45 protein-coding genes are annotated in these 50,618 nt (G+C 64.6%); 20 read left to right on the top strand and 25 right to left on the bottom strand.

Annotation, left to right across the window (positions count from 1 at the left end; all coding sequences use genetic code 11):
- On the top strand, positions 1-414 hold a 414-nt coding region (locus tag ACTHL0_RS13120; protein WP_440567179.1), incomplete at its 5' end, for a hypothetical protein.
- Between the two features lie 328 nt (positions 415-742).
- On the opposite strand, the gene ACTHL0_RS13115 is transcribed toward ACTHL0_RS13120, so the two are convergent.
- Genes ACTHL0_RS13115 through ACTHL0_RS13100 form a run of 4 tightly spaced genes read right to left on the bottom strand, consistent with a single transcriptional unit; the run spans position 743 to position 4,399 of the window.
- Entirely contained in the window at positions 743-1,312 is a 570-nt protein-coding gene (locus ACTHL0_RS13115; RefSeq protein WP_440567178.1) for a hypothetical protein, read from the bottom strand.
- 39 nt (positions 1,313-1,351) lie between these two features.
- Positions 1,352-2,131, bottom strand: coding sequence for a hypothetical protein (locus tag ACTHL0_RS13110; protein WP_440567177.1), 780 nt, complete (start codon positions 2,129-2,131; stop codon positions 1,352-1,354).
- Positions 2,132-2,140: 9 nt separating this feature from the next.
- Complete coding sequence (locus ACTHL0_RS13105) at positions 2,141-2,800, bottom strand: hypothetical protein (protein ID WP_440567176.1); 660 nt, start codon at positions 2,798-2,800, stop codon at positions 2,141-2,143.
- Between the two features lie 42 nt (positions 2,801-2,842).
- Positions 2,843-4,399 (bottom strand): hypothetical protein, encoded by a 1,557-nt coding sequence (locus ACTHL0_RS13100; protein WP_440567175.1) that lies wholly within the window; start codon positions 4,397-4,399, stop codon positions 2,843-2,845.
- A 222-nt stretch (positions 4,400-4,621) separates the two neighbouring features.
- On the opposite strand from ACTHL0_RS13100, the gene ACTHL0_RS13095 reads away from it, so the two are divergent.
- The gene (locus ACTHL0_RS13095; protein WP_440567174.1) at positions 4,622-7,357 is read left to right on the top strand and encodes a hypothetical protein; all 2,736 of its coding nucleotides are present in this window, start codon (positions 4,622-4,624) and stop codon (positions 7,355-7,357) included.
- Positions 7,358-7,416: 59 nt separating this feature from the next.
- Here ACTHL0_RS13095 and ACTHL0_RS13090 read toward each other — a convergent pair whose 3' ends face one another.
- The 3 genes from ACTHL0_RS13090 to ACTHL0_RS13080 form a co-directional block, all read right to left on the bottom strand.
- Positions 7,417-7,872: a hypothetical protein gene (locus ACTHL0_RS13090; RefSeq protein ID WP_440567173.1), complete on the bottom strand. Its 456-nt coding sequence runs from the start codon at positions 7,870-7,872 to the stop codon at positions 7,417-7,419.
- Between the two features lie 84 nt (positions 7,873-7,956).
- On the bottom strand, positions 7,957-9,906 hold the full coding sequence (locus ACTHL0_RS13085; RefSeq protein WP_440567172.1) for a hypothetical protein: 1,950 nt from the start codon (positions 9,904-9,906) through the stop codon (positions 7,957-7,959).
- 4 nt (positions 9,907-9,910) lie between these two features.
- Entirely contained in the window at positions 9,911-12,127 is a 2,217-nt protein-coding gene (locus tag ACTHL0_RS13080; RefSeq protein WP_440567171.1) for a hypothetical protein, read from the bottom strand.
- Between the two features lie 558 nt (positions 12,128-12,685).
- On the opposite strand from ACTHL0_RS13080, the gene ACTHL0_RS13075 reads away from it, so the two are divergent.
- Positions 12,686-14,251 (top strand): methyl-accepting chemotaxis protein, encoded by a 1,566-nt coding sequence (locus ACTHL0_RS13075; RefSeq protein WP_440567170.1) that lies wholly within the window; start codon positions 12,686-12,688, stop codon positions 14,249-14,251.
- A 213-nt stretch (positions 14,252-14,464) separates the two neighbouring features.
- Here ACTHL0_RS13075 and ACTHL0_RS13070 read toward each other — a convergent pair whose 3' ends face one another.
- From ACTHL0_RS13070 to ACTHL0_RS13060, 3 genes are all read right to left on the bottom strand, one after another.
- A complete protein-coding gene (locus tag ACTHL0_RS13070) occupies positions 14,465-15,736 on the bottom strand; it encodes an MFS transporter (RefSeq protein WP_440567169.1) in 1,272 nt (423 codons plus the stop codon).
- 235 nt (positions 15,737-15,971) lie between these two features.
- On the bottom strand, positions 15,972-18,569 hold the full coding sequence (locus ACTHL0_RS13065) for a glucose/quinate/shikimate family membrane-bound PQQ-dependent dehydrogenase (RefSeq protein ID WP_440567168.1): 2,598 nt from the start codon (positions 18,567-18,569) through the stop codon (positions 15,972-15,974).
- A gap of 98 nt (positions 18,570-18,667) precedes the next feature.
- Positions 18,668-19,033: a BON domain-containing protein gene (locus tag ACTHL0_RS13060; protein ID WP_440567167.1), complete on the bottom strand. Its 366-nt coding sequence runs from the start codon at positions 19,031-19,033 to the stop codon at positions 18,668-18,670.
- Between the two features lie 386 nt (positions 19,034-19,419).
- Between ACTHL0_RS13060 and ACTHL0_RS13055 the strand changes: the two genes are divergently transcribed.
- A complete protein-coding gene (locus tag ACTHL0_RS13055) occupies positions 19,420-19,959 on the top strand; it encodes a cytochrome b (protein ID WP_440567166.1) in 540 nt (179 codons plus the stop codon).
- Positions 19,960-20,248: 289 nt separating this feature from the next.
- Here ACTHL0_RS13055 and ACTHL0_RS13050 read toward each other — a convergent pair whose 3' ends face one another.
- Positions 20,249-20,674, bottom strand: a complete 426-nt coding sequence (locus ACTHL0_RS13050; protein ID WP_440567165.1) for an acyl-CoA thioesterase — start codon at positions 20,672-20,674, stop codon at positions 20,249-20,251.
- Positions 20,675-20,878: 204 nt separating this feature from the next.
- On the opposite strand from ACTHL0_RS13050, the gene ACTHL0_RS13045 reads away from it, so the two are divergent.
- Genes ACTHL0_RS13045 through ACTHL0_RS13025 form a run of 5 tightly spaced genes read left to right on the top strand, consistent with a single transcriptional unit; the run spans position 20,879 to position 24,505 of the window.
- Complete coding sequence (locus ACTHL0_RS13045) at positions 20,879-21,988, top strand: 3-deoxy-7-phosphoheptulonate synthase (protein WP_440567164.1); 1,110 nt, start codon at positions 20,879-20,881, stop codon at positions 21,986-21,988.
- A 13-nt stretch (positions 21,989-22,001) separates the two neighbouring features.
- Entirely contained in the window at positions 22,002-23,261 is a 1,260-nt protein-coding gene (locus ACTHL0_RS13040; RefSeq protein WP_440567163.1) for a Rieske 2Fe-2S domain-containing protein, read from the top strand.
- Positions 23,262-23,789, top strand: a complete 528-nt coding sequence (locus tag ACTHL0_RS13035) for an aromatic-ring-hydroxylating dioxygenase subunit beta (RefSeq protein WP_440567162.1) — start codon at positions 23,262-23,264, stop codon at positions 23,787-23,789.
- Positions 23,790-23,801: 12 nt separating this feature from the next.
- The gene (locus ACTHL0_RS13030; protein ID WP_440567161.1) at positions 23,802-24,152 is read left to right on the top strand and encodes a non-heme iron oxygenase ferredoxin subunit; all 351 of its coding nucleotides are present in this window, start codon (positions 23,802-23,804) and stop codon (positions 24,150-24,152) included.
- 2 nt (positions 24,153-24,154) lie between these two features.
- Positions 24,155-24,505 (top strand): DUF1330 domain-containing protein, encoded by a 351-nt coding sequence (locus ACTHL0_RS13025; protein WP_440567160.1) that lies wholly within the window; start codon positions 24,155-24,157, stop codon positions 24,503-24,505.
- An 18-nt stretch (positions 24,506-24,523) separates the two neighbouring features.
- Here the strand turns inward: ACTHL0_RS13025 and ACTHL0_RS13020 are convergent, their stop codons facing one another.
- The 6 genes from ACTHL0_RS13020 to ACTHL0_RS12995 form a co-directional block, all read right to left on the bottom strand.
- Complete coding sequence (locus ACTHL0_RS13020) at positions 24,524-25,507, bottom strand: NAD(P)H-dependent flavin oxidoreductase (protein ID WP_440567159.1); 984 nt, start codon at positions 25,505-25,507, stop codon at positions 24,524-24,526.
- A gap of 14 nt (positions 25,508-25,521) precedes the next feature.
- Positions 25,522-25,926: a thioesterase family protein gene (locus tag ACTHL0_RS13015; RefSeq protein ID WP_440567158.1), complete on the bottom strand. Its 405-nt coding sequence runs from the start codon at positions 25,924-25,926 to the stop codon at positions 25,522-25,524.
- Positions 25,927-25,971: 45 nt separating this feature from the next.
- Positions 25,972-27,120, bottom strand: coding sequence for an acyl-CoA dehydrogenase family protein (locus ACTHL0_RS13010; RefSeq protein ID WP_440567157.1), 1,149 nt, complete (start codon positions 27,118-27,120; stop codon positions 25,972-25,974).
- 275 nt (positions 27,121-27,395) lie between these two features.
- A complete protein-coding gene (gene flhC, locus ACTHL0_RS13005; protein ID WP_440567156.1) occupies positions 27,396-27,920 on the bottom strand; it encodes a flagellar transcriptional regulator FlhC in 525 nt (174 codons plus the stop codon).
- Positions 27,921-27,932: 12 nt separating this feature from the next.
- Entirely contained in the window at positions 27,933-28,250 is a 318-nt protein-coding gene (gene flhD, locus ACTHL0_RS13000) for a flagellar transcriptional regulator FlhD (protein ID WP_440567155.1), read from the bottom strand.
- A 172-nt stretch (positions 28,251-28,422) separates the two neighbouring features.
- Entirely contained in the window at positions 28,423-29,256 is an 834-nt protein-coding gene (locus ACTHL0_RS12995; protein WP_440567154.1) for a helix-turn-helix domain-containing protein, read from the bottom strand.
- Positions 29,257-29,331: 75 nt separating this feature from the next.
- Here ACTHL0_RS12995 and ACTHL0_RS12990 point away from each other — a divergent pair, with 75 nt between their 5' ends.
- From ACTHL0_RS12990 to ACTHL0_RS12970, 5 genes are all read left to right on the top strand, one after another.
- A complete protein-coding gene (locus tag ACTHL0_RS12990) occupies positions 29,332-30,030 on the top strand; it encodes an aspartate/glutamate racemase family protein (protein ID WP_440567153.1) in 699 nt (232 codons plus the stop codon).
- Positions 30,031-30,215: 185 nt separating this feature from the next.
- Complete coding sequence (locus ACTHL0_RS12985; RefSeq protein WP_440567152.1) at positions 30,216-31,205, top strand: phosphoribosyltransferase; 990 nt, start codon at positions 30,216-30,218, stop codon at positions 31,203-31,205.
- A 205-nt stretch (positions 31,206-31,410) separates the two neighbouring features.
- Positions 31,411-31,818 (top strand): GlcG/HbpS family heme-binding protein, encoded by a 408-nt coding sequence (locus ACTHL0_RS12980; protein WP_440567151.1) that lies wholly within the window; start codon positions 31,411-31,413, stop codon positions 31,816-31,818.
- 89 nt (positions 31,819-31,907) lie between these two features.
- Complete coding sequence (locus ACTHL0_RS12975; RefSeq protein ID WP_440567183.1) at positions 31,908-34,082, top strand: malate synthase G; 2,175 nt, start codon at positions 31,908-31,910, stop codon at positions 34,080-34,082.
- 57 nt (positions 34,083-34,139) lie between these two features.
- Positions 34,140-35,795 (top strand): L-lactate permease, encoded by a 1,656-nt coding sequence (locus ACTHL0_RS12970; protein ID WP_440567150.1) that lies wholly within the window; start codon positions 34,140-34,142, stop codon positions 35,793-35,795.
- A 97-nt stretch (positions 35,796-35,892) separates the two neighbouring features.
- Here ACTHL0_RS12970 and ACTHL0_RS12965 read toward each other — a convergent pair whose 3' ends face one another.
- The 3 genes from ACTHL0_RS12965 to ACTHL0_RS12955 form a co-directional block, all read right to left on the bottom strand.
- The gene (locus ACTHL0_RS12965) at positions 35,893-36,432 is read right to left on the bottom strand and encodes a hypothetical protein (protein WP_440567149.1); all 540 of its coding nucleotides are present in this window, start codon (positions 36,430-36,432) and stop codon (positions 35,893-35,895) included.
- A gap of 53 nt (positions 36,433-36,485) precedes the next feature.
- The gene (locus ACTHL0_RS12960; RefSeq protein WP_440567148.1) at positions 36,486-37,025 is read right to left on the bottom strand and encodes a hypothetical protein; all 540 of its coding nucleotides are present in this window, start codon (positions 37,023-37,025) and stop codon (positions 36,486-36,488) included.
- 148 nt (positions 37,026-37,173) lie between these two features.
- Positions 37,174-37,686: a hypothetical protein gene (locus tag ACTHL0_RS12955; protein ID WP_440567147.1), complete on the bottom strand. Its 513-nt coding sequence runs from the start codon at positions 37,684-37,686 to the stop codon at positions 37,174-37,176.
- Between the two features lie 366 nt (positions 37,687-38,052).
- On the opposite strand from ACTHL0_RS12955, the gene ACTHL0_RS12950 reads away from it, so the two are divergent.
- Together ACTHL0_RS12950 and ACTHL0_RS12945 are read left to right on the top strand one after the other, a co-directional pair.
- Complete coding sequence (locus ACTHL0_RS12950) at positions 38,053-39,951, top strand: putative bifunctional diguanylate cyclase/phosphodiesterase (protein WP_440567146.1); 1,899 nt, start codon at positions 38,053-38,055, stop codon at positions 39,949-39,951.
- Between the two features lie 141 nt (positions 39,952-40,092).
- Positions 40,093-41,232, top strand: coding sequence for a methyltransferase (locus ACTHL0_RS12945; RefSeq protein ID WP_440567182.1), 1,140 nt, complete (start codon positions 40,093-40,095; stop codon positions 41,230-41,232).
- Positions 41,233-41,291: 59 nt separating this feature from the next.
- Here ACTHL0_RS12945 and ACTHL0_RS12940 read toward each other — a convergent pair whose 3' ends face one another.
- Entirely contained in the window at positions 41,292-41,615 is a 324-nt protein-coding gene (locus ACTHL0_RS12940; protein WP_440567145.1) for a DNA-binding protein, read from the bottom strand.
- A gap of 346 nt (positions 41,616-41,961) precedes the next feature.
- Here ACTHL0_RS12940 and ACTHL0_RS12935 point away from each other — a divergent pair, with 346 nt between their 5' ends.
- Positions 41,962-42,798 carry a class I SAM-dependent methyltransferase gene (locus ACTHL0_RS12935; protein ID WP_440567144.1) on the top strand — a complete coding sequence of 279 codons (837 nt, stop codon included), beginning with the start codon at positions 41,962-41,964 and terminating at the stop codon, positions 42,796-42,798.
- Here ACTHL0_RS12935 and ACTHL0_RS12930 read toward each other — a convergent pair whose 3' ends face one another.
- Complete coding sequence (locus tag ACTHL0_RS12930) at positions 42,799-43,401, bottom strand: DUF1415 domain-containing protein (protein WP_440567143.1); 603 nt, start codon at positions 43,399-43,401, stop codon at positions 42,799-42,801.
- Positions 43,402-43,496: 95 nt separating this feature from the next.
- Positions 43,497-44,153 carry a TetR/AcrR family transcriptional regulator gene (locus ACTHL0_RS12925; protein ID WP_440567181.1) on the bottom strand — a complete coding sequence of 219 codons (657 nt, stop codon included), beginning with the start codon at positions 44,151-44,153 and terminating at the stop codon, positions 43,497-43,499.
- A 305-nt stretch (positions 44,154-44,458) separates the two neighbouring features.
- Between ACTHL0_RS12925 and ACTHL0_RS12920 the strand changes: the two genes are divergently transcribed.
- Entirely contained in the window at positions 44,459-45,748 is a 1,290-nt protein-coding gene (locus ACTHL0_RS12920) for an MFS transporter (RefSeq protein ID WP_440567142.1), read from the top strand.
- A 55-nt stretch (positions 45,749-45,803) separates the two neighbouring features.
- On the opposite strand, the gene ACTHL0_RS12915 is transcribed toward ACTHL0_RS12920, so the two are convergent.
- A complete protein-coding gene (locus tag ACTHL0_RS12915; RefSeq protein ID WP_440567141.1) occupies positions 45,804-47,297 on the bottom strand; it encodes an MFS transporter in 1,494 nt (497 codons plus the stop codon).
- Positions 47,298-47,490: 193 nt separating this feature from the next.
- On the opposite strand from ACTHL0_RS12915, the gene ACTHL0_RS12910 reads away from it, so the two are divergent.
- On the top strand, positions 47,491-48,741 hold the full coding sequence (locus ACTHL0_RS12910) for an Hsp70 family protein (protein ID WP_440567180.1): 1,251 nt from the start codon (positions 47,491-47,493) through the stop codon (positions 48,739-48,741).
- 113 nt (positions 48,742-48,854) lie between these two features.
- Here ACTHL0_RS12910 and ACTHL0_RS12905 read toward each other — a convergent pair whose 3' ends face one another.
- Positions 48,855-49,058, bottom strand: coding sequence for a cold-shock protein (locus tag ACTHL0_RS12905; RefSeq protein WP_102645243.1), 204 nt, complete (start codon positions 49,056-49,058; stop codon positions 48,855-48,857).
- Positions 49,059-49,503: 445 nt separating this feature from the next.
- Between ACTHL0_RS12905 and ACTHL0_RS12900 the strand changes: the two genes are divergently transcribed.
- The coding region (locus tag ACTHL0_RS12900; RefSeq protein ID WP_440567140.1) for an APC family permease at positions 49,504-50,618 on the top strand (1,115 nt) is incomplete at its 3' end.

The raw sequence follows: 50,618 nt of genomic DNA, 5'->3' as shown, positions 1-50,618 counted from the left end.
GCCGACAGCACCGTCTACCCGGCGCTGGAGGCGTTTGCCGACGCGGGCGGAGGGCGTGCCGGGCTGCATGCCGTCGGGCAGACGCGGCTCACCGCTTCGCTGCGTACGCCGATGTCCACTGCAGCCGCGCAGAACATTCCGACGCACGAAGCGATCGCGCGGCACCTCCTCGGGCCGTTCACCGCCCGGACGACGATGTTCGCGACGCTCTATGCGACGGCCGGCGCACTGAGCCGTCTGCACCCGACGCACCATATCAACGAGAACGGGGTGACGCAGGTGACGACGGCGATCCTGTCGGCGTTGACGGGGCTGCTCGTCGTGCCGTTCATCACGTCGCTCGACACGCAGGCGCCGCCGCAGCACGAGAATCAAGAGCGCGATCTGGAAACGGGCGAGCATCCGCCGGCGTAAGGCGGGTTTGCCGAACCGGGGGATCGATTCGATCTCCCGGTTCTCGTCTGAGGGCGCGGCGTCGCCGCGCCCTCGTTGCATACGCCTCATTATCCTTATGCCGGCCCAGACCGCTTGGCGCAGCCGATCGCGCGGCGTCGCATCCTTGCATCCCATGCCGCGCTCGAATCAATGGGTTCGGCCTCGCGTCGCCCGATCGGAATCAGCGCGGCCAGCGACTTGACCGACCTACCCATGATGCCGTCGAAGTGGGAAACAATATCGGCGATTCCGTTGGGAGCGCAAAGTAGGGCGCCGCCGCAGCAGCGCGGCGGGGCGTGACGTTTTGCTAGATGAGCAGGCGCAGGCCCGGTGCGAAAGCGGCCGGCTCTGTTTCGTCGGTCTGCTCTGCGGGGAGCGTCTCGTCGGCGGCGTCGGTGGGCGTTGCGTCCTCCGGCGCCATCGAGAGCACACGCAAGAGGGCGGAGTCCTCATCCGCTTCCGACCGGTAGGTGGACGGATCGAGCGGGTCCCAGATTGCGTTGTCGCGGTTGTTGTAAGCCACAATGGCCAGCTGGTGGGCAAGCGCGTCGAGCTCGGGCGCGGCTTCACCTTCGCCTTCATCCGATTGCGGCTCAGTCATCCATTGCAGCGTCGGGATGCCGCGCGCGCCGTTTTCGGCGTTGGCCTTCAACCGGCCCAAGGCTTGCCGAGTGGAGGCGACGATTGCATCGAAACGGGTGCGCGCGTCAGCCACCGCGGCATCGCGCGGCGAGGCAACACGCTCGGGCAGAGACGCCTCCGGGCCCTGATCCGCTTGCAGTTCGGCGCGAGGACCGTCGCCGAGGTCGCCATCCCGATCGCTGCGGGCGAGGGCCGCAGCGCCGCTCGATGTGTTGTCCTGAGTGATATCGATCATGGCATCCATCCGAAATGGCGCGGGTCAACCGCGTTGTCGTTATCCATACTTGGCACCGTCCGCGGCGTCGTTCGTCATCTTCTGCATGCTCTGCAACAGGTCGCTTTGCATCTTGAATTCCGTGTTCATCGCGGTCATCTTCGCCTGGAACTCGAGCATCTCCTTCATCGTGCTCGCCTGCTGATCGAGCGCATGTTCCGTATCGGGCCCGCGCGCGGACACGTGAGAAAGCGTCTCGGCGTCGATGTTCCCGTGCCCGTGTCCACCGTCGGCCGAAACGGCCGGCTCGTGCTCCGGTTGCGCGTGGCCCAGACTGGCGTGCGCCGGTGCGCCGTGGCCATGCGGCGCAGGCGCGTTGCCGTGGCCTTGCGCTACCTGGCCCGAAACCGGGGCCTCGGTTCCGGGCTTTTCGGTGCCCGCGCCTGCCGGGTCGCCCGCGGCTTGCGCGCCCTCGTGTTCTCCGGCCGGTGCCGGCATCAGAAGCAGTGGGGCGTGGGTTTCGCCGAGATGCTCGTCGAGTTCGCGCGCGTCGCGCGCCGCGGCTTGCCCGGCCGTTTTGATGCCTTCTTCGGCATGCCCGCCCATCATGCCGAACGCATGCATCATGAGCGCGACCAAATGCATCGGGTCGATGTTGCGCAGGTGCGCGGCCTTGAGCGGCACCATCGGGCCGGCGGCGTGCGTCGTCTCACCGGCGCTCGCGCTGCTGAAAGCCGTGTGCGCCGAACCTTGCTGCGGCGTGAATGGCACGATCGCATGGTGCGCGTCGGCGCCGGCGTCCGGAATGCCCGAAGGCAGATGGGAGAGTTCGACAGGCATGATTCCTCCTCAAACGTGGCAGCGCATTGGAACGCGCTGTGTGCCATCGAACCCGGCGCCTGCCCGCAGCTCGTCGTCGGTCTCGTCTTCGCGTGTCAGCGGTTGTCCTTCGAAGGCGCCCTCTGGTGCTTCTTCCGCCGCTTCCAGCAAGGAGGTGTCGACCGGTTTCGTCTCGTCGTTCTCGATGTCGTCGGCCTCGGCGCGCGTCTCGAGCAGCATTGGCAGCAGCGCATCGTTTGCCTCTGCACTGCAATAGCTCCCGGCAACCGTCGGGTCCCACGCGGAGTTATCGCGATTCAGATACGCGCAAGCGACGAGCTCCCGCGCGTACCGGCGGATCCGGTTCGTGCGCGATCCGTCGTCCGGCTCGGCTGTGCCGCCGAACGGTGCATCACCGCCGCCGGCGGCGAGTGCCGCGTCATCGTCGTCGTCCCAGAAGGCTTCGAGTTCGGCAGCGATCTCGTCGACGAGTGCTTCGAACTCGGCGACTGCCAGCGCGGCGATCGTATCGGTCGGCGAGGCTGCATCGGCGGCCTGCGGTGCTGCTTCGATGGGCTGCGTATGCTCGACGGACTCGGCTGACACCGGTGCGTCGGGCGCGGAGATTGACGCGTCGGGCATTGCCACGGCGGGCGTGGCGGTTTGCAGGCTATCGTCGTTCGGGGTCATGGTTTGGCTCGTGATCTGGTTTTATCGTCGACGCTCGGCGCTTCAGCCTTTCGAAGCCGCCACGTATTCGCGGTATTTCTGCTCCCAATCGCCCATGTAGCCGCCGGAGAGTCCGAGGTATTCCGCTTCGTCATCGCGCTCGGCCTGCAGCTTATCCTTGAACTCCTCCTTGCTCATCAAGGGCTCGCGGGCAGGTTCAGGTCGCGATGCGGGGGCCGCGGGGCGGCTCGCGCTCGTCGTCGGCCGGGCAAACTGCTGCCACTGCGCTTCGGCGTCGCCCATATAGGGCACCGTCCCCGTTGCTTCGTAGCCCGCTTCGTCCTCGCGCCTTTGCCGCAGCTGGGTCATGAATTCGTCCTTGCTCATCGACGGTTTGTGCGCGCTTTCGTGGCGCACCGGCTGCGACGCGGAAGGCGAGTTGTTCGTTCTGGAGGAAGCGTACTCGCGGTACTTCTGCTCCCAATCGCCCATGTAGCCGCCGGAGAGTCCGAGGTAATCCGCTTCGTCATCGCGCTCGGCCTGCAGCTTTTCCTTGAATTCCTGCTTGCTCATCAAGGGCTCCTGCGCGCTCTGATGCCGCTGAGCGGATGCGGGCGCGAACCCGCCCGCGGGGCGATGCGCGCCTGCGCCGCTCGTTGGGCGAGCAGAACCCGGCTGCGCAGGCGCTGGCGCGGCGGCGGTCTGCCGTTGCGCCAAGACAGCTGCCCGAAACTGCCTCCAGGCAGGCAGCGATTTCTGCACGTCGTTTCCGTTGATTTCGTCGAAGCGCTTGTGCTGGTCATAACGCTTGAGCGCTGCCTCGCGGGCCGGGCCGTGCGGCATCTGCTGGATCTGCGCCTTGATGTCCTTGCGCAAGCGCAGGTGCTCGAGACCCGCGCGAAGGACCTGCAGCCCGGGCATGGCCTCCTTCGGCGATTTGGCGGCGAGCTCCTCGTATAGTTCGATGGCGTGATTGCGGGCCGTCGAACCTGGCCGCATCTGCCCGATCTCGTCGAGAATGCGGCTGCGAAGCGCATTGGCCTCTTTCTGCTCGGCCCGTGCCGCGCTCGCCTGCTGCGCCGGGGCCGAAGCAGGGCGCGTGTGATGGGCGTGGTGCGTGTGATGCGTCTGATGTGCGGCGCTCGGCGCCTGACTAGCCGTGTTCGTGACGTTGGTGCCGAATGGCCGCTGGGTTGCGGGGCGTGCGGGACCGGCCGGACCGGCAGGACCGGTGCTCGCTTGCGTGCCGCCTTGCGGGCGCGTGCTCTGCGTTTTACCGAACATCGAGCCGAGTTGCGACTTCAAGCGGTCTTCGATACCGCGCGCCGCGACGGCGGCTTTCTTGCTTATCCACGACAACTTCGACTTCTGCTCGGGGCTCTTGTTGCCGACGCGCTCGAAGCCCGCAGCATGCCGCGTCGGATCGATCGAACGAAACGCGTTGGCGATGCTGCTCGCGATCGATCGGGATCCCTTCGCTTGCTGTTTCTCGCCGGCGGGCGCGGCGCTGCCGAAGCGCACGCCGGCCGATGCGCTGTGCCCACGTCCGGTGTTGGACATGCGCGGGCTGTCCGGCCCCTCGGGGTGCACACGCGCGAAATTCGTATTGAAGTGGACCATGAGGTCTCCTGAACGCTGAAGGCGACGATCGGTCTGGCGCCGCAAAGGGGGCACGCCGGGCAGGTCTCGTTTCGCCCGGTCCTCGTCTGGAACTTTGGTAACAGCCGCTTGGAATCCGTTCATCGAACGCGGGCCGCACCCGCACCTGGCGGAACCGGTGCGCCCGCGGTGTTACTCAAAAGCGGCAAGGGGGCATCGCCCTCATCGACTTGGGGGTGGATCGTGAAGATCGGCGAAAAAGCGTCTGCCGCGGCTTCCGACGCGGCGGCGAATCCGGAGGTACCGGCCGAGCCGGCGCCGCGCGCGGCTACCGGGCTGCGGTTCGGCACATCCGGACCTCAGCAAACGGTGAGCGCGTCCGGATTGAAGCGGCTCGGCACGAGCCTCGCAAACAAAGCGACGAAACGCGCGCGGCCCGATACCGGCAGCGTGAGCGGGGCGGGCCAGCGTGTGGCGGTCAAGCGTTCGGGCGGGGCTGCCATGCAGGCAACCGAGGCAACCCAGGCCCCCCAGGCCTCGGCATCGGGCGACGCGGCAGGCTCATCCGGCTCGGGCAAACGGCAAACACAACCGATGACGGCGGCCAAGTTGGCCCGGGCGCTCGCGATTCTTGCGGAAGACCCACTTCGCCCTCGCCGTGACGTGGCGGCCGACATCGGCGTAGGAGACGGGGCGCTGAACTACCACATCGGGGCCGGCGGCAAGCTCAATCGCATGGATACCGTGCTGGGTTTTCCGGATTTCTCGGCCAACGGCGCGTCGATCAAGACATCGCTCAATCGACTTCGCCACGACGACCAGGTTGCTCAGATCGAGGCGGCCGGGGCCGGGGCCGGGGCCGGCGCCAGGCGAGGCACCGAGCGCCGGACGTACACCGCGGCCGAAATATTGCGGGTGCTAATCGATCACGAAGCGGGTACCGGTGCCAAGGACAACATAACGAAGCGCTGGACTTCGGCGTCGTCGTGGCGAAGGGAAAACCTTGCCGCACGGCTGTCCACTTACGACGGATACGGCGATGTCCGTACACAACTCGAAGCCGTCGCGAAACGCCTTGGACTCATCGGCGCAGACGCGCACCTGCCCGATACCCCGGCGCCTGCGCGGCGCGCGTTCGACGCGCATATGCTCGTGAAGGCGCTGCGGCAGATCCGCGACCGCAAGCTGGCGCAAGCCGCGGGCCGGCAGGACGACCCATCGCTGCAGCAGGCGCTCCATGTCGGCGCGGGGACGCAAAAGAATCTGCTGTCCGGGTGGGTCGGGGCGGATGGACGGTTGAAAAAACCGGTGCGGACCGTTTCGAGGCTGCCGGGCTACGAAGAGGTACAGCCCGAGATGAAGCAACTGCTGACTGAACTCGACTTTGGCGAAGTGGCGGCACAGCTGCCTGACGGCGCGCTCGCGAAGCAGGCGCTTTGCGCGGAGCAGATCGCGAACGCGTTGGTCATGATGGCGGACGACCGTGCTCGCTCGAGCGGCGAGATCGCCCTCTCGGTCGGTCTTGCGGGCTCGGTGCTCTCGGAGTTCGTCGGACGCGACGGGACATGCAAGAACTTGGACAGGCTCGCAAATCTGCCGGGTTATCGCGACCATGTCCAGACGATGCGCGATGCATTGGAGCGGATGCAGCGCGGCGATCAAGCGGCGCTGCTGCCTGCGCCGCTCCCGACGCCCGCGGGCAAGGCGGTCGTTGCTGCCGAATCCGAACCCCCATCGCAACCGGCAAAAATGACTGCCGAGGCATTCCTTCGCAAGGCCGACGCGCATCTGCCGCAGGTGGTCGAGGTGGCAAGGCTCGTTCGCGATAACCCCTCGATCGGGCTATGGAATGCAACGGCGTCGGCTCACGTTTCGAAGGCGCTGATCCGCGTTTTTTTTGACGATCGCGGTGCACTGCGCGACGCCCGCGCCATCGGGCAGATGCTCAGTGGGGTCGACGCGCACGCGTCGGCCGATATCGAGCGGCTGATGGCGCGGCTCGTTGCGCGGCTTGCGCCGGCTTCGCATGCAGGTGCAGGTGCGAGTTCTGGCGCCGGCGCCGGCGCGAGCGCAAGTACCGGTGCGGCCGGCGCTTCCGGTACGCTTGACGATGCGCCGATGAAACCGTTGCGGCTCACGGGAACGGGCAGGTCGAGCGACCGCGTGCTGATCGTCGATCGTAATACGGTGGACCCCGGCGACAACGTCCGCGGCCGGCGGGATACCATCTACGCACAGAACCCGTCGCTCGTGCACGGACCGCGCAGCTATGAACCCGACCGGCAGCGCCAGCCGCTGCGCTGGCTCAGCACCGTCCTCAAAGCGCATTTCGCGAAGGAAGAATTCGCCGACAAGGGGAAGTTCGCGTTAGGCGGCGAGGTCCAGTGTGCCTTCGATGTGGCGAGCGGCACGATCGTCGTCTCGTCGAACAAGGTTTCGGTCAATAAGGCGATTCGGGACTTCTTGCATTCTGGCGGCCTGGAACGGCTGCTGAATGAGCCCATGCCGAAATATGAGGGGCCGTGGGCCGCACGTATCGCAGGCCACCATGCCAAGCTGTCCCGCCGAATGAATCCCGCCGCGGACCCGCATTGGGGGAGTGCCTCGGATGCCGTCCTTGCCGCTATCGCGGAGCGGCGCTTCCGCGTGCCGACGACACCGCACACGTACGACCGCAAGGAAGTCGATCTTCACGCCGAGCGGCGTATCAAGGCGTTCCTGCGCACGAAGATGCGTGCAAGCATCGATCCGGCGAACCTCGCTGGCACCATGCGGCCATGCGGAACCTGTGCGGACGAGATCGGTGCAGATCGAAACGCGCACCGCGGGCCGTTTTGGACTTCGGGGGCGGCGATTGCCGGCGTCGATGTGGAGGCGAGTATCGAGCGCCACGCGCGCGAGGGAATGGGCACGTCCGCCACGCGTACAGACACGGGTGCGACGTTTGCCATCGATACCGACAGCGATTCGGATGCCTGAGCATCAAAGGTAGGCCATGCGGTACCGAGGCCGGTGGCCGCCGGCCCCACGCTCCTGCGTCAGACCCAGCACATCGCGGCCGGCATGTCGACGCGGGATGCGCCTTGTCCCCGAACCCGGCCGCCGGTTTCCCGATCACCCTCGCGCAGTTCTTTCGCGAAAGCCGTCAGTTCGTCGAGCACGGCGCGGCCCGTCGTCAATTCGTCGACGAAGAACGGCAGCACGCAAAGCACCCGTTGCGACCCCGGGTCGACACTGAGCATGCCTTTGCACGATGGGCCGATGCCGGGGTTGATTTCGAGCATTTGCGCGAGCGCGGTTTCCTTGCCTTCTGTGGGCAACGGGCCGAGGTCGAAGTACGCCGCGGCGTATTGCGGGCTTTCGCTGTCGCAGACGAGCAGGACTTCGAACCCGGCGATGAGTAGCGTGCCGCCGCTCGAATCGGTGGCTTCGTAGGCCACCCCGATCAGTGCGCACATTTCGGTGAGAAGACGCTGCAAGCGAGTGCTCGTCATCGGTGTTTCCTCATTTTCCTCATATCGGGTAGGGCCTTCAACCGGTTACAGGCCGTGCCTCGCGAAAGCTCAGGCGCATTCGGGTCAGTCGTGCAGTCGGTCTGTGATTTCCCGGTTTTGCCGGGCGAAGTAGCTGTGAGCGTCGAAATGGTCGAGCGTTTGCGAAAGCGCGGAGTCGAGCGCACGCTCGACGGCTGAGCGGTCGTCGAACGTTGCAAGCTTGTCGTAGCGCAGCGAATACCCGCTCATCATCTGATAGCGCTCCACGAGCGTGCCGAGGTCGGATTCGTCGGGGTCGGGCGCACCGGGATGGGCAGCGATCGCCTCGTGGACGGCCATCGCTTCGTTGAACGAATGGCCGCCGTCGAAGACGAGGAACGCCATTGCGCCCAGCATCGCGGGTTTGGCATCGAAACCCCGATCCGTGTGCGTCAGGTGCCGCAGCATGGACGCCATGACGTTCGCCGTTCCGGAAGCGCCCGTTGCGACCGGATGGCCGGATAACAGCGCCGTTTGTTCGTGGCCGGTGACGTGTTCGAAATCGGGTGTCTTGGCGTCGGGCCAGCTTTTGCCTCGCCCGAATTCCGGGAAGACTTCGTACGCGGGCTGATAGTGAAGTCGAAGGCCGTAGCCGTCCGTCGTGGCCTTCCGGTCCGTTTCCTCCGTCGAACGCGCAGGCGTCGCCGTCGAGTCGTGGTGCGTGTTGCCGAACGCCATCGAGCTGCCGTCGGTCGCGACCTCGTGTGCCCACTCCTGCGTCGAGCGCTGAGGAATCACCGCCGATTCGTAGTTGATGTCGGCGAATGCCATCCAGTCCTTCGCGGCGGTGGTGCGGCCAAGCATCGACAGTTGCGGTACGAGGTAGTTGACTTTGAGGACGTCGAAGCCATTGTCGACATGCCTGAGCGCGTCGAGGAGCCGCGCGAAGGACGGGTCGGCCACGAAGTCGTGCAGCTCGGGGGTATGCGAGAACCACGGACGGACGTCCTCGTCGACCCATCTGTGCATCTGGTCGAGCAGATCAAGGTGTTCGAAATCGCCGAGGCTCGCCAGGAATGGTTCCAATCGATCGATCAGCGCCGCGGCTACCGCGCGCGTGGCAGCGAGCATCGCGGGCGGTGGGTCGAGAATCAGCGCACGGGCGATCTCGGAATCGAATTTGCGTCCGTACAGGTTCTCGTGATACTGAGGCAGCGACTTTTCGCGACTCGCATGAGCGCTGAGGTCTTCCGCCAATTCCCGCACGCCGGGGACGTCGCGCAGATCGTTGGCCGCGCGCCTGAAATAGTCTGTCACGCGCGCTGTGCCCACGTTGCCCGACAGCCAGATCGACCGGCCCTCGCCGAACAGCGCTCGCGCCGTTTCGCCAGGCACGTTGCGCAGCAGTGCCATGAACTGAACGAGACTGTCGAGTTCCGTCTTCGCCACCTCGCGCGGGTGCGGCGAGTTGATCTGTGTAAGCGACGCCGTCTGCGCAGTTGCGAGATCGGCGAGCACGTGCGGCGGTACGTCGTGCTGCTTGAATCCCTGGATTCGTCCAATGCCGTCGAATTCGACGTAGCGCATGTGTCGCGAGGCGACGTGCGGTTCGATGCTCTTGCCCTTGAGTCGCTCTTGCTGCGCCTGTCCGTGCGCTATCGCGTCGCCTTGCGCGCTGTCGCGCTGTTCAATACTGTGCGCGTGCGGCTGCCCGAGCGTCGCCGCCAAGGCACCGAGCTGCGCGCGCGCCAAGCGTTGCGATTCGCCGGGCCGCGCGACCGATTCAGGTACGCGCGGCGTACGCGCGCTTCCGAGTCCGAGCCCCCTTGCCAGCTGGCGCAGCTTTGCACGCCCGGTTTGCCAGAATGGCGAAGCATGTGCGGCTCGTTGCGGATGAGGGTCGTGCGAGCGCGTGGTCAGGACTTGTACGTGCGTATCGTTGTAGTGCCCGCCCGCATGTGCCGCCTGCTCGCGCGACGCGAGCGCCGTGGCTGGGCCTCCATCGACAGGAAGCGCCGCGTGGTGATGCGCGTCGGACGATTCTATCTTCGTCATGGCGTCAGGGCTGTGGCCGCATGCGCCGCGTCAGCTCGGCCAGCACGTCGGGTGTCATGGGGCCGCGATGGACACGCGTGTCGTTGCCGAGCACCGTGCGCTGGAACGTTTCCCATGTCCTGCCGAGCTGGCTCTGGCGCTCTGTTTTCACGTGCTTGGCTTCGAGTTCGTCGAAGCCCAACGTGCGGCAGGTCTGGGCGTCGACGGGCGTGCCGGTATGCAGGTGCAGATGGAGAGACGGCGTCGCGTGGCCGTCGGAGGTGGGCCGCAGCTGAATTTCGGCGCTGAACGTCGTTCCCTTGTTCGGGTCGGCGAGGTCGAACGGGGGGAGCACGTGAAGCGCGGAGACCGATGCAACCGCACCGGCCTTCAACAGCTTGTCGACATGAATGGCCTTCGGAAACATATAGCGCTTCGTCAGATCGAGCTCCACGGTATCGACCTGGGCCAGTACTGCATCGATGCTATCGATGCGCCGCGTGAGCGCCTGACGCAGCTGCGCGTGGGGATCGTCGCCGCGCTCCGGTGCCGGGCCGAGTGCATCCTTCGTGCGCTGCCACTGTGCGCGATTGCCCCACCAACTGTCTATCGAGCTGCGCATCATGTGGCCGAGCGCAAGCGGGTTCGATGCCGGATCGGCCATCAATTCGAGCGCGGCGGTGTCCTTGCCCAACTGCCTGCCCAGTGCGAGAAAAGCCGCCACCGATGTTTCGGGCAATACGGCGGCTTCGGCGAACGCACGCAAGCGTGCCTGCGCAGCCCGCGCTGCTTCGGAGATCGAAACGCTCGGCGTGCGCGCGGGGCCGCTCGTTTGCGTGGCCGCACCAACGCGCGACGCGCTCCCACTTGCACTTGCACTCGTGCCGGCGCCCGATTTTGCACGCGCCTTGCCCGTGCGCCGTGCCCTCGGTGGTTCCGTGCGCCGCACGGGCCGCGTCACTGCCCAATCGTCATGTGCGGCGCTGGTTTGATCGGCGGATTCAGCAGCGCTCGCTTGTCTGTCCTCACGGCGCCGCAGCACCTGCCCTCCGATCGTCGTCGAGATCGAACGGTCTGCAATGTAGGCCGGGAGTTTCGGCTGCGATCGGATCGCGTCGAGCGTGCGCGAGAGGGAACCCAGGGCACCGGCGATATCGAGCAGCAGGGCATTGCGTTCGGGGTGGACCGTCTGTGCCTGCTCGCTTGCGCGCAGGCAGAAGTAATCTGCGTGACCGTCGACGTTTTCGATGAACGCTTGCAGCCATTCCGTTTCGGCCGCCGAGACCGTCGCGCGCGGGTCCTGATGCCTGTCTGCGATTTGTCGCAGTGTTTCGGATTGTGCTTTGCCAAATGCCTGTATGAGTTCGAGTGCCCGACTCAGCACGTCTGTCTCCACGCCGTATCGCGCGATGCGCGAGACCTGCGTCTTCACGCGCTCCTGATCGATCCGCAGCGCATTGTCGTGCCCGCTTGCGATGCCGACCGACGCCGTATCGAGGACGAGCTGGATCTTCGCCGTGTCGCGCGGCGCGCCGGGCTCGCAGTACGGTGCGACGAACTCGTGCAGCGCATCGCGGTAGCGCTGCACTTCGCCCTTCATCTGCTCCAGCCGTCGAGCGTTGGACGCATAGGCGGGCTCTATCGCGAGGATAGCGTCCGGCCCATCGGGGCCTCTGCCCGCGAGCGCGCTCGCGGCTCTGACGTCATGGCGCACGCGTTGCCGCAAGGCTGACAACTCGCTGTCGTAGGTGGCGATCGCGAGGCTGGCGGCCGTGATCGGCTCGCTGAGCAGGACTTGCGCGTCGCCGCTGCGCTCGAATTGCACACTGCCTTTTTTGTCGAGCAGCTTCAGTGCGGCATGTGCGTCGCGGCCTTCTGTAAATGCGCCATCCGAGAGGATGCGCGCGGTGGTCCAATCCGATTGGGTGTCGATTTGCCCGGAGGCGACCTGCCGCGAAAATGTTCTCAACATCGTTGCTGCGCGCCGGATATTGGCCGGACGCAGGCCCTGGGCGCTTGTATTCCCGCTTCCGCTTGCGCCGGCACCCTGCCGCTCGTCGGCTGCCGCACGCGCGGCAGCGTGCGTGCGCAGGTTGGCGAGCCCGGATACCAGGTCCCGCGGGGGCGTGGCATCCGCGAACTGCAGTGTTGCGGGTTGCATTTGCGTGGCGTGCGCGCTGGCCTCGCTAGCCGCTTGGCCGGCATCGGCGCTTGCCGATGAATGGATCCGATTCGTGTCCATGCCGTTCCAGGCCCTCTTGTATCGGTGGGTTACCGATTTTGGTAACGGCATCGGCCGGTCGGGTTCCATTCGCATCGCGGCCACCCCGGACGGCGGCGCTCGAATGATGTCCCTGTGCCTGGTCGGTGAGTCAACGGCGATCTGAACTGTCTGCGTCCGATTGTCGCAGTCCGCCTCCGCGGGTTGTCGTCTCGATATGAATACCGCTTGAAATGACGCCTCGTCCGATTATAAGGAAATGCTTACACGAATTTAAGGAATGCCTTCGCCGAATTTGGGCCGATTGGGCAATTACAATTGGTTACAGATCCAAAAGATTCCCCGCCATTCAATGCCCGATCGAAGGCAGCCCACGGTATCGCATCTCCGATTCCATTTGTCCTTCTGCGCGACGGCGCGGAAAAAGGAACATTTTGCCTGCGACATCGGCAATGAAAGACACTCGCACCGGTTCGATCTGGCCGCGCCGGATCGCCTGAGCTGACGTCAACTCAAGCAGACTTAAGACAGGGTTGCGCAGTATTGAAACGCAGCCAATGCAAACATGATGTCAAGAAAATGAAGAATCTCAGAATCGGAGTTCGTCTCTCGGCCGCCTTTGGCCTTCTAATTATGCTGCTCGTCGGCATTTCGGCCGTTGCTTTGATGCATTTGGACGCCGAGAGCGGACGCATGAAGATAATGGTGGACGAAAACGTCCTCAAAGCCGAGTACGCTCACCAGATCAAAGACAATGGGAATTATGGTGCGCGCCAGATCCGCAATGCGTTATTGGCGAGTAGCCCGGACGAGGCCGCCCGGTACCTGCAACGGATCCGCGACAATCGCGCCAAAAACCAGGCGGTGATGGAAAAGCTCGACGCGCACATCCATAGCGTGGAAGGACGGCACCGCTTCGAGGAAATGAAGGCCGCGCAGTCGCGCTATGTCGCGACGCGCGCCAAAGTGATCAATCTGATCGAGCAGGGGCAGAAAGATCCCGCGCGCGACCTGCTGTTCGGCGATGTGCGTAAGGAGCAGGACGCCTATTTCGCGGCCATCGAGAATCTCGTGACCTTCGAGGTCGACGTGATGAATCAAAGCGGCGCCGAAGCCGTCCATGCCGCGAACCGCGCGGTCTGGACGATCGGGCTGCTGGCGTTCGCCGCGACCGGATTCGCGGCCTTCTGCGGCTGGTCCATCACGCGCTCGGTGACCGCGCCCGCTCGCGCGGCCGTCGACTCGGCGGTTCGCGTCGCACACGGCGACCTGACGGGACACATCGAGGCGCAGACCGGCGACGAGATGGGGTTGCTCATGCGCGCGCTGCAGACGATGAATGTGAGCCTCGTGCGGATCATCGGCGGCGTACGCACGAGCGTGGAGACAATCAGCTCGGCCGCCGAGCAGATTGCCTCCGAGAACGCCGCGCTCGCGAGTCGTACCGAGGAGCAAGCCGCCTCGCTCGAGCAGACCGCTGCAAGCATGACGCAGCTGACGGAGACAGTGAAGCGCAACGCCGAAAGCGCATACCAGGCAAAGGCGCTCGCCACCGGCGCGAGCGGAATCGCCGACTCGGGGCATGCGGCGGTGCAGGAAATGCTGGAAACGATCGGGCAGGTCAACGACAGCGCGGACAAGATATCGGACATTACCGGCGTGATCGAGGGCATCGCATTCCAGACCAATATCCTTGCGCTCAACGCGGCGGTGGAGGCCGCGCGCGCCGGCGAGCAGGGGCGCGGCTTCGCGGTGGTCGCGAGCGAGGTGCGCTCGCTCGCGCAGCGCTCCGCGGCGGCGGCGAAGGAGATCAAGGCGCTGATCGAGACATCGGTGGGCATGATCCAGCAGAGTTCTCACCAGGCGGGCGAGGTGGGCGAGACGGTGGATCGGATCAACGAGGCCGTGCGCCAGGTGTCGGCAATCGTCTCGGAGATCTCTGTCGCGTCCGAGCAGCAGACCACCGGCATCGAGCAAGTGCATGCGGCCGTGGGCCAGATCGACCATGTCACGCAGGAGAATGCCGCGCTGGTGGAGGAGGCGGCAGCGGCCTCGAAGGCGCTCGAGGAGCAGGCGCACGCGCTGCACAGCGCGATCGCGTTCTTCAAGATCGACGCGCACAAGCTTCCTCGGCTCGCCGCCTGAGTCGTGCTGGCGGGCTTTTCTATTTTCGGCGCGCCAAAAACGGTCGATCGTTGCCACTTGGGCGCCGCGCTCACCACACCCGCCAAGAAGTGGGCGAAGCGAAGGGCGCTCCACAGCGCGACACTGGGCGCGCGGCGGCGCCCGCCCATGAGAAAAACGTCCGACAGGTCAGTCAGCGCACGCGCCGCCACCGGCAGCGCCCGGCCGCGTGAGTCAGTTCGCTTTGGTCGCCGCGAATACCGCGCGGCGGGAAGACAGTCGCCGCACGCGCAGCAACAGCGTCAGCGCAATACTCATGTTGAGCAGATTCCAGGCGATCCCGTTCAAAAACGCGGCATGGTAACTGCCGGTCAGGTCGAACATTTTGCCGGCCAGCCATCCGCCGAGCGCCATGCCGAACAGCGTACACATCAGCACGGTGCCGACACGGGCGCCCGCTTCCCGAACCGGAAAATGCTCACGCACGATGATCGCGTACGACGGCACGATGCCGCCCTGAAATAAGCCGAACAACGCCGATACCACGAACAAGGGCACCAATCCATTGAACGGCAGGAACAGCAGTAGCGCGACACACTGCAATACCGAGCCAAGAAGCAGCGTGCGCACGCCACCGATGCGGTCGCAGATGAATCCGGAGATCAGCCGGCTGGCAATGCCGAAGCCCAGCATGACCGACAGCATCTGCGCGCCGCGGGCCGCGCCATACCCCAGGTCGCCGCAATAGGCGACGATATGGACCTGCGGTGTGGCCATGGCGACGCAGCATGCCACCCCGGCAACACACAGCAACCCCTGAGCAGTCCCGAACGACAGGCCGAACGGACGTATCGCGCTCGCCGCGTTCGGTGCGTCCTCCGTACGCGCCTGCGCAGCCGGCTCCGTTGTCGTGGGGGGACGCTCGCGAAGCAACAGCGCCAGCGTGGCCATCGCGAGGCTGCAGAAAATCGCCATGCCGGTGTACGTCGAGCGCCACCCTGCGATTTGAACGAAATGCTGTACGACGGGCGGCCAGATTGCACCGGCCAAGTAATTGCCGCTTGCGCAGACGGCCACGGCCAGTCCCCGCCGCTTGACGAACCATAGGGAGGTGTCGGCCACGAGTGGAGCGAACGCGACGCTGCTGCCCAGCAACCCGACGAGCCCGCCCTGCGCGAGCGCGAACATCAGGACGTTGCTGGACATTGCGCTGGCCAGGTAGCCCAGGCCTAAGCCGACCGCGCCCAGCATGAGCGGCCACATCACCCCGAAACGATCGGCCAGGCGGCCCATCACCACGCCGCCGATACCGAAGCCGACCATCAGCAGCGTGTATGACAACGAAACATCGGAGCGGGAGCTGCCGAAGTTGGCTTGCACGGCCGGCAGCATGACGGACAGCACGTACATGCTGCTGCTGCCGATGGTCATCAGCGCAAGCGTCACCGCCAGACGCATCACGGCATACCCCGAATCGGCGGTGTGCCGGCTCGGCCGGGAAATCATGTGGCGTTCCTCCAGACTGATCATCGCACTGTCCGCAGAGCACAGTCGCGCAAGGCAATGCGTCAGTCTACAGTCAGTGCGAAAAGGCGGCAGCGATCTCGCCCGGCTCCGTTTCCGCTCGCCTATGTGAAGATTGGCCTGGATGCGTCACGTCATGACCTGCGACGCACCCCGCGCGGCGGGCGCACGATCGATGTCGAGCGAGCGCCGCCTCGCCTGCATAGGCAGGCCCCGCTCACTGATTCGGCAATGCATAAGCAATGACATAGTCGCCCAACTTTGTCCCGAACGATCCGTGGCCGCCGGCCGCGATCACCACATACTGACGGCCGTTGACGGAATACGTCATCGGCGTAGCCTGCCCGCCCGCGGGCAGTCGCGCGCGCCACAACTCGTTGCCGTTATCGACGTCAAAGGCGCGCAAGTAGTTGTCGGCGGTCGCGCCAATAAACGCCACACCGCCCGCCGTCACGATGGGCCCGCCCAGCATCGGCATCCCCACTTTGAACGGCAGCGGAATCGGCGAGCTGTCGCGCGTGGTGCCGATCCGCTTTTTCCAGATGATCTGGTTCGTCTTGAGATCGATCGCCGACATATAGCCCCATGCCGGCTGCTTGCATGGAAGCCCGAACGGCGACAGGAACGGATTGAGCGTCACGCCATAAGGGACGCCATATTGCGGCTGGATGCCCGCTTCCGTCCCGCTGCCCTTCGCGCCGGCCACCGGCTCCATCGGATTGCCGGGACCGCGAGGGATAAGCCTCGATACGAACGGCAGCGCAATCGGGTTGGCAATCGCAATCTGGCGATCGGTATCGACGGCGATACCCCCCCACTCGAACATCCCGAGGTTGCCCGGAAACACAAGCGTGCCTTGCAGCGATGGTGGCGTGTAGATGCCTTCGTAACGCAATCGATGGAACATCACGCGGCACACGAGTTGGTCATACATCGTGGCGCCCCACATGTCCGCGCCGGACAGGTTGTTCCTGGGCCGGAACGTGAGATCGGAAAACGGTTGTGTCGGCGAAACGTGATCGCCAGGCGCCGCGCCCTGCGGCACCGCGCGCTCAGGGGCTGGCACCACTGGGGTTCCCGTGCGTCGATCGAGCACGTAGAGGTTGCCCGTCTTCGCTGGCGCGTAGATGACCGGAATGGTTTTGCCGTCGCCCGCCGTGATGTCGGCGATCGTGGGCTGCGAAGGTTGGTCCATGTCCCACAGATCGTGGTGCGTGCTCTGGTAGAACCATGCGAACTGGCCCGTCGATGCATGCAAAGCGAGAATCCCGCTCGCATAGCGTTCCTGCAACGGGGTGCGGTTGCCGCCCCAGATATCCGGCGTCGAGACGCCCATCGGCAGATAAACGATGTCGAGCTTCGGATCGTAAGCGGCGGGGGCCCATGAGTTCGGCGAATTCCACGTGTAGTGCTGACCGGGGCCGGGGATCGCATTAGGATCCTGCGCGCCGGGGTCGAAGGCCCAGAGCAGCTTGCCGGTGCGCACATCGAAGCCCCGAATCACGCCCGATGGCTCGCGTGTCGAAAAGTTGTCCTCCACCGAGCCGGCCACAATGATCACCTTACTCGTGACGACCGGAGGCGAAGTCGGCTCGTACATGCCCGGCGTCGTGACGGGCTCGTCGTGCTGCAGATCGAGGTCGCCATTGCTGGCGAAGTCCGCGCAGCGCTGGCCCGTCTGCGCATCGAGCGCGTAAAGATGGCCGTCGTTCACCGGTAGGAAAATGCGGCGTGTGCACATGCCCGGTGCCGTCTCCGCCGCAGAGGGGCTGGCGGGCGCAGCCGCCACGCTGGAAGCCGCCGCCGCGTTCGAAGCCGCAACGGTATCGGTCGCGGTATTCGTGGGGGTGTCTGCGGCGCTGCTGGGCACGGCCGCTGAAGCGTCGGTGCCAGCCGATGCAGGCAAGCTGGCCGAAGCACCCGGTGGCGCAGCCGGCGTAGCCGAAGCCGCTCCATTGGCAGGCGCGGCGGCAACTTCCTCGCCGCCATTCGCCGAAAGATCCGCATACGAGACCCCGCGGCAGGTCACGTGCTGAAACGAAGGATCGGCCTTCAACCTGGGATCGTACTTCCACTTGAGTTTGCCCGTCTGCGCATCGAGCGCGAACAGAATCTGATGCGGCGAGCAGAGGTAAAGCATGTTCCCGATCTTCAACGGCGTGACTTCGTTCGTGATTTCCACGGGATCGTTCGGGCCTTTCGTATCGCCCGTGCGAAAGATCCACGCAACGGTGAGGTGCTTGACGTTGTCCGGCGTGATCTGGGCGAGCGGCGAATAGCGCGTACCTTGCGGTGTGCGGCCGTACTCGGGCCAGTCGGCTCCGCTCGAGGCAGCGGAGGCGGAGGACGCGGGTGGTGCGGACTGCGCATTCAGCGTACGGTTGATCGTCTGCGGATCGTTGAACCAGGCATAGACGAGCACGCCGCCCCAGAGCGCGAGCGCGACCACCAGTACGCCGATGGCCGTGCCGCGTGGCGGCAGCAGCGAGGGGCTGACGAACAGCAGCAACCAGATGCCAAAAATGACGAGCACATCCGAGCGCGGAACGAGCGCCCAGAAGTCCGGGCCCGATTCCCACAGTGCCCACCCGGCCGTGCCGGCGAGCACGAGCGCATAGAGCATGAAGGCACCCGGGTGCCGCAGCCCGATGAGCCAGGCGACGACCAGCAGCACGAGGCCCGTCGCGACGTAGTACGGCGAACCGCCCACGACGAGCAGCCATGCGCCCCCGACGATCAGATAAAGCGCCGTCAGCCCGCAGAAGATGACGGACAGTATGTTGAGAACGGGCCGGGTACGGGATGCGGTGGACATGATGGACTCGAACTCCGCCTGAATGACGATTGAGGGAATGGGCTCGGCAGCGCGAAGAACGTCGAACCGGGCTGGGCGCCGCGATGTCGGGGCGGCGCTTACTTGTCGGCGCCGTCTACGACTAGCGCGTTATGCACAGCGGTGACCCCATCGAGCTTTTGCACCGTGTCTCCGGCCGCCTGTTTTTCCGCAGCGTGTGCGACATGGCCCGTGAGCGTGACCACGCCGCCCGTGGTCGTCACATGCACGTGGCTGGCGTGCACGTGGCCGGCACTCATGAGGGCCGCCTTCGCGCGTGCGGTAATGACGCTATCGCTCAAGCCGCTGCCCTGCGAAGGCACGGTCAGGCTCTGCGGCGCGACTTTCGGCGGCACAGCTTCCGAGCCGGCTTGGCCCCACGCCCCACCCGCCGCGAGCACGAACGAGAGGCAAAGCCCCGGGCGTATCAATGCCTGGATTTTCATTTCGGTCCCCCCCTGAATTACAAGCCGATCTCGGAGCGGCCGGCTGTCGGCGATCCACCCGCGCAATCGTTCACCGCTTTGCGTCGTGGCGGCCCGATACCGAGCGTCTGCCGAACGCGCTACGCCATGACGCGGCTCCAACGGCGGGGACCGCAAGCCATGTACCCGGCCGGGCGTCGTCCGGCGGTTTTTGCGCACGTCCAGCTTCCAGATCGTGACCAAGTGCGGCGTTTACCCCGGTTTGAGCCTGGGTGGAAGGGACCGCAGGACGGTGGGTGAGGCGGGAAAGGAACGGCCATCCCGGCTGCGTCGTAGCCGTCTCCTTAAGCTTCGGGTAAGGCTTCTAAGGCAAGATGCACGCCAATTGGACTATTCGAGGCAAAGCCATGTCCCGCATTCCGCATCATGACCGCGAGCGTTACGGGCTCGTTGCGCGCGTTCTTCATTGGCTGATCGTCGCGCTCGTCGCTGCGCAATTCGTGCTGGGCTGGACGATGCCGGATGTGCATCGCGATACGCAGCCGGTCGATCTCATCGCCTGGCACCTGGCAACCGGCGCGGCGCTGATCGCGGCGATGGCCGTGCGCGTCGCGTGGCGTCTCACGCACCGGCCGCCGCCGACGGCGCTGCCGCCGCTCATGGATACCGTTTCGCGCGCCACTCACTTTCTGCTCTACGCCGCACTGATTGCCGTGCCCGTGCTGGGCTGGGCGAACGCGTCGTCTCGCGGCTGGGCGATCAAGCTCTTCGGCGCGCTGCAATTGCCGGCGCTCGCACCTACGGGTTCGACCATCGGCCACGCGATGGGCGATGTCCATAGCGCACTCGCGTGGGTGCTGCTGGCGCTCATCGGCATGCATATCGGCGCCGCGCTGTTCCATCGCTTCGTGCGCAAGGACAAGGTGCTTCAACGTATCACGTGGTGATCGGACCGGCCAGAAGTCGCCCCTGCCTGCGTCGTCCTCCCCCCCCGTTTGCTCCCTGCAGTTGCCAATGCAAGACGGGGTGGGCCGTTCCGGCCGGCATCGCCCATACGCTGTTCGGCCCGAAGTCATAGCCGGCGAACGACGAAGGCGTGCTCATCTGCGCCGTCACTTGAAGCTCGGCGCGTCGAACAAGACGAACGCCGTAGTCAAAGCGATACAGCGGAGCTTGATCGAATTCGTCTGTCAATCGTGAACGACGGGGCGCCGGCCGGCGCCCCGGTGTCCGACATCAAATGGCACCCTGGAACGAGAGTATGCGGGTCTTGAATTCTTCGGGAACGGCTTTCGTCGAGTGATTTTGATAGTCGTACATGACGTGCGTCGAATAGGCCCGTGCGACGATGACGTCTTCATCCTGGCCGGCGCCGTCCCGGACCATCAAATGCTCCAATTCGAAGCTCTTCGAGCCGAACCGCGTCACACTTGTGCGCACCGTAATGGTGTCGCCGTATTGCGCGGGCTTCAGGTATTCGCACGACGTCTTAACCATGATATGCGGCAGCTTTTCCGAAAATGGCAAGCGCAGCAGGTCGTGCATGTAGGTGAGGTAGGCGTGTTGCAGATAATCGTAGTATACGGGGCTGCTGACGTGCCCCGTGGCATCCGTTTCCCGATACTTTACGGCGATATTGGTTTCGTAGCATTTCTTCGTCATAACGCACTCCCACGGTGGTGAAGTCGAGATCGACCTTAGGCGTGAGGGAATTTAATGTCATTTTTCGATTGCCGAAACTGTCGGAAATGGCAGACGTTTGCAGGATTTTTGATTCTGCTATAAATGACAGTATCACGTTGACGCTTATCAAGTTCTAATTGCCGCCGTAAATCGGCAATGCGAAACGAAGAGCGGAGCGTCAACATGGATAGATCGGTTCAAGCATCGTCCGCGGGCGGGACGACGGTAGTCAGCGTGGGGCAGTTACGCAGCGAGTTGTCCCGCGATCGCCTGTCGGCGCGGCTCGTCGACGATACACGCGAGCGCATCGCGCGCATCCTCGCCGGCGACGACGATCGGCTGGCCCTCATCGTCGGGCCCTGTTCGATTCACGACGCCCAGGCCGCATTCGAGTTCGCCCGGCGGCTCGCGCCGCTGCGGGCCCGCCATGCGGACTCGCTCGAAATCGTCATGCGCGTCTACTTCGAGAAGCCGCGCACGCGCGGCGGATGGAAGGGGTTGATCAACGATCCCTGGCTGGACGACAGCTTTCGCATCGAAGAGGGTTTGCGGATGGCGCGGGGGATTCTGCTCGGCGTCAACGCGCTCGACGTGCCGGCCGCCACCGAATTTCTCGATCCGATCACCGCGCCCTATCTCGAAGACCTCGTGTCGTGGGGCGCCATCGGCGCGCGGACGACCGAGTCGCAGATCCATCGCCAAACGGCGTCCGGCCTGACCGCACCGATCGGCTTCAAGAACGGCTCGGATGGCAACGTGAAGATCGCGATCGACGGTGCGCTCGCCTCGCGTGCCCCACACCGATATTTGCGACCGGCCGACCGGGGGGGAATCGAAGTCGTCGCTACCTCGGGCAATCCGCATACGCATGTGGTGCTGCGCGGCGGGAAGACACCGAACTACGACACACAAAGCATCGCAGGCGTTTGCGCGGCGCTGCGCGATGCGCATTTGCCGCCGTTCCTCGTCGTCGATGCCAGCCACGGCAATAGCGGCAAACAAGCGCGTGCGCAACTCGACGTCTGCGAAAACCTGGCCTCGCAACTGACGGACGGCCAGCGAGCGATCGCGGGCGTGATGATCGAATCGTTTCTCGTCGAAGGGCGGCAAGACATCGTGCCGGGCCGCCCGCTCGTTTTCGGGCAAAGCGTGACGGACGCGTGTCTTGGCTGGAACGATACGGCTCGAGTCATCGAGCAGCTTTCCGCCGCGGTCGCGGCACGCCGGCGGTCCCACGTCGGCTTCGTGGCGCGGCGCATGCCCGGCATCGCGATCGACGCCGTTTCCTGCTAAAAAAGGAGCTGCCTTGAACTCACCGAACGATATTGCCCAGACCCTCGACTGGAAGGGGGCGGGCGCGAGCCGCACGCCGTTCGCGGCCTATACGAGCGACGCGCTTTATCAGCGCGAGCTGGAGCGCTTGTTTTACTCGAAGCACTGGTGCTACATCGGCCTCGAGGCCGAGGTGCCCTCGCCGGGCGACTTCCAGCGTGCGGAAGTGGGCGAGCGCTCGGTCGTCATGACGCGCGCCGGGGACGGCGAGGTGGTGGTGTTCGAAAATGCCTGCGCGCATCGCGGCATGCAGTTTTGCCGCGAGCGGGCCGGTAAGGCGAAGGACTTCCACTGCCCCTATCACCAGTGGAACTACGACCTGAAAGGCAACTTGATCGGGGTCCCGTTTCGACGCGGCGTCCGGCAAGCCGGCAGGGTCAACGGCGGCATGCCGCTCGATTTCGATCCGGGGCAGCACGCGTTGCGCCGGCTGCGCGTCTCGACGCGCGGCGGCGCGGTGTTCGCGTCGTTCGATCAAGACGTCGAATCGTTCGAGGATTTTCTCGGCCCCAAGATTTTGCATTATTACGACCGTCTCTTTCACGGCCCGAAGCTGACGCTGCTCGGCTATACGCGTCAACGCGTGCCGAGCAACTGGAAGCTGATGGTCGAGAACATCAAGGATCCCTATCACGCGGGGCTGCTGCACACGTGGTTCGTCAACTTCGGACTGTGGCGCGCCGACAATCCGGCCGAACTCGTGACCGACGCGCATCATCGGCATGGCGCGATGATCTCGATTCGCAGTGGCGGCGGTGGCGGTGAAGTCACCCACAACGTGACGAGCTTCAAGGAACGCATGACGCTGCACGACGATCGGTTCCTCGACGTCGTTCACGAGCCCTGGTGGGGGGACCCCACTGTCGTCATGCTGACGCTGATGCCGAGCGTCATCATCCAGCAGCAGGTCAACGCATTGTCCACGCGGCGGATCCGTCCGGTGAGCCCCGGCGTATTCGATTATGTCTGGACGCACTTCGGTTTCGAAACCGATGACGAGGACATGACGCGCCGCCGTCTGCGTCAGGCCAACCTGTTCGGCCCGGCGGGCTTCGTGTCGGCGGACGACGGCGAAGTGATCGAATGCGTGCAGCAGAACTTCGACCGTATCCCGGAGGGCAACGTGTACAACGAGCTTGGCGGACGTCAGGTCGACGATCACACCGATCACATGGTGAGCGAAACGCTCGTGCGCGGCATGTACGAGTACTGGCGCAAAGTGATGGAGGGTTAAATGACGAAGGCCGCAACGTTGACTCAAGTGCAGACGCCGGCACAGCAAGTGGCGCAGGTGAGCTTCGCGGATTATTACGCGCTTGTCGAGATGAACGCACGCTATGCAGCGGCGCTTGATTCGGGCGATTGGGATGCCTGGCCCGAGTTCTTCGAAGACGTATGCCGCTACGAAATCGTGCCGCGCGAGAATCACGAACGGCGTCTTCCGCTTGCGCTGCTCGCCTTCGAAAGCAAGGGCATGCTGAAGGATCGCGTGTACAGCATCAAAGAAACGCTGTTCTTCGATCCGTACTACCAGCGTCACATCATCGGTACGCCGCTCGTTACCTGTCTAGACGATTCGATCCTCGAGGCGCGGACGAACTACGCGGTATTGCGCACGAAATCGGAGCAGGCAACGGACGTGTACAACGCGGGCGTGTATCTCGATCGCATCCGCCGTACCCAGCGCGGGCTGCGTTTCGAATCGCGCATCTGCGTGTACGACAGCGAGATGGTGCCGAATTCCATCATCTATCCCATCTAACGGGAGCAAGCCATGCGCAACGAGTGGATCGACGTCATCGATCGGGACGTCGTGTGTGCCGATGGGCTGGCCGGGGTATACGTCGAGGGGCATGACATCGCGCTGTTCGCGGTCGGCAATGAAATCTTCGCGACCGATAATCGATGCACGCATGGCGAGGCACGCTTGAGCGACGGGTTCCTGCTCGACGACGAGATCGAGTGTCCGCTTCACCAGGGACGCTTCAGCGTGCGGAGCGGCATGGCGATGTGCGCGCCCGTGACGGGCTGCATCCGCACCTATCCCGTGAAGATCGAAGTCGGACGCGTCTTTCTGCAATTCGAGGCCGAGACGTCCGACGCCTCGCTCCAATCGGGAATCTGACCATGTCTGCATTCGTCATTTTCGACATCGACGTGCACGATGCCGACGCCTACGAGGATTACCGGCGCATCGGCGCGCCGACCGTCGCCGCGTTCGGCGGGCGCTTCCTCGTGCGCGGCGGCGAAACCGAGATGCTTGAGGGCGACTGGGCACCTAAGCGCGTGATCGTGCTCGAGTTCGAGACGGCCGAGCGTGCGCGTGCCTGGTATCGATCGGCGTCCTATCAGGACGCGAAGCGAATCCGCGAGCGGGCCGCGCATACGATCGGCATTCTTGCCGAGGGCTACGCGAGCGCGTCGTCATTCGCGTCGTCGCCGGTTTCATCGTCTGTATCGGGAGGGGAGGCAGTCTGAGGGCCGTTGGGCTGTCTCTTAACGATCGAGAGGCGTCGAATGCGCCGACGGTTGAAGCCGCGCGATCGCCGCGCGGTATTCGTCGTCGAGCCGATCGACGATCTGAGCCACGGTCAACACCGCGTCCATCGATCCGACGCCTTGCCCCGCCCCCCAGATGTCGCGCCACCGCTTGGCGCCCGACTCCGGAGAAAAGTCCATCTCCGCCCCTTCCACCCGCGTCAGCTTGCGGGGATCGATGCCGGCCGCCTCGATGCTTTGGCGCAGATAGTTGCCGTGCACGCCGGTGAAGGCATCCGTATAGACGATGTCGGCGGCCGTTGCCTCGACGATCGTGTCCTTGTAGCGCGTCACGACGTTCGCTTCGCGCGAGGCGATGAAGCGCGTGCCGATATACGCGCAATCGGCCCCGAGCGCACGCGCGGAGGCAATGGCGTCGCCCGTCGCAATGGCGCCTGCCAGCGCGACGAAGCCTGAGTAAAAGCGCCGGACCTCGGGCACGAGCGCGAACGGCGAGAGCGTGCCCGCATGGCCACCGGCCCCGGCCGCCACGAGGATCAATCCGTCCACGCCGGCTTCGAGCGCCTTCTCGGCATGCCGTATCGTCGTGACGTCGTGCAAGACGATGCCGCCGTGACGCTGCACTTCGTCGACTATCTCGCGCGCCGGTGCGCGCAGGCTCGTGATCATGACCGGCACACGTCGATCGATCGAGACGCGCAGATCGGCTTCGAGCCGCGTGTTCGACGGATGGCAGATGTGGTTGACCGCGTAGGGGCCGGCCGCCGCATGCGGGAACGCGCTGCGATGCGTCCTCAGCTCGGCGTCGATCATTGCGAGCCAATCGTCGAGCTGTGCGCTCGAGCGCGCGTTCAGCGAGGGGAACGCGCCGACGATCCCGCTTTTGCACTGAGCCAGGACCATCTCGGGATAGCTTGCGATCAGCATCGGCGATGCGATCACAGGCAGCCGCAGCGATTGAAGGGGGGCGGGCGTCGTCATGGTCTCCTCTCGCGTTACTGGGCCAGCGCGGCGCTGTTGCGCCGCTCGCTCAGCCGCTGATGAAAGCCGGCGCTGCTGACCGCGCAACGCGTGTGGATGCCTTCGCCTACCACGCCCACGGCATCGCGCACCGAAATGCGATAGGTCATCATGCGGCCGTCGACTTCGATCAGTTCGGCGTCGACCGTCACTTCCCATTCGGGCGGCGTCGGCGCGAGATGCTGGATCTCGAAGTGGTAGCCGACCGTCATTTGACCGGCGGGAAGCAGATGATCGGTGGCCTTCATGCAGGTTTGCTCGATGAAGATGATCATGATCGGGCTCGCCAGTGCGTGCGCTTGCCCGCCCCATTGATCGGCGAGAGAAATCGTATCGACGCGATGCGTCGCGCGGGCGCTCAGCCCTGGCTGGATAGTCAACTGAGACTCCTTGGTCGGGTAGAGGAAAGCGGGGGAAATCGAGACTTATCGGATTGCGGCCGTCGCGGCCGCCGTACGCTGCATCTGGCTGAAAATATTGCGGCTGTGCATTTCCTCTGTGCCGCCCGCCGATCCCATCGCCAGCGCATCGGCGACGAATGTCGCGAGCGCGCCGCGGCGGTAGCCGTCGCTGCCGTGAATCGCGAGCAGATGCAATGCGGCTTGTGCGAGGTCTCGCGCTCCGCCGAGCTTGGCGATCGAACAATTGGCCAGCGCTGCCGGATGCTGCGATAGCAATTGATCGAGGGCACTGAGTGCCATCCAGCGCGAACGCTGCGCGCCGATTTCGATTTCGACGAGGCGCCGCTGCACGTGCTGATGCGTATCGAGCGTGGCGCCGAGCGTCGCACGCGCGGCAACGTAGGCCAGCGCATCGCTGAGAAACGGTCGAACGACGTCGGCGCACAAGAGCCCGAACAGCGCGCGGTTCATCGACGCGATGTCCATCAGCAATTTGAGCCCGGCGGCAGGCTCGCCGAGCAGTTCGTGCGCGCCGATGCCGACGTTCGAGAACGTGATGTCGCCGATCGGAAGATCGGTCACGCCCAGCGTTTCCTGCGGCGCCGTGCGGCCGACGCCGTCGCGGGCGGGATCGAGCAGGACGAGCGCCGTTGCCCGCTTCTCGTGGTGCGAGCAGGATGCGACGACGAGTACCAACTGTGCGTTGGGCGCGTGACTGATGTTGTACTTGTGACCGTCCAGCCGATAATCGTTGCCATCGTGCGTCAGGCGGGTTTCGAGCGCGCGCACCTCCGTGCCGGTGCCTTTCTCCGAAATGGCCGTCGCGCCGACAGCGCCGTCGAGCAGGCACGGGAGATGGCGATCGAGTTGCGCGGGCGAGCCGTGCGCGAGCAGGGCGCGAATCAACGTTGCCTGGTTGGCGAGCGCCATCGCGAAGCCGACTGAACGCAGCGTCGAGACGATCGCCTCGAACGCTTCGACGAACTGCGTCCAGGTGCCGCCGGTACCGCCCAGATTCTCGGGTACGGGCAAGCGCCAGAGGCCGGCGCCGGTCAATGCGCGCCACGCGTCCCACGCGAAATGACCCGCCCGCAGATCGGGCCGGCACGATTGCGCAATGTCGCGAAACTTTTCCGCGACAGACGAGGAGGTCACGTTGGCTGCAGAGTTCATGGTCGCCGCGAGTCACGTTTGAAGTGACGCTAATCTAATCAAATCGGCGTACGCGAGAAACTGTCATTTCTCTCGTACGCGGATCGATCGGCGCGGGTGCTCGCATGCGGTGCGCGCGCTTCATGCACGTGAAGCGTCGGCCTCCGTTAGGACCTGACGTTTTGAGGCAAGCGTTTCGTAGGGCCGGCCGTACGGTGCGCCGCATGCGCTCGCGAATCGGGTCTCACGCGGTGCTGGTGTGGGCTGCATGGAGCAGAGGGGCCAGCGCCTCGCGCTCAGTTCAGCGCCTTCGCCTTCTTGCCGGCGCGCGAAGGCGGCTGGCACATCACGCACGCTTTCGCGCGGGGCAGGTCGTGCTTGTATGAAACGAACTTGCCCTTACAGCGGCAGCACTGATGCATCTCGAGAATGCCGCCATTGAAGAAGCGTACGAGCGACCAGGCGCGCGTCAGATCCAAATGCACGTCCAACCCGCTGTTCGTGCAGTGTTCGCGGTAGAGACGGTATCCCTTCGTCAGTGCTTCGACGTGCGAGCAACGCGCTTCGTCCTTCAGGAACGAATACGTGTGATAGAACAGCGAAGCGTGAATGTTGGCCTGCCACGTCATATACCAGTCTGCAGACGAGGGCAGCATGCCCTTCGGCGGCGATTCCGACTTGACTTCGCGATACAGGCGAATCAGCCGCTCGCGCGAGAGCGAGAGTTCGGATTCGAGCACCTGCATGCGGGCGCCCAGTTCGATCAATGCGACGGCGCGCGAGACTTCGTGCGCTTCTTCGATCAGGCTCGTCTTCGGCACGGTGATCTCCTGTCAGGCGAATTGGCGGGCAGGCAGCGCGGCAAGCAAGATCGCCGCGTGCGTGGCGGTGGCATCGAGCCCCTTATCGACAGTCGTCAATGCCGACAGCATCGCGGCGTCATCGAAGCGGAAGTCGCAGACGATGTCCTCGGATTGCGAGAGCTTGATCGTTTGCGCAGGCGAAAGGGTATGGATCAGATCGGCCATCTGCGACGACAGGCCGAGCTTGAACAGACCTTCGGCGTAGTCCTCGTTGAGCATGTGCTGCGCAAGCATCAGATACGACAGGTTGATCTCGCGTACCGTTTCGAGCACTTCGCGTTCGTCCACTCTAGCCTCCGAGGCGGGGAATCGGATGGCACGCGTCTCTGACGGGCGCCGGTGCGAACCGGCTGCATGGGTGCGTGCGTCGGATGGAAGTATTGTTCAGATTGTTGCCGGCACCAATCAGCGGCGTCGGAACATGATGTCGTCCGCGCCGCTGTCGAATGTCAGCGTTTTCCTACGTGCGCGGGCATACCGTTTGCGCAGATCGGGCGAACAAGCGGCGGTACTGCGCGGGCGTGAGGCCGAACGCGCGTTTGAAGGCGTCGCCGAAGTGCGACTGATGTGAGAAACCGCACGCCAGAGCGATGTCCGTTAGCGCGAGGCGCGCGTCGGTCATCAGGCGCCGAGCCGCCTGCAGACGTTGCTCGGTGAGGTACGCATGCGGGGTCATCCCCACCGCCGCCGTGAAGCCGCGAAGGAAGGTGAGAGGCGGCTGCCCGGCAAGCGCGGCCAGTTCATCGAGCACGAGCGGTTGCTCGTAGGCCTCGGCAATGTGCGCCAGGACGCGCGCGTAGCGCGAGCGATCGGCGCGGCGGGCCGGTGCGGTGTGCGGTGAGGCCGGCGCCGATGCAGCCAGACGCCAGGCCAGATCTTCTATCAGCCCTTCGTCGAACACCGGTGCCGTCAATGTGCGCCGGATCGCGCGCGCCAGCGCGAACGCTTCCCGTGCCCCGCCGAAGCAAACGCGCGTTTGAGCTGGGTGGCCCGGTTCGGCCTCGCATCGCAGTACGAGATATTCGCCCCCGATCGCAGACTCGGAAAACACATCGACGCCCGCCGGCGTGAGCGCGAGTGTGCCGGGCCATCGATCGAACGATTCGCGCCGGTCCGAGCCGATGGCATGCACGCCCGTTTGCCGCTCGAGCGCGATGCCGATCGACGCTAGCTGCGCGGGATCGCACGCGCTGTAAGGCGCACGCGGGAACAATTGCAGCGTCAGCCGGCCGCCGGCCAACGAAACCGGTTGACCGATGCGCGGGCCGGCGTGGTTCAACGGGCCGGCAGTCACGATGAAATTTCTTGATAGACGGTACCGACACCGCCGGGGCATCTTCGTCGCTCCACAACCTTGGAGGCAACGACGATGCGCACAATCGGCTTGATCGGTGGAATGAGCTGGGAGTCTTCCGCCGAATACTATCGAATCCTGAACCAGGCGGCCAGAGCGCGCCTCGGCCCTTTACGCTCGGCGCAGATCCTCATGTACAGCGTCGACTTCGGCCCCATCGAGCAGGCACAGCGCGACGGCCGCTGGAAAGACGCGGCGGCGATCCTGCAGGATGCGGCGCGGCGCCTGCACGCGGGTGGGGCCGATTGCATCGTCTTGTGTACGAATACGATGCACAAGGTGGCCGATGCCATCGCGGGCAGCGTGCCGGTGCCATTCCTTCATATCGGCGATCCCGTCGGCCAGGCATGCCGCGGCCGGGGGTGGAATCGTGTCGGCTTGCTCGGTACGGGCTTCACGATGCGGCAGCCGTTCTTGATCGACTATCTGCGCGAGCATTATGACGTGCAGATGAGCGTGCCGTCGGATGCGCAATGCGATCTGGTTCATCGCGTCATCTATGACGAGCTTTGCGCGGGCATCGTGAGCGACGCGTCGCGCCGGAAGTACGTCGAGGTGATCGAGTCATTGGCGGCGCGCGGCGCGCAGGCGATCGTGCTCGGGTGCACAGAGATCATGCTATTGATCTCGCAAGAAGATAGTCCGCTTCCGATACTCGACACCACCCAACTCCACGCCCTGGCGGCGCTTGAATTTGCGTTAAACGAGGGATGACCCCGTGCATGACCGAATGCGTGACCGGCAACCGGAAAGCCCGCTGAAAGGAATGCCCGCCGCACGGCGCGACGATGGCGGCCCCCCGTGCACTTGATGGACGAGTGGACGCCTATTGGGAATAATGAGGTGCCCCGGCGCTTGCTTTCGAAGCGCTGCCACATCTCCAGGCCGCTATCCTCGCAATGCACAAACCGATACTCCCATTGACGTACGATCAGATCGATCAATGGATCCCCTCGCTGCAGCCGGAGCTGGCGGCCGAGGGCTTTGCATGCGCGGTCGGCGTCCTGCGCGGCGGCGGGCCGCTCGCATTGATGGCGTCGCATGCGATCGGTGTGCCGCCCGCGTTCCTGCGCTACGAACGTGCTACGCGCAAGGTGACGTGGGACTCGTCGATACCGGTGCCGAGCGCGGGCAGCAAAGTGCTCGTGTGCGAGGACATCGCCGGTGCGGGCAACACCCTGGAAGACTGCCTTGCTTTCCTGCGGGGCCACGGGCTCGAGGTCAGGACACTCGTGGCCGGCTTCGACGAGTTGAGCCGGATCCGGCCCGATTACGGGCTCGATGCGCGGGGTTATTTCGTATTGTTCCCATGGGAACGCCACGCTTATACCGACGATTACCGGGATGCGTGGCAGCGCACGCGAGCCGGCACGCAAGGGGCGATCGGCCAGGATCATGAGTTCGCTGTCTACGGGATCGATCTCGATGGCATCTTGCTGCCCGACGTCGCACCGCAGCATTACGAGGCGGATCTGGCCGCGGCCCTGGCCGAGCGCGACGCCCTGGTGCCGTTCGAGCGCTTGCCGGGCATCGATTTCACCCGCACGAAGGCGATTGTCACCGGCCGCCCCGAGATGGACCGCGCCCGCACCGTCGTTTGGCTGATGCGCCACGGATTCGACGCGCCGCAGCTCGTCATGCGTGATCCCGCGCGCCACGGCGATCGTCCGCACGAGGTCGCCGCGCATAAGGCGCAGGCGGCTGTCGCGCTGTCGTGCACGCATTTTGTCGAAAGCGATCCGGTGCAGGCGATCCATATCGCGCAGCTCGCACCGCTCATGCGCGTCATCTGGTGGAATGCGGCCGACGGCACGGGGCAGCTCGTCTCCGCGCATCGCTGGGAGACGTCCGGCGAAGCCGTGCCTGCTCAGGCGGTGCCGGCCGTCTAGCTCCAATGCGCCGGGCCAGCCGCGTTCGTGGCGGCTCGCGCGCATCTGCCTTACCGCGGGGCCGATTGACATCTATGCTGTGGATCAGCATGTCGGTATTCGTTCACGCAACCTACGGGCAAGCGCAAGCTTGCGACAATGAACCTGGCGCCGTGCACCGCGCCGACGTCGCATCTTCCTTTGACCTCTGAAAGTGAGCTGATCGATGCAAACGAAACCCGTACTTGGTCTCGCCGAAGCGAACCGAATCATCGAAACGGCACGCGCCGAAGCCGAAAAGAACGGCTGGCACGTGGCCATTGCGCTGGTCGACGACGGCGGACACCCGCTGGCGCTGACGCGGTTGGACGGCGCCTCGCCCCTGAGCGCCTACATCGCGATCGAAAAAGCGCGCACGTCGGCCCTGGGCCGCCGCGAATCGAAAGCCTATGAAGACATGATCAACGGCGGACGCAGCGCGTTCCTGAGCGCGCCGCTGATCAAAGGCACGCTGGAAGGCGGCGTGCCGGTTGTCGTCAATGGGCAGGTGATTGGCGCCGTCGGCGTGTCTGGCGTCAAGTCCGAACAGGACGCGCATGTGGCCAGGACCGCCGCGCAAAGTATCGAAGCGTAGGGCAAGCGCAAGCCGGGAATGAGCGCGAGCAGGCTCTGGCCCCGAGCCGATTTTTTTAACGATAGGAACGAAGCACCCGCCCCATGAATCTGACCGACCATTACGGGCTGCGTGTCGACGCGGCCCTCAGCGATTTCATCGAGCGCGAAGCGATCCCCGGTACCGGTATCGACGCGCAATCCTTCTGGCAAGGCTTTGCCGAGATCGTGCAGGAGCTCGCTCCGCGCAATCGCGCGTTGCTGGCCGAGCGCGACCGCTTGCAAACGGCGCTCGACGAATGGCATCGCGCGCATCCCGGCCCCATTCGCGATCTGCGTGCCTATCGTGCGTTCCTTCAAGAGATCGGCTACCTCGTGCCCGCGCCTGCCGCGGTGAAGGTGACGACGGCCGGCGTCGACGTGGAGATCGCCGCGCAAGCCGGGCCGCAACTCGTCGTGCCGCTGTCGAACGCGCGTTATGCGCTCAATGCGGCGAACGCGCGCTGGGGCAGCTTGTACGACGCGCTGTACGGCACCGATGCGCTGCCCGAGGACGAAGGCGCCACGCGCTCGGGCGGCTACAACCCCGTGCGCGGTGCGCGCGTCGTCGCCTATGCGCGTGCGTTCCTCGATCGCGCGGCGCCGCTTGACGGGGCATCGCATCGCAATGCGACGGCTTACACCGTGCGCGACGGCCAGCTCGTGGTGCTGACGAAGTCGGGCGAGGCCGGCCTCGCCGAGCCGGCGCAATTCGCCGGCTACCAAGGGCAGGCCGATGCACCCTCTGCCGTTTTGCTCAAACATCATGGGCTGCACATCGAAATCCAGATCGATGCGCAGGCATCGATCGGCAAGACCGATCCGGCTCACGTTAACGACATCGTGCTCGAGGCCGCCGTCACGACGATCATCGATTGCGAGGATTCGGTCGCCGCCGTGGACGGCGCGGACAAAGTCGCGCTCTATCGCAATTGGCTCGGGCTCATGCAAGGGACGCTCGAGGAGCGGGTCGAGAAGCATGGCAAAACGTTCACGCGGCGTTTGAACGAGGATCGCGCCTACCGGACGGGCGATGGCGGCACGGTGACGCTGCATGGCCGCTCGTTGCTGTTCGTGCGCAATGTCGGGCATTTGATGACGACGAACGCGGTACTCGACAGCGACGGACGCGAGATTCCCGAAGGTATCCTCGATGCGGTCGTGACCGTACTGTGTGCGCTGCACGACCGCAGCAACCGCCGCAATTCGCGCGAAGGGGCGATCTACATCGTCAAGCCGAAGATGCACGGGCCCGCCGAAGCGGCCTTCGCCGATGAGTTGTTCACGCGTGTCGAACGGTTATACGGTCTGCCTGCGCAAACGATCAAGATCGGCATCATGGACGAAGAGCGCCGCACGAGCGTCAATCTCGCGGCATCGATCGCCGCCGCGGCCGGGCGCGTCGCTTTCATCAACACGGGGTTTCTCGACCGAACCGGCGATGAAATGCATTCCGCGATGGAAGCGGGGCCGATGCAGCGCAAGGGCGATATGAAGCACTCCACGTGGATCGCCGCCTACGAGCGCAACAATGTGCTCGTCGGTCTGGCCTGCGGACTGCGCGGGCGCGCGCAGATCGGCAAGGGCATGTGGGCGATGCCCGATCTCATGCACGCCATGCTCGAACAAAAGGGTGCCCAGCTGCGTGCGGGGGCCAACACGGCGTGGGTGCCGTCACCGACGGCCGCGACCTTGCATGCATTGCACTATCACGACATCGACGTTCAAGCGGTCCAGCAATCGCTCGAACAGATCGACTATGCGAGCGAGCGCGATGCGTTGTTGGATGGGTTGCTGACGGTGCCTGTCGTCGAGCGGGCGCAGTGGTCGCCGCAAGAGGTGCGACAGGAGGTCGAGAACAACGCGCAAGGGATTCTCGGCTACGTCGTGCGATGGATCGACCAGGGCGTGGACTGCTCGAAGGTGCCCGATATCCACGATGTCGGCTTGATGGAAGACCGCGCGACGCTGCGCATCTCGAGCCAGCACATCGCCAATTGGCTGCGCCATGGCGTCATCACGCCCGAGTTCGTGAAGGAGACGTTCGAGCGGATGGCGCTCGTCGTCGACAAGCAAAACGCGGGCGATCCGAACTACCGGCCGATGGCACCCGATTATGCCGCGTCGTTTGCGTTCCGCGCCGCTTGCGCGCTGGCCTTCGAAGGGCGCGCGCAGCCGAGCGGATACACGGAGCCGCTGCTTCATCGATTCCGCCTCGAATTCAAGCGTCACTTGGCGGGCGACTAGCCGCATCGGCCTGCGCTGCCTCGGGAGACAACAACTACCGAAGGAGGAGACAACAAGATGAATCCCGCCGTGGTACTTCCACCGGGGGCGGTGTTCGCGCAACCGCTCACCCCTGTTGCCCAATCGCTCTTGCTCTCGTTCATCGTCGCCGCGCTCCCGATCGCGGCCGCGCTGATCATGCTCGGCGTGTTGCGCCGCCCAGCGTGGCAGGCATCGCTCGCGGGGCTCGTCGTCGGGCTCATCGTGGCGATTGCCGTCTGGGGCATGCCGGCCGGCCTGGCCTTCGACGCCGTCGGCGCTGGTATGGCCCTCGCGCTCGTGCCCGTGATGTGGATCGTGTTCAATGCGCTGCTGCTCTATAACATCGCCGTCAAAACCGGACGCTTCAATCAGTTCCGCCAGTGGATGCTCGATAACCTGCCCGACGACCGGCGGCTCGTGCTGCTTGTCGTCGCGTTCTCGTTCGGATGTTTGCTCGAAGGCATCTCGGGCTTCGGCACACCGGTGGCCATCACCAGCGCGCTCTTGATCGCGCTCGGCTTTCCGGCGCTCGAAGCGCTGACGTTTACACTGATCTTCAATACGGCGCCCGTCGCATTCGGCGCGCTCGGCGTGCCGATCACCGTGCTGGGCGCGGTAACCTCGCTGCCTCCGGTCACGCTCGGCGCCATGGTGGGCCGTCAGTTGCCCTTCTTCGCGCTGTTGCTGCCGTTTTATGTCGTCGGGGTGTACGGCGGCATGCGTTCGATCGGCAAGCTCTGGCCCGCGTTGCTCGTTTCGGGCGGCAGCTTCGCGCTGGCGCAGTTCGTCACGTCGAACTACCTGAGTTATCAATTGACGGACGTGCTTTCATCGCTGACTTCCCTGATCGTGACGATCGCCTTTCTCAAGCTTTGGCGGCCGGAGCCCGACGCGCAATTCGCGATCGCGCGCAGCGGCGGCGATGCGCTCCTCGGAGTCGGCGCCGCACGTCAGCGAGCCGGGTGGGGTGGGTGGCTGCCGTGGATCGTCGTGTCCGTCGTCGTCATCGTTTGGGTGCATGCGAGCATTGCGATGATCGGCGACGTGAAAATCAAGTGGCCGGGGCTGCACAACGCGGTCTATGTCTCGCTCTATCACAAGCCGTACGCCGCGATCTGGGACTTCCAGCCGCTCGGCACCGGCACGGCAATTCTGCTCGCGGCGATCATTACCGCCGCGTGGTCGCGCCTGGGTGTGAGCGATTTCTTCGCTTGCATTGCACTGACATGGCGGCAAACGCGTATCGCCATCGTGACGGTGATGATGATCGTCGGCTTGGCCTATCTACTCAATTATTCGGGGATGAGCTATACGCTCGGTACTGGCGTCGCATCGACAGGCGCCTTCTTTCCGCTGGTGTCGGCCTCGCTCGGGTGGATCGCCGTGTTCCTGTCGGGCAGCGATACCTCGGGCAATGCGCTGTTCGGCAACCTGCAAGTGGTGGCGGCGCGGCAACTGGGCTTGGATCCGGTGCTGATGGCGGCGACGAACTCGTCGGGCGGCGTGATGGGCAAGATGATTTCGCCGCAAAACATCGCGACGGGTGTCTCGACGACGGACCTGAAAGGCCAGGAAGGGCTCGTGTTCGCCCGCACGTTCTGGCATAGCGTGTTCTTGACGCTACTGCTCGGCGTGCTCGTATTTCTGCAGCAGCATGTGTTGACGTGGATGATCCCGGCGATGCCGCAGTAGACGGAGACCGGCGTCGCGATCCTTGGCTTCGATCGGACCGCGACGCGCTTGGGTATCGGCTTCGGTATCGAACAGCGCCGGTGGCTGGCGCGCTCGCTTATGGGCTGGCAGGGTCGGCGGAATCGGCGATGATGGGTACGGTGCGCACGGCCGTCGCGCGCCCCGGCATATGCTTGAACAGGCCCTCGACGTTCGCGCCGCCGAAATGGCGGCCCAACGCCAGCGCTTCCGACTGCTCGGTGCTCGACCAATACCAATCCGTCGTGTCGAATACGTCACGCACCGTCACATAGACGGCATCGAGTTCTCGCTTGGACGGCAGATAGAAGTCCTGATGGCCGTCCTTTTCGTAACTCGCGGCAAAGCGCGCCGCGTCATGCACGTGCTTGAGCACTCGGCAATTGACGAGCGCCTGTGTATTCGCCTGGCCGTCACCTTTATCGCGGGCATCGCGCTCTATCGCGCCGTATCCGCCCCATGCAATACCGATAGCCTCGTCTTCCGCGAGGATCAGCACGCGCGGCTGGTTGCCCGCGTAATCCGGCAAGACGCCCGCATAGCGGCCGCCTTGCCCCTTCCAATATTCGCCGAGTGGCGGTGCGTCGGCGAGCCGAACGCCCTGAGTCGTGTCGATCACGATTGCTCCTTGTTCATGGTTGCGCATGCGTTCCCTCGTGAGAAGCCAGCCTGTCATGCCGTTCCTTCTTCGGCCACGGGTATCGAGCGAGCGGGGCGCGCTCGGCCCTTGATGTGTTTCGGCAACGACGGGACAGGGACGGACTGATCTCCGAAATCACGGCCGTACGCGCCGAGCCTCGATTGCTGCGTGCTGGACCAGTACCAGTCGCTCGGGTCGAACTTGTCGGGGATCGTTTGAAACGCGACGTCGAGTTCACGCCTGGACGGAAGGTAAAAGTCCCGATGGCCATCCTTCTCATAGGACGACGCATATTGCGCCGCCTCGTGCGGATCCTTGCCGTGGCGGCATTCGGTCAGCGATTGCGTGTTCGGCGAACCGTTGTCCGTATCGAGCGCGCCGCCGTCATCGGAACCCAATCCTCCCCATTCGACGTCGATGGCTTCGTCCGCGGCGAAAATCAAAAAACGGGGTTGAGTGCCGACGTAATCGGGGATGATGCCGGCATAGAAGCCGCCTTGCCCTTCCCAGTATTGGCCGACCTGTGGGGCATCGGCCAGCGTTAGACCTCCTCGGGTGGTCGTATCGATCATGTTCGTCTTCCTCGTTGATGAGCCCGCTGCCGGCGCGGGCGGTCGAGCGGCGATCGCGATCTTGCCGCGATGCCGCTTCGCCCGAGCATTCCTCGACGCTTTTAAGACTGGCGGCTGGAGGCGCGACTGAATGCCTTCCCGCCGTGTATTACGCCGGTCCAGAGACGACGATGCGCCTGACGGCGCGGGCCCGCCCGGCGAATGTCTTGAACAGCGTACCGAGCGGCACGCCGTTGAGGTTCACGCCTTGCGCGGTATCGGCTGTCTGCTCGGTGCTCGACCAATACCAGTCTGTTCGAGCGAACTGCGCGGGCAGCGCCGTGGCCGCCATGTCCAATTCGCGCCGGGCCGGCAGATAAAAATCGGTGTGGCCGTCCTTCTGGTATCGCGCCGCCCAGCCCGCGGCCGGGTGCACATGGTCGCAGCGTGACAGTGCGTCGGTATTGGCGTGACCGTCCGTCTTGCTTCGCGCGGCGTGGTCTGGCGCGCCGTTTGGCCCCCATGCCATATTGACGGCTTCCTCGGTGGACAGCACGAGGTGATACGGCGAGGTGCCCGTATAGTCCGGCATGATTCCTGCGTAGATGCCGCCTTGTCCCTCCCAGTATTCGCCCACGGCGGGCGTACCGGTGACCGGATGCTGTGTAAACTCGACCATCATTCGTACTCCTTACTTTCCACGTTTCTACGGTTGAAAGAGATCGTCGACTGATCGAGTAGGAAATTCCTGCCGATGACGGGGGGCGGTGATGGCAGCGCGGGCCATCGATGTCCCTTTCGTCGCTGCGAAACGTCGATGGTGGATAGGCACCTTCGTTCGCCGACGGTGCACCGCGGTAGAAATGGTATGGCCCTGAAGCATGCGGCGTGCGGTGCGCCGCAAATCATGCAGCGCCGGGCGGTTCGCCGATCTTTTGTCTAAACTTTTAGGACGAACGGCCGTTAGCACAGTGAGCCTCGTTCCGATGTATCCGGGGTGCCGCCGGCCCGCTTCCCCTTCTTCGACATGCACGATGAATCGCCAAGCATGACCACTGCACCGATCGCGTATCGCGAGCGCAGCACGCGGACGGGGGCCGGATTTGTGCGCCGCATTTATGTGCTGCGGCTGTTCGGCTTTGGCGTCGGATTTTTCCCACTCCTGCTTTTACTGCATACGCAGCATGCGTCCATCTGGGCCGCCGTCGCTGTCGCGGCCACCTGCTTCCTTTGGCCGCATCTCGCCTATCTGCGGGTCCGTCACGCGCCGCAACCGTTGGTGCGCGAACGCTGGAATTTCATGGTCGACTCGATCAGCGGCGGCTGGTTCGTCGCCGCCGTGCATTTCGCGCCGATCGCCACCGCCGTCGTCTTTTTGATGTTCGCGATCGACAACATGGCGGCTGGCGGGTGGCGCCTGTTCGGCTATGGCCTCGTCGCCATGGCGGTGGGGACGGGGGGCGGCCTGCTGGTGTTCGGCACACAGGTCGTGCATGGCATGGAACCGCATGCCGCCTTCGCTTGGCTGCCTGTTCTGATCGGCTATCCGCTCGTGCTCGCCAAGACGACGTACGACGTCTACTTGAAGCTCAGCGAGCGTTCGACCCGCCTGCGGGACCTGTCCGAACGCGACAGCCTGACCGGCTTGTCGAACCGCATGTCGATCTCGGCGGAACTGCAAGCGATGATGACGCGGGCCGACCATATCCATGTGCTGTTCATCGATCTCGATGCGTTCAAGACCGTCAACGATGCGCTCGGCCACAACGTCGGCGATCGATTGCTGAAGGAAGTGGCCGCGCGGCTGAAGGCCTGCGCGGGCCGCGACGATGTCGTGGCGCGCTACGGCGGCGACGAGTTCATCGTCGTCAGCGAACTGGACGGCAATGACGTTCGCGAGGCGCTCGCCAGCGCGGTGCTGGAGGCGCTCGCCGAGCCGATTTTCGTGGCCGGGCATGACCTCGTCGTCGGGGCCAGCATCGGCATCAGCGTGTTTCCCGAGGAGGGTGAAGATGCCGAATCGTTGATACGCGCCGCCGACATGGCGATGTATGCGGCCAAGGGCCGCGGCCGCAACTGCTTCGAGTTCTATCGCCATCGCATGCGCAGCGACGCCGATGCGCGGCTGAAAATGTCGGGCCGCCTCAGAAAAGCGATCGAAGGCGGCAAGCTGCATTTGAACTATCAACCGCAGGTGGATATGCGCACGGGCGAGGTGCGCGGCCTCGAAGCGCTCGTGCGTTGGCGGGACGACGATCACGGGATGATGGATCCGGTCGATTTCGTGGCCGCGGCCGAAGCCTCCGGGCTCGTGTCGCAGCTGGGCGAATGGGTGCTGCGCGCGGCGTGCGAACAGGCGGCGCAATGGCGCGCGCTGCAGGCGCAGCCCGTGCCCATCTCCGTCAATGTGTCGCCGCTTCAACTGCAACGCGCCGGCATCGTCGCAACGTTTCGGCGCGTCATTGCCGAAACGGGCATGGACCCTTCGCTGCTCGAGCTCGAGGTGACGGAAACAGCGCTGATGATCAACCCGGAAGCGTCGGCCCGCCGGCTGGCGGAATTTCGGCGCCTCGGCATGCGGGTCGCGATTGACGACTTCGGCATGGGCTATTCGAGCCTCGGCCAACTGCGCGCGTTGCCGGTGGACCGCATCAAGATCGATCGCGCGTTCGTGCGAGGCATCGGCGAAGGCGACTCGGGGGCGATCGCAACGGCGGTGGTGACGCTCGCCAGAGCGTTCGGACTCGACGTGATTGCGGAGGGTGTCGAAACGCAGGCGCAGCGGGCGTTCCTTATCGCGCTCGGCTGCGCCGATGCGCAAGGATTTCTATTCAGCAAGCCGCTCGACGCCGATGCGACGACGCGGCTCTTGCTGCAAGGCGCCAAGTTGCCCGTCCCTCCCGCCGTCGAGCATAGCGGCACGCCCAGCGGCGTAGCGGCAGCCTGACCGGTTGCCCGCGCCTGACGCCCGACGAGAACGCTCAAGGCTGCAGGCCTCGATGCAAAAGCGCGGTATCGTGTCGGCTAGTGCGGCGGGCGCCCGAGCGCCAGCCGTTTCCGAGTTCTTTCGTTTTTTCGTTTCGTGACTATCCCCGATCCGGCTTTTCCCCTCATTCATTGGAGCGACAACGGCGCCGAACTGAGCGCGCACTGGCGCTCCGAAGCCGGCGTGGCGCCTCCGCGCCGCGTCGTGCTGGCCGATGACCGCACAACGGCCGATGCAGCCTATCGCCAAGCCAGTGAAGGCATCGCACTGTTGTGGCGCGGCGATTTCCAAAATGCGCGGCAGCTGTTGCAGGCCATGGCCCGCCGCATCGACCGCAAGCGACGCAAGCCGCCCGCGTCGCCGCTCGATGCGTTCAATGCGCATCGGCAGGCACAGGCACAACGGGCGCGCACGCTTGGCATGCTGCTCATCCCGCTCGACGCCGGCTATGCGATTCCGCTTCGGCGCGCACCCGACGTAAAGGCGGCGTGCCAAGAGGTCTACGGGGATGCCGATGGGCCGGACGGCGTAACGTCTGTCGTCTCGCTGCGCGAACTGCTGGGGTTGATCGGCGCGCACGAATGGCGCAAGAAGGGTGTCGAAATCGCCGCACTCGGGGCGCGCATTCATCCGTATTACGGTGTGTTCTCACCTGTGCGGGGCGAGTACATCGAACTCGTCGCGCGTGCGCCGCTGCCATCGTCCGCCTTGGCGTTCGACATCGGGACGGGCACGGGCGTGCTCGCGGCGATGCTCGCCAGGCGCGGGCTGCAGCGGGTGATCGCGACCGACACCGATCCGCGCGCGCTGGCCTGCGCGCGCGAGAACATCGGGCGCCTTGGGCTCGCCGGGCAAGTGGAAGTCTGCGAGGCCGATTTGTTTCCACCGGGGCGGGCTCCGCTCATCGTCTGCAATCCCCCGTGGCTCCCTGCGCGGCCCAGTTCACCGATCGAACGTGCCGTCTACGACCCCGATAGCCGCATGCTGAGCGGATTCCTGGACGGGCTGGCCGCGCACCTCGAGCCGGGCGGCGAAGGGTGGCTGATCCTGTCCGATTTTGCGGAGCATTTGGGCCTGCGCACGCGCGAGGCGTTGCAGACGATGATCGATGCGGCGGGTTTGAAGGTGTTGGGCCGCGACGATATTCGGCCGGTCCATCCGAAGGCGGCGGATCTCTCCGATCCGCTTCACCGTGCCCGGGCGCTCGAAGTGACTTCGCTGTGGCGGCTCGGCGTGAAGTAAGGCAGCGCCCAGGCCCGCGCGCGGCATAGTGCGCGGAGCCAGGGCGGGGCAGCAGCGGCTCAGCCCGGGTAGGCTTCGTCGACTTTCAATCCAGCGAGCTTGAAGATGACGCGCAAGGTTTGCGGGCGGATGTCGCGCCTCGAGGCGAGCGTCGTCAAGATGAAGTCGACGACTTTCGCATACTTGAGCAGCGTCAACATCGCTTCGAGGCCCGGATCGGTGTCGCGCATCGATTCGGCGAGCCGCAGCATTTCCACCGAAATGTCGCGCGCCATTTCGAGTTCGAGCTGCTGCTTCTCCGACCAGCCGGTAGGCGGCGTCAGGAGGTTGGCGAGCATCGCCTGAAACTTTTGCTCCGCGTCTGAGTTCGGTATCGTAGCCATAGCTGTCATCCTTTCGTCAACTTGCCTGCTCGCTGTTCGTTCGCCGAGGGCGGACGGATCGCGCTGGGCGTTTGGGTCGTCGCGGCGTAACGGTTACGTAACGCGACGGCACACGCGTGGGTACCGCGTCGTCGCCAAAGGCGTGAGGGCCCTTGCCGCGCCTTGCTCGCCGCGTAAAGGCGCTGCGCTTCGCGGTAGCGGAAAATGGCGTCCGCGCCTTGATGCAAAGTTCGTTCCCGCACGCCTTTCGCGCGTCTCTCGCGCTTTTGGGTAAACTGACGCGATTGTTTTCGCGCTTCTGTAGGCTGTCGCACGCTGGCGGCGACTTGCCCGAGCGCTGTCCCACATGTCGAACAAGACCTACGAAATCCGCCCCAATCAATCCGTCGAATTGCTCAAGGAGCTGCATATCCTGACGCGCGACGGCAAGATGAACCAAGACAGCCGGCGCAAGCTGAAGCAGGTCTATCACCTGTTCCAATTCATCGAACCGCTGCTCGCGGATGTCGTACGCGAGCGGGGCGCCGTGACGCTCGTCGATCACGGCGCGGGCAAGTCCTACCTTGGTTTTATTCTGTACGATCTTTTTTTCAAGTCCCTGCCGCCGGCTACCGGATCGCGGATCTACGGAATCGAAACACGCGCGGAACTCGTCGAGAAATCGGCGGCCCTGGCTGCGCGGCTCGGCTTCGAGGCAATGTCCTTTCTGAACGTGTCGGTGGCCGATTCGATCGATTCGGCACGCTTGCCCGAAACGGTGGATGTCGTCACGGCGCTGCACGCGTGCGACACGGCGACGGACGACGCGATTCGCTTCGCCTTGGAAAAGCGCGCGCGTTACATCGTGCTGGTGCCTTGCTGCCAGGCGGAAGTGGCAGGCGTGCTACGCCGCAACAAGGGCCAATCGCTCGGCAACGCCCTGACCGAGATCTACCGCCATCCGCTGCATACGCGCGAATTCGGCAGTCAAATCACGAACGTGCTGCGCTGCCTGCAATTGGAGGCGCATGGCTATCAGGTGAGCGTGACGGAACTCGTCGGGTGGGAGCATTCGATGAAGAACGAGCTCATCATCGCGCAGTACAAGGACTTGCCGCGGCGCCGGCCCACGGAGCGTTTGACCGAAGTGCTCGATACGTTCGGCCTCGATTCGCTGCGAGCACGGTTCTTTACGCCGGCTTAGTCAGGAGGAGCGAGGAGCGGCCGGCGGATCGTCGGCCAGGCCCGAAGAGGCGCGCTCGCTCCCCGCCATCCATTCGCGCCAGCCCGCATGGCCCAGGCGGCGCAGCGTTTCCTGATTGCGCTCGTAGATGTCGGCGGCGTCGGGAAACGCGCGCACCGCGCGCTCCACGCTCGCTTCGCGCAGCAGGTGCAACGTCGGGTAGGGCGCCCGGTTCGTATAGTTTTCGATGTCCTCGGGCTGCGTGCCATCGAATTGATAGTGCGGATGAAAACTGGCGATCTGCAGCTCGCCGTCGAGCCGCAGCTGGCCGAGCAGGCGCTCCGCGAAGAACAGCGCGTCGTTGAATGCGAGGAAATCGGCGAACGCGTGTGGAAAAATCAAAAGCGTCGTGTCGATGCGTTCGGGATTGGCTTCGGCGAGCGCCCGCAGCTCGGCTTCCAGCACGATCAACATGCCTTCCAGCTCGCGCGCATCGCTCACCACATAGCGGATCTGCTGCTTGGTATGGACGCCCTTCGCGAACGGGCACAGATTCAGCCCGATCACCGCCCGGGTCAGCCAATGCCGCGTCGCGGCAACCACCTCATCCGCACCGGCGGGCATCGTTGGGCGATCGCTATGTTCTCGTGGAGCGGTATCGGGGCTTGGCATGTCAGTGACGGTGAGGGGGCGGCAGAGGGTGCGCAACAGCCGGCATTCTACGCACCGGGGCGGTTCGGCTGCCCACAGGCGAGCGCAACGAGCTGGGCCGCCACGCGCGGGGCCGCGAGGATCGGGCCGCATCCGGGCCCGAACGTCTGACTGGCCGCGTAGACCCCTTCGATCAGCAGCGCAAGCGCATCGGCAAGGCCCGCCGGATCATCGGCGCCGGCGGCCGTCGTCAGTTCGGTGAGCCGTTCGACCAGCTCCTCCTTGTTGCGCGCAACGATCTCCCGGGCCGGGTGCGCCGGATCGGGAAACTCGGCCGCGACGTTGACGAACGGGCAGCCGCGGTAGCCTTCGCGTGAGGCACGACTCGCCAAGTCCTCGAAATATTGCGTGATTTGACGCGCGGGATCGCCCGGATGCATCGCAATGCTCTTATCGAAGAACGCGAAAAAACAATCGTTCGACTGCTCCAGGTAAGCCGCGATCAGTTCGTCCTTCGAGGCGAACTGCCGGTAAAGGCTCATCTTGTTGACGCCGGCGCGCTCAACGACGGCATCGACGCCGACCGCGCGCACCCCTTCCTGATAAAAGAGCTCGGCGGCGGCGCGCAGCAGTAACTGCTGGGCGGTGGCGCCGTCGGTATGCGGGCGCGTGCGTCCGGCGGCCGATTGGGCCCTGGCGGCGGACTTGGCAACCGGCGCGCTCATGCCGGCGATCTCGACGTGTCTGTCTTTCATGGCGAACTGTCTGAAGTGTCCCTTTGGTCCCGTTTGTCATTATTGGTCGACCGCGATTGTGGCGCCGATCGCTCGATCGTCCAAGACTACGAATGGCCCTGCTTGACATGTTACCGATCGGTAACTACGATGGCAACTCGCACTTGTGACAGGTCTGTAACAAAACTGATCGAACGTCTTGCCGAACCACCCGGGACGGGGCGATCTATCACGCTAATCACGCGCGCCGGCAAGCCGGCAGGGGCGGCGCAGGACGCGCGTCAACAGGAGTGCCGATGAACTGGATTGCAACAAAAATGAATGGGCGCGCGCACTACGGCTGGGTCGTCGCCGCCGTCGTGTTCCTGGTCTTGCTCGCGGCTGCCGGGACGCGGGCGACGCCCAGCGTGCTGATGCTGCCGCTCGAGCATCAATTGGGCTGGAGCCGCGCGACGATCTCGCTGGCCATCTCGGTCAATATCGCGCTATACGGGCTCACCGGTCCGTTTGCCGCCGCCTCGATGCAGCGTTTCGGCGTGCGGCCCACGTTGATGACGGCACTCGTGGTGATGGCGATGGGGGTGGCGGTTTCGTCGATGATGACGGCGCCCTGGCAAATGATTGCGATCTGGGGCGTGATGGTGGGTGGCGCGACAGGTGTCGCGGCGCTGACGCTGTCGGCGACGGTCGTCAATCGCTGGTTCGTTCAGCGCCGCGGGCTCGTGATGGGCGTGCTCACCGCCAGCTCGGCCACCGGCCAGCTCGTGTTCCTGCCGATGCTCGCCGCGGTGGCTCAGCACCACGGCTGGCGGCCGGTCGTCTTGATCGTCGCCGCCGTCGCGGCGGTGGTGCTGCCGCTGGTCGCGTTCCTGCTGCCCGAGCGCCCGGCCAGCGTCGGCTTGCGTCCGTATGGTGAGCCTCACGATGCCCCGCGCACCGATGCGCAATCGGCGCAAAACCCGCTCGCGATCGCATTCGGTACGCTCGCGATGGCCAGTAAGTCGCGCGATTTCTGGCTGCTCTTCTTCAGCTTCTTCATTTGCGGCGCTAGCACGAACGGCTATGTCGGCACTCACCTGATCGCGATGTGCGGCGATTACGGGTTGAGCGAGGTGCAAGGCGCATCGCTGCTCGCGGCGATGGGCATCTTCGATCTGTTTGGCACGACGCTGTCGGGATGGCTCTCCGATCGCTTCAACAGCCGCGTGCTGCTGTTCTTTTATTACGGCCTGCGCGGGCTGTCGCTGATGTACCTGCCCTACGCGTTCGGCATCGACTTCTTCGGATTGCCGCTGTTCGCGGCGTTCTACGGGCTCGATTGGATCGCGACGGTACCGCCGACGGTGCGTCTCACCACCGATGTCTTCGGCAAGGATTCCGCGCCGGTCGTGTTCGGCTGGGTGGTCGCGGGCCATCAGCTCGGTGCGGCGTTCGCCGCGTACGGTGCGGGGCTCCTGCGCTCGAGCTTGGGCACGTACACGGTGGCGTCGATGATCTCGGGCGGATTATGTCTGATCGCGTCGGTCCTCGTGCTGCGCATTCACCGCCGCGGTGCCGTGCGGGCCGTGGCCGCGACGGCCGCTTGAACGAGCCGCGGCGCGCGTCCGCCGCGCGCCCACCGGACGGGAGCGTGCGGGTGGCTTACGGCGTGTCGCGCAGGACCGATAGGGGCGCTGCGACGTGTTCGAGCGGTTTGCGTTCGGCGTCGACGCCCCAAATGGCAGCGATCACGGCGGCGGCCAGCATCAACGCGGAACCCACGAGATAGCCTTCGAAGACGGCGCCGCGCTGCTGGGTATCGATGAGCCGCCCGAAGAACGCGGGCCCCGCGATCCCGCCGAGCGCCGTGCCGAATGCATAGAACACCGCGATCGCGAGCGCGCGAATTTCGAGCGGGAACGATTCGCTCACCGTCAGATAGGCGGAACTTGCCGCTGCCGACGCAAAAAAGAAAATCACCATCCAGGCGACCGTTTGTTCCTCCACGGTAAGGACGCCCCGGGCAAACAGATAGCCGCTGCCGGTCAGCAACAAGCCGGACAGCGCATAGGTCAACGCGATCATCGCTCGGCGCCCGATCGTGTCGAATGCGCGGCCCAGCACGATCGGGCCGAGAAAGTTGCCCAGCGCGAATGGCAAGAGGTACCAGCCGACCCGGCCGCCGGGCACCCCATAGAAATCGGTGAGGACGAGCGCATAGGTGAAGAAGATGGCGTTGTAGAAGAACGCTTGGGCGGTCATGAGCGAGAGCCCGACGAGCGAGCGCCGCCGGTGTGTGACGAACAGGGCGTGGAACACTTCGGCAAGCGGCGTGCTCTCGCGCCGCTGGAACCGCAGCGTCTGCAGCGCCTCGGACAACGGAGCGCGGCCCGCGCGGTGAAAGCGTGCTTCGATTTCCTCGACGACGCGCGTTGCCTCGTGCGGCTGGCTGTGCGTGAGGAGCCAGCGTGGACTTTCCGGCACCCAGAACCGCATGAACACGATGACGAACGCGAGGGCCGCGCCGATGAAAAAGCAGGCGCGCCAGCCCCAATCGCCCGGAAGGACGTGCGGATCGAGCAGCACGATCGAGCCGCCCGCGCCGAGCGCCGCCCCGATCCAGAACGTGCCGTTGATGCCGAGATCGGTCCATCCGCGGACGCGCGCGGGCGTGAACTCTTGAATCGTCGAATTAATCGCCGCGTATTCGCCGCCGATCCCGGCGCCCGTCAAAAAGCGCAGCGTCGCGAAGCTCGCGAAGTTCCACGACAGTGCGGTGGCGGCAGTCGCCGCGAGATAAAGCCCGAGCGTCGCAAAAAAGAGCTTGCGGCGCCCCAGCCGATCGGTGAGCCAGCCGAACAGCAGGGCGCCGAGCACCGCCCCGCCGATATAGGCGCTCCCGGCCAAGCCGATGTCGGCATCGGTGAGCCGCAGCACGGGGCTCGATTTCAGGGCGCCCGCCACGGCCCCGGCCAGGGTGACTTCGAGGCCGTCCAGCAGCCACGTGATGCCGAGTGCGGCGACAATCAGCGTATGAAAGCGGCCCCATGGCAAGCGATCGAGCCGCGAGGGCAAATCGGTGGTAATGACGTCGTCGCGCGAGGTGACGCTCGTCGCGGTTTTCAGGCCGGTCTTCAGGCCGGTGTTCAAGCTCATATCGGCTCAATCTCCTGAGGGATGCGGTGATTGTGCGGGCCGCGCAGGCGGCGGACCGCCCGCCTGCGCCGCACAGCGCGTGCCGGGCCGCGTACGCGCGCGGCTCGGAAGGCGCACCGATTGCTTGTGCAGGGGAGTTCGTGTTACAAAGCCGCTCCCTTCTGTTCGCATAAAGTGAGTTGCGATGCAAGCGATGCCCTATTGTGCGATCGACTTCGGTACGTCCAACTCCGCCGTAGCCCTCCCGCTCGGCGAGACGATGATGCTGGCCCCTGTCGAAGGCGCACACACCACGCTGCCCACCGCCGTCTTTTTCAATGCCGACGAGCATACGCGCGCCTATGGACGGGCGGCCCTGGCCGAATACATCGATGGTTTCGACGGGCGCCTGATGCGCTCGCTCAAGAGCATCCTTGGCTCGTCGCTGGCCGAAACGGCGACGGATCTGGGCGACGGCAGCGCGATCAAGTTCACCGAAATCATCTCGATTTTCGTGGCTTTTCTGAAACGCCAGGCCGAAGCGTGCGCGGGCGTCACGATCGAACGCGCCGTGCTGGGGCGCCCCGTGTTCTTTGTCGATGACGATCCGCGGGCCGATCAGCTGGCGCAGCAGCAGCTCGAAGCGGCCGCGCGCGCGGCGGGCTTGAAAGAGATCCACTTCCAGTACGAGCCCATCGCCGCCGCGTTCGATTACGAATCGCGCTTGCACGAAGAAGGGCTTGTGCTGGTCGCCGATATCGGCGGCGGTACGTCCGACTTTTCGCTCGTGCGCGTCGGCCCGGACCGTATGCGGCGAATCGAGCGTAAGGACGATGTGCTCGCGCACCACGGCGTGCACGTGGCCGGGACCGACTTTGACCGGCGCGTGGAACTCGAGACGATCCTGCCCGAGCTTGGATATCGGACCCTCGATCCCGAAGGCCGGGAGGTCCCGAACCGCATCTACTTCGATCTCGCGACGTGGCACCTGATCAATACGATCTACACGGGCAAGCGGGTGGGGGAACTCGCGCTGATGCGCCATCTGTATCGCGATGTTCAGCATCACGAACGCCTCATGCGCGTCGTGGAGCGCCGCTTGGGACACGCGCTCGCGGCCCGTGCGGAAGAGGCGAAGATCGGGGTGGCGGCCGGCGGAGAAACGTCGATCGACCTGGACGATGTCGAAGCCGATTTGCGAATCGCCTTCGACGAAGCGCAATTGATTGCCGCCGGCTCCGAGGACGCGCAGCGGATTGCCACCGCGGCGCGCGAGACGGTCAAGGCGGCGGGCGTGGCGCTCGGGGATGTCGATGCCCTGTATTTCACGGGCGGTACCACCGGGCTGCATTTTCTGACGAACGCGCTCTGCGCGGCATTTCCCGATGCCAAGCCAGTGTTCGGCGATCGGCTGGCGAGCGTGGCGGCGGGGCTCGGTATCCACGCACAGCGTCTTTTCGCCTAGCGAAGCCTCATTCCGAACGCGCCAAAACAAAAAACCCCGCACGTGGCGGGGTTTTCTCTTTGCGAGGCGCGACGCGTTTCGCGGCGCCTCAGCACACTAAAGCACTTGAATGCTTACAGCGGCTTGATGTTCGCAGCTTGCTTGCCCTTGGGGCCCGTCTTCACTTCGAACGACACTTTTTGGTTTTCTTGGAGCGTCTTGAAGCCATCGACGCGGATTTCCGAGAAGTGCGCGAAGAGGTCTTCGCCGCCGCCATCGGGGGTGATGAAGCCAAAGCCCTTAGCGTCGTTGAACCACTTGACGGTACCGGTTTCCATATTACAAATTCCTAAATTGGGTGAAAAAGGCCGAAGCCTGGGAGCGCACGAAAGTCAAGGAAGGGTAAAAGGACAACCGGAGTACCTGATGGGGGCGACCTACGAAAGACCAATCAACACTCGCCACTTGAAATCCTGCACGGATATTTATACGGCGGAATTGCGCCGAGGTCAACATAATTTTCGCGGCGCAACATGATATTCGTCTGATCAGGCAGTCAGGCTCTCTTACGAAACTTTCATCTCGTGATGTTTTTTTGTTGGTGACGGATCATTTTGCACCAATTAAGTGATTGCAACCGGTAAACTACGCGCCGCGCGAGATGTGGTTGCGCCAAGTTGCGGTTTCCCCTCGCCGCAGTGCCTGCATCGGTTGCACGTTTCTTGCAGAACCAGCGCGTGTCCCCCAACCCGCGCGGCATTCGAATATCCCCAAGGAGAGGTTGTGAAAAGTTCTATTCAACGGAACATCGGGCCATTTGCGCTGATGCTTACCGGCCTGGGCTCGATCATCGGGTCCGGCTGGCTGTTCGGTGCGTGGAAGGCGGCCAAGATCGCTGGGCCGGCGGCATTGTGCGCGTGGATCATCGGCGCCGTCGTGATTCTCGCCATCGCGCTGACGTACGCGGAACTGGGTGCCATGTTCCCCGAATCGGGCGGCATGGTGCGCTACGCTCGCTATTCGCACGGCGCCCTCGTCGGCTTCATCAGCGCATGGGCGAACTGGATCGCCATCGTGTCCGTGATTCCTATCGAAGCGGAGGCATCGATCCAATACATGAGCACGTGGCCCTATCCTTGGGCGCACGCGTTGTTCCTGAACGGATCGCTCACGCCACCGGGATTGTTCCTGTCGGCGCTGCTCGTGATCGTCTACTTCATGCTCAACTACTGGGGCGTGAAAGTGTTCGCGCGGGCGAATACGGCCATCACGGTGTTCAAGTTCATCATTCCGGGCCTGACGATCCTCGGCTTGATGGCGTCGGGCTTCCATAGCGAGAACTTCGGCACCACGAGTTCGTTTGCGCCGTATGGCTGGTCGGCCGTGTTTACGGCTGTCGCGACGAGCGGCATCGTGTTCAGCTTCAACGGCTTCCAAAGCCCGGTGAACCTCGCCGGCGAAGCGCGTAATCCCTCGAAGAGCGTGCCGTTCGCGGTGATCGGCTCGATTCTGCTCGCGCTCGTCATTTATGTGCTGCTGCAAGTCGCCTACATCGGCGCGGTCAATCCGGCCGATGTCGTGAACGGCTGGAGCCACTTCAACTTCGCGTCGCCGTTCGCCGAACTCGCGCTCGCGTTGAATCTGAACTGGCTCGCGATCCTGCTGTACGTCGATGCATTCGTGAGCCCGAGCGGCACCGGCACGACGTATATGGCCACGACGACGCGCATGATCTACGCGATGGAGCGCAATAACACGCTGCCGAAGATGTTCGGCAACGTGCACCCGTTCTACGGTGTGCCGCGCAACGCGATGTGGTTCAACCTCTTCGTCTCGTTCATCTTCATGTTCTTCTTCCGCGGCTGGGGCTCGCTGGCCGCCGTCATTTCGGTCGCGAC

The organism is Trinickia sp. (assembly GCF_051961175.1).
Lineage (GTDB): Bacteria > Pseudomonadota > Gammaproteobacteria > Burkholderiales > Burkholderiaceae > Trinickia.
Note: the sequence above shows the minus strand (reverse complement) of the source record. Positions and strands in the feature narration are given on the sequence as shown.

Excerpts from the sequence above, each read along its gene's own strand:
- ACTHL0_RS13115 (WP_440567178.1), bottom strand. The coding sequence starts at position 1,312 with ATGATCGATATCACTCAGGACAACACATCGAGCGGCGCTGCGGCCCTC.
- ACTHL0_RS13110 (WP_440567177.1), bottom strand. The coding sequence starts at position 2,131 with ATGCCTGTCGAACTCTCCCATCTGCCTTCGGGCATTCCGGACGCCGGC.
- ACTHL0_RS13105 (WP_440567176.1), bottom strand. The coding sequence starts at position 2,800 with ATGACCCCGAACGACGATAGCCTGCAAACCGCCACGCCCGCCGTGGCA.
- ACTHL0_RS13100 (WP_440567175.1), bottom strand. The coding sequence starts at position 4,399 with ATGGTCCACTTCAATACGAATTTCGCGCGTGTGCACCCCGAGGGGCCG.
- ACTHL0_RS13090 (WP_440567173.1), bottom strand. The coding sequence starts at position 7,872 with ATGACGAGCACTCGCTTGCAGCGTCTTCTCACCGAAATGTGCGCACTG.
- ACTHL0_RS13085 (WP_440567172.1), bottom strand. The coding sequence starts at position 9,906 with ATGACGAAGATAGAATCGTCCGACGCGCATCACCACGCGGCGCTTCCT.
- ACTHL0_RS13080 (WP_440567171.1), bottom strand. The coding sequence starts at position 12,127 with ATGGACACGAATCGGATCCATTCATCGGCAAGCGCCGATGCCGGCCAA.
- ACTHL0_RS13075 (WP_440567170.1), top strand. The coding sequence starts at position 12,686 with ATGAAGAATCTCAGAATCGGAGTTCGTCTCTCGGCCGCCTTTGGCCTT.
- ACTHL0_RS13070 (WP_440567169.1), bottom strand. The coding sequence starts at position 15,736 with ATGATTTCCCGGCCGAGCCGGCACACCGCCGATTCGGGGTATGCCGTG.
- ACTHL0_RS13065 (WP_440567168.1), bottom strand. The coding sequence starts at position 18,569 with ATGTCCACCGCATCCCGTACCCGGCCCGTTCTCAACATACTGTCCGTC.
- ACTHL0_RS13060 (WP_440567167.1), bottom strand. The coding sequence starts at position 19,033 with ATGAAAATCCAGGCATTGATACGCCCGGGGCTTTGCCTCTCGTTCGTG.
- ACTHL0_RS13055 (WP_440567166.1), top strand. The coding sequence starts at position 19,420 with ATGTCCCGCATTCCGCATCATGACCGCGAGCGTTACGGGCTCGTTGCG.
- ACTHL0_RS13050 (WP_440567165.1), bottom strand. The coding sequence starts at position 20,674 with ATGACGAAGAAATGCTACGAAACCAATATCGCCGTAAAGTATCGGGAA.
- ACTHL0_RS13045 (WP_440567164.1), top strand. The coding sequence starts at position 20,879 with ATGGATAGATCGGTTCAAGCATCGTCCGCGGGCGGGACGACGGTAGTC.
- ACTHL0_RS13035 (WP_440567162.1), top strand. The coding sequence starts at position 23,262 with ATGACGAAGGCCGCAACGTTGACTCAAGTGCAGACGCCGGCACAGCAA.
- ACTHL0_RS13030 (WP_440567161.1), top strand. The coding sequence starts at position 23,802 with ATGCGCAACGAGTGGATCGACGTCATCGATCGGGACGTCGTGTGTGCC.
- ACTHL0_RS13025 (WP_440567160.1), top strand. The coding sequence starts at position 24,155 with ATGTCTGCATTCGTCATTTTCGACATCGACGTGCACGATGCCGACGCC.
- ACTHL0_RS13020 (WP_440567159.1), bottom strand. The coding sequence starts at position 25,507 with ATGACGACGCCCGCCCCCCTTCAATCGCTGCGGCTGCCTGTGATCGCA.
- ACTHL0_RS13010 (WP_440567157.1), bottom strand. The coding sequence starts at position 27,120 with ATGAACTCTGCAGCCAACGTGACCTCCTCGTCTGTCGCGGAAAAGTTT.
- ACTHL0_RS12990 (WP_440567153.1), top strand. The coding sequence starts at position 29,332 with ATGCGCACAATCGGCTTGATCGGTGGAATGAGCTGGGAGTCTTCCGCC.
- ACTHL0_RS12985 (WP_440567152.1), top strand. The coding sequence starts at position 30,216 with ATGCACAAACCGATACTCCCATTGACGTACGATCAGATCGATCAATGG.
- ACTHL0_RS12980 (WP_440567151.1), top strand. The coding sequence starts at position 31,411 with ATGCAAACGAAACCCGTACTTGGTCTCGCCGAAGCGAACCGAATCATC.
- ACTHL0_RS12970 (WP_440567150.1), top strand. The coding sequence starts at position 34,140 with ATGAATCCCGCCGTGGTACTTCCACCGGGGGCGGTGTTCGCGCAACCG.
- ACTHL0_RS12960 (WP_440567148.1), bottom strand. The coding sequence starts at position 37,025 with ATGATCGATACGACCACCCGAGGAGGTCTAACGCTGGCCGATGCCCCA.
- ACTHL0_RS12955 (WP_440567147.1), bottom strand. The coding sequence starts at position 37,686 with ATGATGGTCGAGTTTACACAGCATCCGGTCACCGGTACGCCCGCCGTG.
- ACTHL0_RS12950 (WP_440567146.1), top strand. The coding sequence starts at position 38,053 with ATGACCACTGCACCGATCGCGTATCGCGAGCGCAGCACGCGGACGGGG.
- ACTHL0_RS12940 (WP_440567145.1), bottom strand. The coding sequence starts at position 41,615 with ATGGCTACGATACCGAACTCAGACGCGGAGCAAAAGTTTCAGGCGATG.
- ACTHL0_RS12935 (WP_440567144.1), top strand. The coding sequence starts at position 41,962 with ATGTCGAACAAGACCTACGAAATCCGCCCCAATCAATCCGTCGAATTG.
- ACTHL0_RS12930 (WP_440567143.1), bottom strand. The coding sequence starts at position 43,401 with ATGCCCGCCGGTGCGGATGAGGTGGTTGCCGCGACGCGGCATTGGCTG.
- ACTHL0_RS12925 (WP_440567181.1), bottom strand. The coding sequence starts at position 44,153 with ATGAGCGCGCCGGTTGCCAAGTCCGCCGCCAGGGCCCAATCGGCCGCC.
- ACTHL0_RS12920 (WP_440567142.1), top strand. The coding sequence starts at position 44,459 with ATGAACTGGATTGCAACAAAAATGAATGGGCGCGCGCACTACGGCTGG.
- ACTHL0_RS12915 (WP_440567141.1), bottom strand. The coding sequence starts at position 47,297 with ATGAGCTTGAACACCGGCCTGAAGACCGGCCTGAAAACCGCGACGAGC.
- ACTHL0_RS12910 (WP_440567180.1), top strand. The coding sequence starts at position 47,491 with ATGCCCTATTGTGCGATCGACTTCGGTACGTCCAACTCCGCCGTAGCC.
- ACTHL0_RS12905 (WP_102645243.1), bottom strand. The coding sequence starts at position 49,058 with ATGGAAACCGGTACCGTCAAGTGGTTCAACGACGCTAAGGGCTTTGGC.